The following is a 56619-nucleotide window of genomic DNA, read 5'->3' as shown; positions in this document are numbered from 1 at the left end:
CGGAGTCGTTCGACACCGAGAGCGGCCTCGGGCAGATCGAGGGCGTCCGCCACCAGCCCCCGGCGGAGGTGCCCGACGAGGAGTACCCGCTGATCCTCACCACCGCCCGTCTCGAGGAGCACTACAACACGGGGACGATGAGCCGGCGGTCGCCGACGCTCTCGCGCCAGCACCCCGAGAACTTCGTCGACGTGCACCCGAACGACGCCGAAAGGTACGGCATCGAGGACGGAGACATGGTGACGCTCCGGTCCCGACGCGGCGAGATCGAGGTGAAAGCGCAGGTGACGGAGGACATCAAGGAGGGCGTGGTCTGGACGACCCCGCACTTCGCGGCCGCCTCCGCGAACCGCCTCACGAACGACGTGCTCGACGACCGGGCGAAGATACCCGAGTACAAAGCGGCCGCGGCGGACATCGCCGTCACCGTCACCGACGGCGGAGAGAGCGCGGCCGACGGTGCCGGGTCCGAGACGGAGTCGGGCGACGCGGAGCCGGCCGACGACTGACCGCTCGCCGACCCGACGCGGCCTTTTTTATCGCCCGAGAACGCCTGCAACACTGATTACGCTGCCGAGGAAAGGCTCCGATATGGTGCACGCAGACCCGGCGGTCGACGCGAGTGGGGTACCGGAGTCCGACCTCGCCGTCGCGCGCGCCGCGACGCCCCGCCCTATCGAGGCGGTCGCGGCCGACCTCGGGCTGACCACCGACGAGATCGAACCCCGCGGCGACGGGGTCGCGAAGCTCACCCAGTCCGCGGTTCGCTCCGCGACCGCGAGCGAGGCCGACGGGACGACGGTGCTCGTCACGGGGATGACCCCGACGCCGAAGGGCGAGGGGAAGACCGTGACCTCGGTGGGGCTCGGGCAGGCGCTCGCCGGGCTGGGGGAGTCAGCGGCGGTCGCGGTCCGAGAGCCCTCGCTCGGTCCCGTGTTCGGGATCAAGGGCGGGGCCGCGGGCGGCGGGTACTCGCAGGTGCTCCCGATGGAGGCGATCAACCTCCACTTCACCGGCGACATCCACGCGCTCACATCGGCGCACAACCTGATAGCCGCGGCGCTCGACAACCACCTCCATCACGGGAACGAGGAGGGGGTCGACGTGCGGCGCGTCGACTGGCCGCGCGCGCTCGACGTCAACGACCGCGCGCTCCGCGAGGCCGTCGTGGGGCTCGGCGGGCCCGCGCGCGGCGTGCCGCGCGAAGACGAGTTCGTCATCACCGCCGCCTCGGAGCTGATGGCCGTCCTCGGGCTCGCCGAGGACCTCGCGGACCTCAAAGCGCGGATCGGGCGGATCGCGCTGGCCGAGGACGCGAACGGCGACCCGGTCACGCCAGCCGACCTCGGCGTCACGGGGGCCGTCGCGGCGCTCCTCCGCGACGCGTTCCGCCCGAACCTCGTGCAGACCGTCGAGGGCGTCCCGGCCCTGGTCCACGGCGGCCCCTTCGCGAACATCGCCCACGGGACCAACACGCTCGTGGCCGACCGCGTCGGCGCCTCCCTCGCCGACTTCCTCGTCACCGAGGCCGGCTTCGGCGCGGACCTCGGCGCCGAGAAGTTCGCGCACATCGTCGCCCGCCAGGGGATCGTCCCCGACGTGGCGGTCGTCGTCGCGACGGTCCGCGGCGCGAAACGGCACGGCCTGGAGATGTGGCCGGCCGACTTCGACGCGCTGGCGGAGACGGACCCGGATGCGGTCCGGGCCGGCGTCGACAACGTGCGGCGCCACGTCGAGGTCGTGGAGTCGTTCGGGATCCCGGCGGTCGTCGGGATAAACGTCTTCCCGGACGACGCGGAGTCCGAGCTCGCCGCCCTCAAGTCGACGCTTTCCGACGCGGGGGTTCCGGTCGCGCGCTCGACCGCCTATCGAGACGGCGGCGAGGGGGCGACCGCCCTCGCCGACCTGGTCCGCGAGCGGGCCGGCACCGGCGAGTTCGCGCCGCTGTACGACCTCGACGCCCCGCTCCGCGAGAAGATCGAGACCGTCGCTCGCGAGGTGTACGGCGCCGACGGCGTCGAGTACGTCGACGGCGCCGCGGACGACATCGAGCGCGCGGAGGCGTGGGGGTACGGCGACCTCCCGGTCTGCGTCTCGAAGACGCCGTACTCCTTCGCCGACGACCCCTCGCTGACGGGCGTGCCGGAGGGGTGGACGCTCACCGTCCGCGCGGTGTCGGCGTCGGCGGGCGCCGGCTTCGTCGTCGCCAAGACCGCGGACGTGATGACGATGCCGGGGCTCCCCGCCGAGCCGGCCGCCGAGGACATCGACGTCGACGCCGACGGCGACGTGAGCGGGCTGTTCTGAGGCCCGACGGGCGGTCCGGCTACTCGCCGAGCGTCCGCTTCTCCTTCTTTACGACCTCGACCCCGCCGATCCCGGTGTCAGGGTACTGACCGTCGCCGTCCTTCTCCGCGGCCTTCACCATGTCCCAGACCACGTTGAGCCCGGTCGTCACGCCCTCTAACGCCTCCATCTCGCAGCCGGTCTTCCCGGTCGTCTCCACGGCGACCGTCAGCTCGATCCGGTCGTCGCCGACCGCGAACTCGGTGTCGACGTTCGTGATCGGGATCTGGTGGCACATCGGGATCGTCTCCCACGTGTGTTTGACGGCCTGCACCGCGCCCACGCGGGCGGTCGCCAGCACGTCGCCTTTCCCGACCTCGTCGGCCTCGACGGCCGCGATCGTCGAGGGCGTCAGCCGGATCTCACCGCGCGCGACCGCGCGGCGGCTCGTGTCGGGCTTGTCGCCCACGTCGACCATCCTGACCTCGCCGGACGCGTCGGTGTGGGTCAGTTCGTCGGTGGAGCCGTCTTCGGAGTCCTCACTCATCACGCGTCGCCTCGGGAAGCCGGTCGATTAAGTCCGTCGCCACGAGGCCGTTCCCCAGCTCCGCGGCCGCCGCGTCGCCGGCCAGCCCGTTGACGTACGCCCCGGCCGCGGCCGCGTGAAACGCGTCGGTCACGGCCGCGAGCGCGCCCACCGCGCCGGCGAGCACGTCCCCGGTCCCGCCGACGGTCATCCCCGGGTTCCCCGTGCGGTTCAGCCTGACCGCGTCGCCGTCGCTGACGGCGTCGACCGCGCCCTTCACGAGCAGCGTGTGACCGACCTCGTCGGCGAACGACCGAACGAGCGCCGCGCGCTCCTCGGGGTCGTCGGCGGTCTCGCCGCCCATCCCCACCAGCTCCCCCTGATGCGGCGTGCAGATCAGCTCGGCGTCGGTGTCGACCTCGGGGACGACCCGCAGCGCGTCCGCGTCGACGACCGCGCGCCCTGCGTACCGCGACAGGAACTCGCGCGCGAACTCGGTCGCCCCGTCGCCGTCGCCGAGCCCCGGACCGAGCACGACCACGTCGTTGCCGGCGGCGAGCTCGAGCGCGCGGTCGACGTGTTCCGGGCCGATCCGGTCGCCCGAGAGCCCGCGGACGATCAGGTCGGCGGAGTACCCCTGCACCGTCTCCGCCACCGCCTCCGGGCAGGCGACGCGCACGAGGTCGGCGCCGGCCCGGAGGGCCGACCGGGCCGAGAGCGCGGGCGCGCCGGTGTACGGGCCGCCCCCGATCACGAGCACCTCGCCGTTCTCGCCCTTGTGCGAGTCCGGGTCGCGCCCGAGCCCCAGCAGGTCGCCGGGACCGGTGAACCGCTCCGCGGCCGCCGGGATCCCGATGTCCGCGACGGTCACGTCCGCGTCGAGCGCCGCCAGGCCCGGCTTCTCGTCGTGGAAGGTGACGACGCGGTCGGCCTCGACGCGGACCGCCGAGCCGCCGCTCCCGGTCGGCTCCCCCGAACCGGCGCTGCTCCCGGTCGGACCGCCGGTGTCGGCGTCGATACCGGAGGGCACGTCGACGGCGACGACCGCGGCGTCGCTCTCGTTCGCCAGTCGCGCCGCGGTCCGTTCCGGCTCCCGGAGCGCGCCCGCGACCCCGGTTCCGAGCATCGCGTCGACGATCACGTCCGGGTCGTCGAGGGCGAGATCGGCCGCGTCGGTGACGCTCTCGGTCGGGATCTCGGCGGCGCCGAGGGCCGCCCAGTTCTCCCGAGCGATCTCCGTCCGGATCGACTCGGGGCGCCCGAGCAGGCGGACGGTTACGTCGTACCCCGAGAGGAAGCGTGCCGCGACGAACGCGTCTCCACCGTTGTTCCCGCGCCCGCAGAGCAGTTCGACGCTCGCGCCGGGGTCCGCCAGCGCCCGGACTTCGCGGGCGACGGCGTTGCCGGACGACTCCATCAGCTGCTTCCGCGGGACGCCGAGGGCGGCGGCGTTGGCGTCGACGGCCGCCATCCGTTCGCTCGTGATCATGGGCGGCCGTTCGGGCGCCGGGAGATTAACCCTGGGGCCGCAGGGCGCTGCGGCGGTATCGCTCCCGGAACCGGGCGGTCGTGAAATGAAAATGTTGATGCACGTCCGAGGGAAATCCGCGACGTAACAACCGTGGCACAGCCTGGACACGACGACGGCGCTGCGGACCGGTCCGAGCGCGGCGGCGCGGCGGGAGTCGAGGCGACGGCCCCAAACGCGTCTCTCGCCGGATCGGCGCAGTCGACCGACCCCGGTGAGTGCTCCGACGGCGGCGCGCGACAGACGACGCCCCGACTGCGACCCCTCGCATGAACATCGGATTCTTCACCGACAGCTACTTTCCCGGCGTCGACGGGGTGACGTACACGATCCGCGCGTGGCGGAACCGGCTCGAAGACCGCGGTCACGACGTGTACGTCGTCTACCCGGCGAGCAGCTACGAGCCCGACGACCGCGAGCTCCCCGTGCCGTCGCTGCCGAACCCCTTCTACGGCCAGTACCGCGTGCCGACCTACCGGCGGCTCTCGACGCTTCCCGACCTCGACGTGGTCCACTGCCACGGGCCGGCGTCGACCGGGCTCATGGGGCGCCGATACGCTAAGAAGCGCGGCGTGAAGTCCGTGTACACGCACCACACGCCCGTGGAGGACTACTTCGTACAGGGGCTGAAACTGGAGTCGTTGGCCGGGATCGCCGGCCGGGCGTACGTGGCCTACGAGAACCGGTTCCTCCAGTCGTTCGACTGCGTCACCGCCTCGACCTCGCGGATCCGGCGGGACGTGTCCCCCCGGCAGCTCCCCGTCGGCATCGAGACGGACACGTTCCGCCCGGTGGCTGACTCGAAGTTCGCGAGCGACGAGCCGACCGTGGGGTACAGCGGTCGGATGACCCGCAACAAGAACGTCGACGAGATCCTCCGGCTCGCCGAGCGGCTCCCCGACGTGCGGTTCGAGCTGGTGGGCGACGGGCCGGTCCGCGAGGAGCTCGAACGCGGCGCCCCGGAGAACGCGCGCTTCCGGGACTTCCTCCCGCGCGAGGACCTCCCGGCGTTCTACTCCGCGCTCGACGTCTTCGTCACCGCGTCGACCTGCGACACGCTCGGGCTGTCGACACTGGAGGCGAACGCGTGCGGGACGCCGGTCGCCGCGGCCGACGTGCCCCCCTTCGACCGCACCATCGGCGACGACAACGGCGCCCGGTTCGAGCACGGCGACCTCGACAACATGGCGCGGGCCGTCGACGACTGCCTCGAGGGCGACAGGCCGACCCGAGCGGCGGTCGAGGCGTTCTCGGTCGACCGGACGATAGACGAGCTGGAGGAGATATACGGGGTGTCGTAGATGGGCGCCGACAACGTCGACGTGTTCCAGCGGCTGGTGTTCAGCGTCCCGCCGCTCTCGCGCCAGCTCCCCGCGATGGCGGTCCTCGGAGTCGTTTACAGCGTCGTCGCCTTCGCGGCCTTTCGGGCGTTCACGCCGCTTTCGCCGGAGCCGTCGACGCTCCTCCCGATCGCGGGACTCCTCTTCATCCTCCCCTTCCTGTTCGCCGGGGAGCTGTTCCACCGGGTCCTCCCGCGGTATCCGCGGACCTGGAGCTACTTTCTCGCCCTGATCAACCAGTTCGTCACGTTCGTCTACGCCCTGATCCTCTCCGGGGCCAACGACGTGGGGAACGCGTGGAGCATCGTCTGGCTCCTCTTCATCACGGTCTACCTGATCAACATCCTCGTGCTCGTCGTCTCGGTTGGGATCGACCGGTACAAGCGGATCCTCATCGTCGGGCTCGCCGAGCCGGCGGCGCTCATCGCCGCCTTCTACGCGTTCGCCGGCGGCGACCTCGGCTTCACGACGTACCGCCACGTGTTCGCGTTCGCTTCGCTGCTCATCGCGGCGGCGTTCCTCGTGTTGGTGCTCGGGATCGTCGACTACCTCATCAGGAGCAACACGGACGTCTCCGCGTTCGAGCTCACCTCGGGCATCCTGCGGAACGACCGCGCCTCGCTCGATCTGGGGGTCGAGGCCGAGCCCGCCGTCGAGACGCTCGCGATCGACAACGGCGACCGGCTGACGCTCGCCGCGCCGTGGGTCCACCCCGGCCCGCTCGGGGGGTTCGGGGGCGGCCAGCTGAGCGGGAACGTCATCGACGCCCTGAACGACGGGGACGACGGCGAGAGCGGCTTCTTCCTGCACGTCCCCTGCACGCACAAGGAGGACCTCTCGAACCCGAGCGACGCGGAGACGATCCTCGACGCCGTCGCCGACCCCGAGCGCGTCGGTCGCGCGTCGCGGCTGGTACACGGCGACTACGGCGAGATCGAGTTCTACGGGCGCCGAGTCGGCGACAAGCAGGTCATCTTCCTCCACGGCGAGGGGATCGACGACTACGACACGGGCGTGTTCATGGGCGACGTCGACGAGTCCGCGGTGCTGCTCGTGGACCTCCACAAACACGACCTCCAGAACGGCCCGGAGAAGGAGGTGCTGTACGGCTCCTCCGAGGCGGATCGACTGAAGCGCCACTTCGACGACTTCCGCGACCGGCTCGCCGACGAGCCCCTGCGCGACTACGCGGCGGGCTTCGCGGTCCGCCGCGCGGACCAGGACGTGGCGGCCCTCGTCGAGTCGGTCGACGGCCAGCAGATCCTGCTGATGGGGATCGACACCAACGGGATCACGCCGGACGTGCGCGAGCTGGCGGCCGACTACCGCGAGGAGTTCGACGAGGCGCTCGTCTTCTCCACTGACACCCACGCCTCCATCCACGAGCTCGCGAACACGAGGCGGTCGGACACCGCCGCCCTGACCGCGGCCGTCGAGCGCGCGACCGACGAGGTGGCCCCCGCGACGGTCGGGCTGACCAGCCGAACGACCCGCCCGCTCAAGCTCTTAAAAAACGACTACAACGGACTCGTGTTCAGCGTCAACATCCTGATCCGGCTGACAATCATCTCGCTCGCGGTGTTGTACGCGCTCCTCGTCCTCTGGCTGTTCTTCTGACGGCGGGCTCGTTTCGCGGGCGACGCGGGGGGTCACGCGAAGAGACTTCTGTTCACGGACCGTGGGTGTCGGTATGTCTGAACGGAACGTCCTCGGCGAGGAGCTCGCCACCTGTAGCGGCGATCCGACGACCGGGTTCGAGCGCGACGGCTGCTGCGGAACGCACCCGGACGATCGGGGTCGACACGAGCTGTGCGCGGTGATGACCGACGAGTTTCTGACGTTCAGCGCGGAGCGGGGGAACGACCTCGTGACGCCGCGTCCGGAGTTCGACTTCCCCGGGCTCGAGCCCGGCGATCGCTGGTGTCTCTGTCTGGGACGGTGGCTCGAGGCGCTCGACGCGACGCGCGCACAGCAGCTGCCGGAGACCACCGTCCCGCCCGTCGTGCTCGACGCGACCAACGAGGCGGTGTTGGACTCCGTGGAGATCGAGACGCTCGAGAACCACGCGTACGACGCGTGAGGCGACAGCGGCGGCCGTCCGCTACCGGACCGTCCGGACGCCGAGCACCGAGGCCGACGCGCCGCCGATCGCCACCGGCATCCAGTAGACACCGCCCCGGAACACGAGCACAGCGGCAGTGACCGCGGACGCCGGGACCCCGGTCGTCGGGACGAGCAGCGCGACGAACGCCGCCTCGATCCCCCCGAGCCCGCCGGGGAGCGGCGTCGCGCCCGCGACGTACGCCAGCGGGACGGCGAACAGCGGAATCACCGGGGACACCTCGTGGCCGACCGCGGCGAACGCGGCCGTGAGCGCGGCGGCCTGAAACAACCAGCCGGAGAGCGAGAGGCCGACCGCGGCGGCCAACCGCCCGGGGCTCGTCGCGACGCGCTCGATGTCCTCGAAGAAGTTGCGAAGCCTGTCGGCGATCCCGGCCTCGACGGTGTCGGCGTCGAACCGGTCCAACCGCCCGGCCAGCCCGCCGACCGCGCTCGGGAGCCGGTCGATGACGGCCCGCCGGTACCGCCAGCCGAGGCCGATCCCCGCGACGATGGCCGTGATCAGCGCGACGGCGACGCCGACGGCGACCTCGAGGCGTTCGCCGACCGCGGCGGTCGTCGCGTAGTAGCCGACGCCGAGGAACACGAGCGAGATCGAGGGGACGACGTTGAGCACGTCGACGCTGGCGATCCCGACGAGGCCCGTCTCGTAGCGCGAGCCGGAGACCCGGGAGATGAGGGCCGCCGCGACCGGTTCGCCGCCGGCCTGCCCGAACGGCGTGACGTTGTTGGCGAAGACGGCCCCGGCGTACACGAGGAAGGACGTGGCGACCGAGAGGGAGACGTCGAGCGAACCGAGCACGGTCCGGAGCATGAGGCTCCACGCGATCAGCCAGCAGAGCGCGAACCCGAACGTCGCCGCGACCAGCGCCGGGTCCGCCGTCAGCAGCGTTTCGACCATCCGGTCCGCCCCGACGACGGCGAAGAGCACGGCGAGGATCGCGACCGCCGCGACCCCGCCGATGACCAGTCCCCGTCGCTGGCTCCCGTCCATAGGGGGGATGACGCCGTGGCTGACTTTAAATGTCTGATCGGTTCTCACCGGCGGTGGCCCCCCGACGACGACCGATCGTGCGAGTGACAAAACCCGATTATCTGCCGGGAAAGGGGTTCTAGAGCGGAGTCAGCGTCGTGAGCCGCCACCAACAAGAATACAACCGTCGGGGGGGTACGGTCGCGTACGTATGGACGATCAGCGGTTCCTCGAATCGGAGTGGGACTACTGTCTGGTGTTGGACGCGTGCCGCTACGACGTGTTCGAGGACGTGTACGACGAGTACCTCGACGGCGACTTAGAGAAGCGTCGGACCATCGGGTCGTCGACGCCCGAGTGGGCCTACCGGACGTTCACCGGCGACCACGACATCGCCTACTTCTCCGGTAATCCCTTCATCAACGACCTCGGGATCCCGCTGAACGAGCTGAAGTGGGGCGCGAGCTGCGACTACGAGTGGACCGCCTCCGACCACATCAGCGACATCCACGACGTCTGGAAGACCGGCTGGGACGACGACCTGGGCACGGTTCCGCCCGAGGGGCTCGCCGAGGCGTACCGCGACAACCTCGACGCCGTCGAGCGCGCCGACCGGACCGTGCTCCACTACATGCAGCCGCACGCGCCGTACCTCTCGCGCGGGAAGGGCCAGAAGCTCAAGCAGATCCAGAAGGGGATCAAACGGCAGGAGGAGGAGGCGGAAGCCGGCGACGCGGACGACGACGGCGGCCTCCTCTCGTCGCTCAGCGACTCGGTCCGGCCGAAGATCGAGAGCCGGCTCGACGACAGCGAGTTCGCCCAGAAGGCGGGGCTGTGGCTGGAGCTCGACCCCACGGACCTCGTGAGAGACGGCACCCGCGTGACCGCGCTCAAGCTCTACGAGGAGAACCTCCGGATCGCCCTGGAGTCCGTCGCCGACCTCGTCGAGGAGCTCGACGGGACCGTCGTCGTCACCGCCGACCACGGCGAGGCGTTCGGCGAGGAGGGCGTGTGGGAACACCACATCGAGACGTACATCCCGCCGCTGATGGAGGTCCCGTGGCTGGAAGTGGAGTGACCGAGACGAGAGCGATCACCCCCGCGACCCCCCGATGAAGGTCAGCCACTACTTCGAGTTCGAGGACCGCGTCACGGGCGGCATCCGAGAGTCGGTCGTCCACCAGCGGAAGATGCTCGACCGCGAGGGGATCGCCTACACCACCGAGCCGACGCTCGACGCCGACGTGTTCCACTGCAACCTGATGGGGCCGCGGTCGGTGTGGTACGCGAAGCGCGCCGGCGACCGGGGGGTTCCGGTGGTCGCGCACACCCACGTCACGGCCGAGGACTTCGGCGACAGCTTCCGGTTCACCAACGCGCTCGCGAAGCCGCTCAAGCCCTACCTCAGCCGCGCGTACGGCCTCGCCGACGCGCTGGTCTGCCCCTCCGAGTACAACCGCGGCGTGATCGAGGGGTACGCCGACGCGCCGACGACCGTCATCTCGAACGGCGTCGACCGCGAGAAGCTCGCCGGCTTCGAGTCGCTGGAGGCGGAGTACCGCGAGCGCTACGAGCTCGACCCGCCGACCGTCTTCCTCGTCGGCCACGTGATCAAGCGGAAGGGGCTGGCGACGTTCGTCGACCTGGCCCGCCGGCTGCCCGACGTCGACTTCGCGTGGTTCGGGCCGCTCGACCTCTCGTTAAAGGGTCGGGAGACGACCCGGCTCATCGAGGAGTCGCCGGACAACTGCACGTTCACCGGGTTCGTCGACGACGTCCGAGGCGCGTTCGCCGCCGGCGACGTGTTCCTCTTCCCGACTCACGAGGAGAACGAGGGGATCGCCCTGTTGGAGGCGATGACCGCCGGCAAGGCGGTCGTCGTCCGCGACATCGAGACCTTCTCGTGGCTCGACGACGGCGAGGAATGTTTAAAAGTCGATCCGACCGACGCCGACGACGAGACCGCGGCGTTCGCCGACGCGATCCGCCGACTCTCCGATCCCGCGCTCCGCGAGCGGCTCGGGTCGAACGCGGCGACGCGCAGCGAGTCGTTCTCGCTCGACGCGATCGCCGAGCGGTACCGGTCGCTGTACGAGTCGCTCTGACCGGCCGCCGACTCACGCCGGATCGGGAAACGCCGTGAGGTCGCTCGCCGCGGCGGTGAGGGTCACGCGGTCGCCCTCGCTGAGCCCGTCGCGGTGCCGCTCGACGGTCACCGCCTCCCCGGAGTCGACCTCCACGCGCACGTCGTAGCGGCGTCCCACGTCACGCACGCCCGTCACCGTCCCCGACAGCTCGATCGGGCGTTGGTCCGCCTCGCTCGGTCCGTCGCTCCTCTCGCTCGGTCCCGACCAGCCGTCGGAGCGCGCACCGGGGGTCAGAGTCAGGTCGTCCGGACGGACGTGAACGGCCGCGCGCTCCGCGCCGGCGAGTCCGTCGGGCACGGCGGCGGCCGCGAGTTCGGTCCCGCCGATCCGCACCGTCCGCGACCCGTTGCCGTCGTCGACCGTCGCCGAGAGCTCGTTCGAACGCCCGAGGAACGACGCGACGAAGCGGGTCGGCGGCGACTCGTAGAGCCGCCGGGGAGCGCCGGCCGCGACGACCGCTCCGTCGCGAAGGACGACGAGCCGGTCCGCGACCGACATGGCGTCCTCCTGATCGTGCGTGACGAACAACGTCGTCACCCCGGTCTGCTTTTGAATGCGAACGATCTCGTCGCGGAGCCGCGCCCGAAGCCCCCTGTCGAGCGCCGACAGCGGCTCGTCGAGGAGGAGCACGTCCGGCTCGGGAGCGAGCGCCCGAGCGAGTTCGACCCGCCGGGTCTCGCCCCCGCTCAGCGACCCCGGAGAGGCGTCGCGCCGGTCGGCGAGCTCGACCAGCTCGAGGTACCGGTCGACGCGCTCGCTCACCCGATCGGCCGCGAGATCGCCGCTTTCCAGCCCGTACCCGACGTTCTCTCCGACGGTCATGTGGGGGTACAGCGTCGGACGCTGGAAGACGACCCCGACGTTCCGGTCCTCCGGCGGGACGTCGGTGACGTCGGCTCCGCGGAGCAGCACCCTGCCGGCCGTCGGATCGAGATGCCCGGCGATCGCCTGGACCGCCGTCGTCTTCCCGCAGCCGCTCGGGCCGAGCAGCGCGACGAGCTCCCCGTCGTCGAGGGAGAGCGACACGTCGTCGAGCGCGCGTTCGGCCCCGTACCGGTGGGTCACCCCGCGGAGTTCGAGGGTCATCGCTCCACCACGGTCGGGACCCCGGCGAACCGCTGTACCGTCGCGACCACGACGAGCGTGACCGCCAGCAGCGCGAGCGCGAGCGGGACGACGGCGTCGATGCCGCCGGCGATGAAGTCGACCCAGATGCGCGTCGGCATCGTCCGGGGGTTGTACGCGACCATCATCGTGGCGCCGAACTCGCCGATGGCCCGCGCGAACGTGAGCACGACGCCGGCGACGATCGCGCGGCTTGCGAGGGGGAGCGACACGCGCCTGAACGTCGCGAGCGGCCCGTATCCGAGCGACCGGGACGCCTGTTCGAGGCGCTCGTCGACGGCGCCGAACCCGGCGCGAGCGGTGATCACCATGAACGGGGCCGCGACGAACGTCTGCGCGAGCACGACGCCGACGAGGCTGTCCGTCAGCGGCACCCCGACGCGCGCCGCGGCGGCGCCGATCGGCGTGAACTGACCCACCACGCTGAGCAGCATCGCCCCGCCGACGACCGGCGGGACGACGAGCGGGAGCACGACCAGCGCCTCGATGAGCCGCTTCCCCGGGAACGTCTCGCGCGCGAGGACGTACGCGAGCGGGACGCCGAGCGCGGTCGCGATCGCGGTGGCGACCGGGGCGGTGAGCAGCGAGTTCCGGACCGCCGTCCGACTCGCCGTCCCCAGCAGGGTCTCGACGACCGGAACCGATCCGGTCCGGCCCAGGAATACCGCGAAGGGGAGCGCGAAGGAGGCGAGCAGGATCCCCCCGAGAACGCCGAAGACCAACAGCGGCGGCAGCCGTCGGGAGTTCGTGGCCGAACGAGTCGCGTCGACGAGGCTCATCCGCCTCTCACCTCGGCGGGAACGGCGCCGTGCGCTCTCGGGAACCCCTCGGTCTCGAACCCGTTCTCGCGAAGGGTCTCATCGGCATTCGCGAGGAACCGGACGAACTCGCGGCCGGCGTCCGGCGCGGCCGCGCTCTCGAGCACCGTCGCGTTGTACGTGATGGGCGCGCCGGTCGCCGTGTACCCCTCGTCTGTCGTGTAGGATACCTCGGCGTACCGGTCGGCGTACTCCGGGTTCGAGAAGTCGTACGCTTCCGGGAACGGGTGGAACTGGAGCCCGTGGTCCGCGGCCATGTTCCGGTAGGCGACCGCGGCGGCGCGGTTCCCCGTCTCGACGCCGGCGAGGAGCTGTGGCTCCTCGGGCTCCCGATAGGCGGCGTCGGCGACGGCCTCGGCGAAGCCGTCGAGCCCGTGTTCCCGCTCTGCCAGCCGGAACGCGTGGATGGCGCGGTACCCGAGGGGATCGAGGTCGGGATCGCTTATCGCGAGCGCGCCGGGCTCGGCGTCGCGCGCGACCTCGTACCACGGGTCGCCAGCCTCCAGGCGTTCCCCGAACCGCGTGTCGGGTGCGTACGCGATACCGACGGCGTTGGACGCGAACGAGACGTCCCACGCGGCGTGCGCGTCGTACAGCCGGTCGCGCAGGAGCCCGGCGTCCGCGCTCACGACGACGTCCGGGTGCTTCCGGTCGTCGGTCACCATCCGCATCACCGCGTTCGTGCCGTAGTACTCTCCGTGACAGGCGATCCCCGTCTCGGCCTCGAACCGCCGTCCGACGTGTTCGTCGAGGACGACCGCCAGGCTCCCGGCAGCGAGGACCGAGACGGCGTCCCCGTCACCGAGACAGCCGGCGACCCCGAGCCCGCTCCCGGCGGAGAGCGCTGCGAGGACCGACCGTCGGGAAGCCGATTGCATGCAGAACGCTTCAGCTACCAGCGGGATATAAACTACTCTCGTTACTATCTTGTAAGAAGTAATGGTCTGAAGTTACGTTATCGGCGTGAGTCGCGCTGTTTGCGATCGAGTGTTCTTACGATGCCGATTCGGGAGGGAATTCTCCGGCGCTTTCGGTCTCGGGCGTGCCCCCGTAGACTACGGGGTCAGATCGATGTCCGCGGCGCCGTCGGCGTGCGAGCGCCGCCGCTCTCGGCCGACCTGGTCCATCGTCCGTTCGGCGAGCTTTCGGAACGCTCGTGCCGGCTCCGAGACGCCGTCGGAGACGGTGGGCTCCCCGACCTCGCAGCTCTGTTGAATCGCAGGATCGAGCGGGACCTCGGCGAGGAGCGGGAGCTCGAACTCGTCGGCGAGCCGCTGGCCCCCGCCGGTCGCAAACACGTCGTGTCGAGTCCCGCACTCGTCGCAGACGAACCCGCTCATGTTCTCGACGACGCCGAGCATCGACGTGTCGTGTTTCTCGAACATCCGGACGCCCTTCCGGGCGTTGTCCAGCGAGATGTCCTGCGGCGTCGTCACGGCGAGCGCGCCCAACACTCCCATCTGCTGGAGCAAGGTCAGCTGTACGTCGCCCGTTCCCGGGGGCAAGTCGACGACGAAGTAGTCGAGATCACCCCACTCGGTGTCGTGCAACAGCTCTGTGAGCACCTTGTTGACCATGGCGCCCCGCCAGATGACCGGGTCGTCCTCGCCGACGAGGAAGCCGATGCTCATCAGTTTGAGCCCGTGGCTTTCGATCGGAATGATCGTCTCGTCGTCCTCCGCCCTCCCGGGCTTGTCCTGAACGCCGAGCATCCGCGGGATGTTGGGCCCGTACACGTCGGCGTCGAACAGTCCCACGTTGGCCCCCCGCTCGGCCATCGCCGTCGCGAGGTTCACCGCGACGGTGCTCTTCCCGACGCCGCCCTTGCCGGAGGAGACGGCGATCACGTTCGGCGCGCCGTCCATCTGGCCGGCAGGCGTGGTATCGTCTATCTCGACCGACAGCGACGGCTCGTATCCCGCTTCCCGAACGACGGCCCGAACGTCCTCGGTGATCCGGGTCTCACTCGGCGAGTGCGGGGCACCGAGCGCGAGCGGGACGTGGGCGGTGTCTCCGTCTATTTCGATGTCGCCGACGAGACCGAGCGAGACGATGTCGTCGCCGATGACCGGGTCCTCGACTCGAGCGAGCGCGTTGTGAAGGGTAGCCATTAGTAGATCAGTGGGTTACGCTGAGCGACCGACAGTGCTCGTTCGCGACAGTCGACTGGTCTCGTGGGCGTCGATTTCTACGAGCGCCGCCCAGCCGCGGAGCGTCTCGAACTCGAAGCCGAACTTCGAGTCTGTCGACGCCGCGTAGCCGCCATGGTGTCGATGCATATCTACCGATTATAACTCGACGGCCCAAGACGTGCTCCTGTATATTACAGGTATTTAAACCCTATTGGCAAATTCCGACGGTACACAGCCGCACCGACCGGAGTGAAGGAGTGAGCCCTTCGAGGAGGCGCGGCGCGAGCGTCAGGTTCGGGAAAGCGATGATCCGCACGATCCGAGAGGTATATTTAAATACCAACATAGTTCACCGGATCTAGTTTGTTCGATTCAGTACATTTTGTTCGCAGGGATCTACCGATGGTCACGAACGACGCGGGCGACGACGGACACACGGTCGTGATAGAGATCGATCCGGGTGTCGACGTCGCGGCCGTGTTAGGTACCATTGCGGATCTCGGCGTCGACGGGGTAGGGGTCCGTGACGTCCGTGACGAGGGCCAGTCGACGGTCTCGATCGACCCCGAGGAGCTGACCGCGGTACAGCGTCGGACGTTGCTTCGGGCGGTGGAAGCCGGGTACTACGCAGAACCGCGGGAGGCGACGCTCACGGACCTCGCGACCAAGTTCGACGTGTCCAAATCCGCGGTTTCACAGCGCCTTCACGGCGCCGAGGCGACAATCGTTCGGCGGGTGGTAGAGGAGATGGCTCGCGAAGAGACGCTGGATTCGACGATCGCGTGTGGCCGGAGGGGGTGATCGGTCGAACCGGGCGAACCGGCCGAACCGATCGGTGCGGTATCGTCACCTCGTGGAAACGCTCGGTTCGGTTTTTACCTCCCCTCTCCGAAAATCTGTGTATGTCTGATGCTGTCGAAGACACCGACGAACTCCCGTCGACGGCGGGCGATCTCGCGGCTGAATTCCCCGAGGTGTGGGACGAGTACGCCGCTTTGGGCAAAGCCTGTTCGGAAGCCGGCCCGATCGAGGGCGAAGAGAAACGTCTCGTCAAACTGGCGCTGGCGGCCGGCTCCGGGTCGGAGGGAGCTGTCCACTCGCACGTCCGGCGAGCGCTCGAGGATGGCGTCGACCCCGAGGCGCTGCGGCACGTCGCCCTGCTTGCCGTCCCGACGATCGGGTTTCCGAAAGCGGTGGCAGTGCTGACGTGGATCGACGACATCGCCGACGGAGAGTGAGCGACGAGTTGACCCGTTCCGTCATCTCGGCCGTTCTAAAGGCCGATCACCCGAGACAACGTTCTGTGTCCGTCCGTCGAACGCGCCGACTGTGGGAATGACGGAGCAATCGTCGAACGGAGAGAGTGACGGCACCGAAGAGACCCGTCGGCTCTACGTCGAGTTCGAACTGTCCGCGTCCGGTGCGGTCGCCTGTCCCGTCGAGGTGTACGGCCGAGACGCCGACCGGATCGATCGACAGTCTTCTGGCGGAGAGTGTCACACGGAAACGGCGCGGGATCACGACGCCGGGACGGGGCCGGGTTCGACCGACACCGAGATCCGCCACTCGAAAACCGAGATCACCTCTGAGTGTTTCTGCCCGATTTTCTTCGACTACGACTGCATTCCGAAGATCACGGAGGTCACCGACGAGACCGTCGTCATTCGGGCGTTCTTCCCGGACCGCGACCGCCTCTCCGCGCTGATAGACGATCTCAGAGAGGCGACGGACGACCTCTCGTTGCGCCGTCTCACGCGGGTCGACTCCGTCGACGGCGATCGGTCGAACCGCGTCACCCTCGACCTCTCCACGCTGACCGAGACCGAACGGGAGACGGCCGCGATGGCGGTCTCGTCGGGCTACTACGAGACGCCGAGGGAGACGAGCGTCGGTGAACTCGCTGCGGACCTAGACATCACGAAGTCGGCGATGTCGCAGCGGCTGAGCTCGGTGGAGTCGAAACTTGCGCTCGCCGCCTTCAGGTAAGCCGTCCGGCTCGGGACGGTCATCGATGTGAGGAAATAAGAGGTGTAGAATGCCAAAGATGTGATCTATAATTCCAAAAACATAACGATTGTTTTAGCACTAACCGCTGGAGTATATAAGATGCTGTAGTATAAAGCGCGAGTTGCATCGTGGTCTGAGTGCGTTGTACAAATAGAGCCATGAGTGACCCACAGCAGCCGAGACTGACGCCGATCGATGAGTGGGAAGACGAAGCTGAAGCGATGTTAGACGACGTCGAATACGACACCGATCTCGGTGTGCAGATGGCTCGCGACGCGATACGGGTCTCAAATGGAGAGATGACTGACGCCGAGTTCCACGAACGATACCACGAAGCGGTACTGGACGAGTTCGGCGAGGACGAACGCCCGACGAAGCCGGAGGGGTTCGAAGATGACTGACGGAAAGGCGTACAGACGGGACGTGCTGAAGGCCGGTGGAGCCGCTGCCGCCCTCGGAGTCGGGGGGAGCGGATTTCTTCAGACGCTGGTCGAGAGCGAAGGCGATCAGCCGTCGGCCTCCGGGATCGAGAGCTTTGTCGGTCAAAACGACGTCGTCCAGACCGTCTGTTCGCCCAACTGTCGGGGGAAGTGTCCGATCGACGTTCACGTTCGCGACGGTCAGGTGAAGAAGATCGAACCCCATCCACCGGAAGACGAACAGTACAAGCGGGCCTGCGTGCTCGGGCTGTCGCACACGCAGCGCGTGTACGACCCGACGCGACTGAAGTACCCGATGAAGCGGGCGGACTGGTCGCCCGACGAGCCCAATCCCCAGGGGCGCGGTCCGGACGCGGAGTTCGAGCGCGTCTCGTGGGACGAGGCGCTCGACCTCGTCGCCGACAAGATGCAGTCGTTGAAAGCCGACCACGGCGCCGAGAGCGTCCTCTTCCACGAGGGGTCGGGGAACTACGGGCAGACGGGCAAATCGTTCAAGCGACTCGCGTCGCTGTTTGGCGCGACCCAATCCGCCTGGGGTATCGACACCAACGTCGGTCGCGGCTTTAACCGCGTCACTGGTGTCGGTGCCTTCCTCCCGCCGACGAACGAAGCCGAAGACTGGGAGAACGCGAACACGATCATCGTCTGGGGGTCGGACATCTTCTCCAGTCAGTTCCAGATGGACGCCTCGAAGGTCCTCGACGCGGTCGAGAACGGGGCGAAACTCGTCGTGGTCGACCCGGTGTACACGACGACGGCGTCGAAGGCGGACCTGTGGCTCCCCGTCGAGCCCGGCAAAGACGTGCACCTCGCGCTCGCGATGATGCACACCGTCTTCCAGGACGAGACGTACGACGAGGAGTTCCTCCGGAAACGGACGACTGCACCGGCGCTGATCCGCAAGGACACCGGGGAGTTGCTCGAAGCGAGCGACGTCTTCGAAGACGCCGGCGAGAACCAGGTCGTCGCCGTCGAACGCGGGAGCGGCAGCCCGGTCGCACTGGAACCCGAAACCGGCGGCCCGTACGCGCTCTTCGGCGAGTTCACCGTCGACGGCGTCGCGTGCGAGACGGCGCTCACGCGGCTTCGAGACCACGTGGCGGACTACGCCCCCGAGGATGTCGCAGAGACGACCGGTGTCGACGCCGAGAACATCCGGACTGCGATCCGGTGGCTGGCGACCCGCGGTCCCGGCGGGATCGCCCCGAGTTACGCGATCGGCCGGTACAAACACGGGCACGTCTTCGGGCAGGCGTACGCCATGTTGATGGGGCTGACCGGCGACTACGGTCGTCACGGGAACATCCACGCCCACCACTCGGGCGGTGCGACGCTCGCCGCCGGCGACTGGGCCAGCCCGAGCGACGCCGACCCCGGGCCGTCGCTGACCTTCCCCGAGTACCCCGACGCGATGATCGACGGCGACCCGCACAAAATCAGGGCCGTCTACTCCATCGAGTCGAACATGATGGGGAACCAGTTCCCGGACCGACAGCGGTTCAGAGAGGCCATCAGAAGCCTCGAGATGTACGTGGTCGCGGACATGCACCACACGGATACGGTCCAGCACGCCGACATCATCTTCCCGGTCCCCCACTGGTTCGAGCAGGAAGACATCAGCTCCGGCTGGGGGTCCCACCCGCATCTCGGCTACCGTCACAAGGTGCAGGAACCGCTGTGGGAGACCAAGGACGACTACTTCGCCATCCGCGGACTCGCGGAGCGATTCGGGTACGGCGACCGATTCCCGGAGACGAAACGCGACATGCTCCGGAAACTCGCTGGGCGAGACGACGACATCGACTTCTACACGCTGTTCGAACAGGGGACGCAGAAGAAAGAGAGCGTCCCGATCGTCAAGTACACCGACGAGTTCCCCACCGAGACGGGACGCATCAAGATGTACGACGACGAGGCCCCGAGCGAAGAGGGCGTCACGTTCGACGTGCCGCGACCCCTCGAAGATCGGACCGCCGACGACTACGAAAAGGCCGACGAGTACCCGCTGATGTTCATGCAGAAGCACAGTCGCTTCCGCATCCACTCGCAGTACGAGATGCTGAACTGGGTTCGCGAGATCAATCCCGAACCGCAGCTTGACATCCACCCGAAGGACGCGAAGGCACGGGGGATCGACGACGGCGAGTACGTCCGGGTGTACAACGACCGGGGCGAGATGGTCGTGAAGGCGAAGTACAACGACGCGTTCCAGCCCGGCCTGGTCAACACCGATCAGGGGTGGTGGAGCCGCGACTTCGTCAAGGGACACCTCCAGGACCTCACGCACAACGAGGTCAGCGAGGTCGGCCAGACGATGGCGTTCTACGACGTGCGGGTGGCGGTCGAATCCGCACCTGACGATGTAGACACGGACAAATACGGATCTGACAACCCGCGCGGGAGCAGTGCCAGAGCGACTCCCACAGGAGGTGACTGACGATGACAAAACACGGGCTCGTAATCGACCAGGAGCGGTGTATCGGGTGTCAAGCGTGCGCAGTGTCGTGTAAACAGGAGAACAACGTCCCGATGGGACAGTTCTGGAACCGCGTTCTCACCGAGGGCGGTGAGAAGATGGACACCCCGTCGGGCGGCTACCCCGAAGACGGCGGGAGCGGGTCGCTGGACATGCAGTACCAGCCGACGGCGTGTCAACACTGCGAGAACGCGCCGTGCGTGAAGGTCTGCCCGGTCAACGCGACGTACACCCGCGACGACGGCATCGTCGAGATCGACTACGACAAGTGTATCGGCTGTCGCTACTGCATGGCGGCGTGTCCGTACAACGCTCGAGTGTTCAACTGGGACGAGCCCGAACACATGCCGGAAGGGGGAACCGGCGACGTGGAGGCGCGGCCGCAGGGCGTCGTCGAGAAGTGTACGTTCTGTAGTCACCGCGTCGACGAGGGCCTCGATCCGGCCTGTGTCGTCAACTGCCCCGCCGACGCCCGTATCTTCGGTGACCTCGACGACGAGAGCAGCACCGTCTCGAAGTACATCGACACGTACGAGACGGACCAGCTGCTCGAAGACCGCGGGACGGACCCGAACACGTACTACATCAGCGGTGAGATGAGTCCCGGACGTCCACAGACGTCGGACAAGATGGAGAGCGAACTCGAGGACGTCTCGCCGTGGTCTGACGGCGACGACGTGCCGTCTGAGGAAGCCGACAGTACGGGTGCTGAGTCGAGTGGTGGCAGCCATTCGCTCAGCGGTGGCGAGATTCCATACGCGACCTCCGCGAAGTCAGGAGGTGACGACTGATGACGGAGCAGACCGGGTCGTCGCGGGTCGCGATCCCCTCGTTCGGCGGAAAAGGCAAGCTCTGGATCGGCCTGCTCGTCGCGCTCATGGCCGCTGGGATCGCTGCGTGGGGGTATCAGCTCACGACAGGGCTGATAGCCACGGGAATGCGCAACGTCTTCTCGTGGGGGCTGTACATCATGATGTTCGTCCTGTTCGTGGGGCTGTCTGCAGGCGGACTCATCATCAGTAGTGCGCCGAAGTTCTTCCATTCGCACCGCTACGAGGGGTTCGCGCGACTCGGGGTGCTTGTCAGTCTCGCGTGTATCATCGTCGCGGGACTGCTCATCTTGCCGGACATCGGTCGTCCGGGGCGGATATACCAGTTTTTCACCTCTCCGGACTTCCGGTCGCCGATGGTGTGGGACTTCGGAATCGTCCTGCTGTACGGACTCTTAAACCTCTGGTACCTGTGGCTCTTGACCCGCCGTGACCTAGCCGCACGCGGGTCGTCCCTCGCCCTCGGCTTCGAAGACACCGAGGCGGGCCGTGAGCGCGATCGAACGCTCATGTTCTGGACGGCAGCAGTCGCGCTTCCGACCGCGGTCGCGCTCCTGTCTCTTATACACATCTCTNGCCTCCCTCGCGCCATCAGAGATGTGTATAAGAGACAGGCTGCTGGTCGTGTCGGTCCTCGCGGACCGGTACACGAACTTCGAGGTCGACCGAGAGGAGCTCACGAGTCTGGGCAAGATCCTCGGAATCTTCCTCGCGTTCCACGTGGTGTACCTCTTGGCGGCCGAGCGACTACCACACGCCTGGGCGGATCACTTCGAGTTCTGGGCCATCATGAGTAACTTCCTCATCGGGGACTCGGTGTACTTCTGGCTGTGGACCGTCGTCGGCGGCGCGGTTCCACTCGCTATGCTGGCGCTCCCGTCCCTCCGAAAGCGCGTGTCAGTCATCTTCACGGCGAGCGTCCTCGCAGTCGTCGGGACGATGTTCGAAGGGATCCGCCTCGTGTTCACGGGGTACGAGGTCGCCAACATCGACTCCGCGCCCGGTATCTCGCTCGGCGGCGAGTACACGGGCATTACGACCACTATCTGGGCGACTGCGGGGACGTACACCCCGACGATCGTCGAGATCGCCGTCACCCTCGGTATCATCGCCTTCGGGGCGCTTATCGTCACGCTCGGCCTGAAGTACGTGCCGATTCAGCGAGTCGACGCAGAGCCATCGTACGCGGCCGACGGCGGCACACGAGACCAATGACCAACCAAACGGACACGCCGATTGAACGCGAGCGCTCGCCCGAACGAACCGCCGAAAACGACGCGCCCCAGTCAGACGCAGCGGCGATGTACGCGGTCCTCGCCGAGTGTTGGCGGGAACCCAGCCACCGGCTCGTCGAGGCCGTCGAAGCCGGTGCGTTAGAACCGGTGTTCGGTGACCTCGGTCCGGTGGACCTCGGAGAGCTTCGAACCGAACACACAAGGCTGTTTATCGGCCCGGCAGGACCGCCATGTCCGCCATACGAGAGTGTCTACCGCGATCGCGACGACCCTGACGAACTCGGCCCGGTCAAGGGACCAGCCACGATGGCGGTCACGCGCTGGTATCGAGAGTTCGGCGTCCGGCCCGCGCAGGACCACTCGGACCTTCCAGACCATCTCGCGACGGAATTAGAGTTCGCCGCGTACCTGGCAGAAGAAGGGTTCGACGAGCGGCTCGAGCAGTTCCGTGAGGAACATCTCCGCGCTTGGACCGACGAGTTCACGCGACGCGTTGAGGACGAGACGTCTGAACAGTTGTATGCATCGCTGGCAGCGACGACCCGAGAGGTAGTCGGATAACGAAACGACTCGACTTGCGAAATTGACCGTGTCTCGGCGGGTGCACTCGATCGATTCGCTGCCCGCACGCGTCGCTTTTGCAGCGAGGGATCGTTCAGCGAGGGATCCGGCTCTTGAGAACGCCGCAAACAGAGGGGAGTCAGGCCGCCTCGACGAGGCGATCGAGCGCCCTCCCGATCGCCTCGTTCGCCCTCACTGAGTCGTCGGCCAGCACCACCAGATAGACGAGGTCGTCGTGGTCGTCGAAGAGCGACGGCTGGCGGTGGACGCGCGCCCCGCGGACGCCGCCTATCGAACGGAGGTGACGATCCGCCGCCTCCACCTGTGTCGCCACCTCGTCACTGGAAGCCACTTCTGCCTCCGGGACGGTGCTCGTCGCGACGCTTCCGGAAACGCCTGTCCTGACCGAGCCGCGGATCGCCGCCGCCAGGGACGCCGGAGTCTCGTAGGACGGGAGGTCCGTCACGGTTTCCGTCAGCTCGTCGAGGTCGATGCCGTCGGCGTCGGCCGCCGTGGCCACCATCGGGGCCGCGACCGGTCGGTCGCCGAGCGACACCTTCGGAAGACGGCCGTCGCTGAACCCCTCGACGAGGGCGTAGTCGCACTCGCCGGCGAAGCCGTCGAGCACGTCCCGGAGAGCCCACCCGTCGCCGGTGCCGAACCACCCGCCGTCGTCGGTGAGGCCGACGGTGCGCGCCGCTCCGGCCGCCCGATGCCTGGCCGTGTCCTTCCCTTCGGTGTCGATGTCGGGCTCGTGAGTGAGCCGCTTGACGGTTCCCACCGCCCCGCGATCGCTGAGTCGCCCCGCGAGCCTCGCGACGAGGGTCGTCTTCCCGGAGTCCGACGGGCCGGCGACGCCGAGTACCTTCATGGGCTCTCCTCGGGCAACCATTGATAAATAGCGGCCGGACCGGCCGCGACGCGGGCTCCCGACCGGTACCCACGCCGCGTTATTCGACGGCTCTCGGGTGTCGGATAACCGCCGTCGATATGTGCGGGGGGGTCGAAGACGTCGTATGGCGCCATCGCACGTCCTGGTTCCGCTCGACGGGTCGCCGCTGGCCGACGAGGCGCTCGCACAGGCGCTCGAACTGTTCGACTGTCGGGTGACGGTGCTGAACGTGGTGACGCCGATCGACGCCGGGATGAGCGAGGGCGGCGTTCTCGGCCCCGACGGCGATCGCCGTGCGAACGCGCGGGACCGGGCCGAGCGCGTCATCGAACGGGCGAGGAAGCGAACGGACGCGACCGGTCGGCACGTCGAAACCGCGGTAGAAACCGGCGACCCGGCCGAGACCATTCTCGAGTACGTCGCCGCCCACGACGTCGATCACGTGGTCATGGGCGGCCACGGGGGCGAGCGGGGGAGCCTCGCCCGCCGGCTGCTCGGAACGGTGGCGACGACCGTCGTCGGCGAGGCCTCCGTCACCGTGACCGTCGTTCGCTGATCCCGTCCGCCTCGCCGCGTCTCAGTTCACCCGCCGAGCACCGCCGCGAAGACCTTGTAGAGCCCGAAGCCGATCCCGATCGAGAACACGAGCGTGATGAGCCAGAACGCGAGGGTGACGCCGATCTTCCGACGAGACACGCCCGCGGAGCCGCCGGCGAGGCCGCCGCCGATGACGCCGGAGATGATGATGTTGTTGAACGAGATCGGGATCCCGAGGGCGATGGCCAGTTGCGCGATGATGAACCCGGGGACCAGCGCGGCGATGGAACGCCTGACTCCCAACTGCGCGTACTCGCGGGAGGTCGCCTGGAGCAGTTTCGGCGCCCCCATCCACGCGCCCGCGAGAATGCCCGTCGCGCCCAGCGTGAGGAGGACGATGCCCGGCAGCCCGAGTTCGACCCCGTAGAGGTTCTCGAGCGGACCGGTCGCCAGCCCGACCTGGCTGCCGCCGCTGGAGAAGGCGACGACGCTCCCGAGGACGATCAGGAACGTCCGGATGCCGCCCTCGACCGACGCCTGCGTCCGCCGGCGAATGACGAGGAACCACGCCGCGGCGGCGACTAGGGTCACGAGCGCCACCACGGGATCGACGTCGGCGACCGTCGGCGTCTGGACCCGACGCGCGATGAACCCCGCGACGGAGCTCTGACTCGCGTCGGGCGGTGAGGGGATGACGCCCAGCTGGACGTTGGCGATGATGCCGCCGACGACCGCCGCGAGCAGGGGGACGCCGACCGTCTCCGGGATGTCGTCGCGTCGCAGGACGGTGGCGGTGAGGTACGCGAGTCCGCCCGAGACCGGGGGAACGAGCATCCAGAAGAGCACGATCCGGCGGTAGGTGTCGACGGCGGGGTCGCCGCCGAGCGAGAGCCCGACGCCGACCATCGCCCCCGTCGTCGCGAACGCCGCGGGCACCGGATAGCCGCTGTAGACGCCGAAGGCCATGAACCCGGTCGCGGTCAGCAGTCCGGCCGTCGCCGCCAGCGACGTTATCTGGACGCCGTCGATGAGTCCGGCTCCCACCGTCTCTGAGATCGCTCCGCCTTGCGTGAGCGCGCCGAGCGCGGCGAGGATGCCGATGAGGAACGCCGCCCGCATCGTCGAGATCGCGTTGGCTCCGATCGCCGGAGCGAATGGCGGCGAGTTGCTGTTCGCTCCGAGCGTCCACGCCGTGGCGAGGCTGGTGACCGTCGCCAGCACGACGAGCGCCCAGAAAACGACTCCCGCCACGCTCAACGGCCTCCACTGACGGGGGGTCGAACCATGTGAACCAGGTCGACGATGCCGGTGATTAAACATTTCCCCGGCGAGTCGTCAGCGACCGCTCGGACGAAATTCGATATAGCGACATACCATATACACGACTGATTCGCGACAGCATACTGTCGTCCTCAATAGGTCAGAACTTTGGGAGACTCCGGAACGGTTACCCCGCACGCACACGCACGGTCGGCCATGACCGATTCCGACTGGGGCGACTGGCTGCCGCGCGCGGTGGCGGACGCCGACCCCGACACGGTGGCGCTGTGGTACCTCGGCTGCAACGGCTTCGCGATCAAAGGAAGCGACGGGACGACGCTCTGGATCGACCCGTACGTCGGGACCGGCGACCCGCCGCGCACGGTCCGGATGGTCCCGGTGCCGTTCGACCCCGCGGATATCGAGGAGGCGGACGCCGTGCTGGCGACCCACGAGCACACCGACCACGTCCACGGCCCCTCGCAGGCGCCGATCCTCGCGAACACCGGCGCCGATCTCGTCGCGCCGGACGACTCCCTCGCGGTCGCCCGCGAGGAGGAGCGCTGGACCGAGGAGTGGGACGTCGACGAGGAGGCGTTCCTCGAAGTGACGGAGGGCGACGAGCTGCGGATCGGCGAGTTCACCGTGCACGTCGTCGAAACGCAGGACGCCGACGCGACGCACCCGGTCGGCTACGTGATCGAGCACGAGACGGGGACGCTGTTCCACGCCGGCGACAGCAAGCCCTCCGGGTCGTTCACGGGGCTCGCGGCGGAGTTCGACATCGACCTCGGAATCCTCGCGTTCGGCTCCGTCGGGAGAGTTCCGGACAAGGAGACGGGCGAACCGGTCGAGACCAAGTGGTACAGCGACGAGAACCAGATCGCCGCGGCCGCCGAGGACCTGGCGCTCGACCGACTCGTCCCGACCCACTGGGACATGTGGAAGGGGCTGACCGCCGACCCGACCGCGCTCCACGAACACGTCCGGAGCCGCTCGCACCCGAACCGGCTGGAGATCGTCGAGATTGGCGATCGGATCGATCTGTAGGCGTTCGGGCTCGACGAGGCCGATATCGCGTTTTTTCACCGCGGCGTGGTTATCAACGCCGAAACGCGGCCCGTGGAATTTAAGCCCCTGCTCCGGGAGGGTCTCCGTATGAGCGAACGGACGGCAGAAGCGACGACGACCGTCGACGAGGACGGTATCCGCGTCGAGAAGTCCTTCACGGACGACGCGTTCCCCGTGCCCGCGGTGATGTACGAGCTCTCCTCGACACGCGAGGACCCCGTGCGCGTGCGCATCGTCGACCGGATCCCCGAGTCGTTCCCGATGGACCGGATCGGGTTCCACCCGGAGTACGAGAGCGACAACTGGACCGCCTACAAGGACCACCGCGTCGAGTTCGAGCGCGTGGTCGAGCCCGACGAAGCGATCGAGACGGTGTTCGGCATCCGCGACGACGACCCCGACCTCGACGGCTTCCTCGGGACGCCCGTGATCGAGCACGTCCCGGTCGGCGAGGAGATCGAAGACGTCCTCGGAGCGGGCGACACCGACGCCGTCAGGGAAGTGCTCTCCGGCGACCGCGCGACGCTCCCGGGGATGGAGGAGCCGCACGAGGCGGAGGGCGAGGCATCGGATCCCCCGACTGACCCCCTGGCAGACCCGGACGAGGAGGCGCCAGCGGCCGCCGAGACCGACGACGCCCCCGACGAGATGGAGGCCCCCGAACCGCGGGACGTCGACGCGGGAACCGCCGCGGTCACCTCTCACACCGGAGAGCCGGACGCGGACGAGCCGGACGCGGACGAGCCGGACGCGGACGAACCGCTGACAGACGACGCGGACGAGGAAACGGTAGAGGTGACGGCCGAAGGGGTTGACGACGCCGCGGCGGCGGAGTCCGCTCCGGTCGACGCCGAAGAGCCGGAACCCGAGGCCGCCGACGTCGAACCGGAAGTGACCGACGCCGCCGACGCCGGGGACTCCGGAGAGACGGGAGAGCCGCCAGCCGCGGCTCCGGACGACGGCCTCGCCGCGGCGCTCGCCTCGGAGATACGCGCCGGCGACGTGGACGACGACGACCTCGAAACCCTCCGGTCCGAGCTGGACGTGGGCGTTCCCCGCAGCGTCGACGTGCGGATCGCCCGTCTGCAGTCGAGCGTCGCCGACATCGAGGCGTACGCGGACGCACTCGCGGAGTTCATCGACGGCGAGGGGACCGCCCGCGAGATCCTCGACGACCTCGACGAGAAGGTCGACGCCGTCGAGTCCGAGATGGCCGCGATCGACGACCGGCTCGCGTCGGCGGACGCGGACCGGAACGACCTCCGCGAGGACCTCTCGCGGGTCGACGACTCCGTCTCGGCCGCGACCGCCGAGATCGACGACGTCACCGAGCGGGTCGACGGCGTCGACGACCGGGTCGCGGACGTTGAATCTGAGGTGTCCGGCGTGGAGGAGTCGGTCACGGCGGTCGAGGGAACCGTCGCGGACCTCGGCGACACGGTCGCGGGCGTCGAGGAGACCGTCGACGGCGTCACAGACGACGTGTCGCGGCTCGACGACGAGACGACCGGCCTCGACGAGGCGGTCGACGACCTCAACGACGACGTCGAAACGCTGTACGAGGAGGTCGACGACGCCGCCGCGGGGCTGGAGGCGACCGAGGACCGGGTGGACGACGTGGAGGCCCGGATGGGGCGGTTCGACGAGGAGTTCGACGACCTCTGGGACGACCTGGCGGAGGTCGACACGCGCCTGACCGACATCGAGGAGCGGCTCGGCGAGGACCTCGACGACGTGGAGGCGGAACTAGACGCGATCAACGACCACCTCGAAGAGCTCGAAGCGTTCAGGAAGCGGCTCAACGAGGCGTTCGGTCCGTAATCGCGGAGCCGATGGCGGTACCGAGCGGAAAGCGCAACCCGTTTTACCCGCGGCGGCGCACGTCCGGTAATGAGCGAACCGGTACCGGTCGCCGTGCCGCGGAAAGGCCGGCCCCTCGAAGCGGTCCTCGAACGGATCGCGGCCGTCGGCCCGGAGGACCGGCTCGACGGCCTCGCGGACCGCGTGAGCAACACCCTCCGGTACGAGAAGGCCGTCACGAAGGGGCGCGTCGACGCCGAGGACGGCCCGTACGATCGACTGGCTGAGTACTCGGACCCCAACGACCCGCGCAACCCTGAGTTCACGCTGCTTCGTGACGACCGCGACGGCAAGCCCCGGCGGATCGTCTTCGACGCGGCCACCGTCGACCTCGGTGAGGTAACGCTGAAGCTCGTCGGCCGCGAGGAGCCGTTTCGAGCGCTTCGGACCCACGAGTTCGCGCTCGGGTTCGACTCCGCCGACCTCGTCTTAGAGGAGGTCGTCGGCATCCGACCGGGCGGTCTGGGCCAGATCGCCGACATCAACGAGCGGATCGACCCCGTCGACACCGACGTGCGCGTGGTCAACGGCCTCGGCGACACCGTCTATCACACGCTGATGGGCCGGCCCGAAGGGTTCGAGCCGGGGACCGACCTCGATCGGGGGTTCGTCACCGGGTACGAGGGGCCGCTTTGCATCTCGCCCCGCTACGAGCGGCTCGTCACCGCCGTGTTGGGGACGGACGCGCTCGAGGGCGTCGAGTTCGTCTATCCGAACGCGGACGAGGAGGAGGAGGCCGCTATCGCCAGAACCGGACTCGGCGTCTACCTCACGGTCACCGGGTCGACGGCGCGCGAACACGAGCTCGCGGTGGGCGAGCACCTCTTCCCCAGCGAGACCGTGCTGATGCGCAACGCGGCCGAACGCGACCCGCGCGTCGAACGCGCCCTCGACGCGATCGCGGTCGAATCGCCGTCCTCCGAGATCCGCGTCTGACACCCGCACTTTTTATAGCGATATACAGTGTACGTGTTGGCGGCTGATCGGTCAACACGGGTCTCTTTGGATCGCGATCGGCCGCGATCGACCGCGCTCCAGGGCGCCGTCGCTCCCGCGGTCTGCCGAGACGTCCTGTCCTTGCTCCCAGTCCAATCCAACTCCCGAGAAAGGCTCCGTCAGCGACCGCTGAGCGCCTTTCAGCGCCCGACGGACCCACGGCGAGCCAGCCCCGGCAGCTACGTCGAACGGGCGCCGAGCGCGACCGCCGGCCTTCGGCTCGCGTACCGATGACATTCCCCGGATACCGAAGAGGCCGCATCACCGATCAGCCGCTGGACAGACGAAACGGGCCGGACCGACCGTCAAATATATATCCAGTTTTCTAGGGCCACAGACGTATTTTGTAGTCCCAGAAAGACAGATATACAGTCTCGACCCGCGGCTTGATGGTCCTTCTCTACTGTATAAGGTCACTTATCCCGAATTGTGGGATAGATTGAAGACGGCGGCCGGAGAAGCCTCGGACGAGAGATGAGCGACGACCGCCGCTCCGTGAAGACGTACGTTCCCGACGAGCAGAAGGCGATCTGGCAGGAGCACGCCGACGAGTTGGGGATGTCGCAAAGCGAGTTCGTCAGAACGATGGTACAGGCCGGGAGACGCGGGTTTTCGATCGACGGCGCCGAGAACCCCGTCGAACCCGATCCGTCGGGGTCTGACCCCAGGGGTGACGACCTCGAAAGGCGGGTCGAAGCGGCGCTCGCCGACGGGGTGCTCTCGTGGGAGGAGCTGGTCGACGCGGTGTTCGACGACTTCGAGGGGCGCCTGGAGGACGCGCTCGATTCGCTCCAGGATCGGAACCGCGTTCGCTACAACGGGCGGGAAGGCGGGTACACGCTGATCAATGAGTAGCACGCGAGCGCCAGCCGAGGTCGACGATCCGGTCGCGTACTTCATCGAGGACCTCACTTATCACGGGAAGACTGAGCGGACGCGCGACGCCTACGAACGCGTCCTGCGTCGGTTCGAGTCGTTTCTCGACGGCGAAACGACGCCCGGATCGGCCACCCACCGCGACTGCATGGCGTTCGTCCACTCGCTGCGCGGCGACGTCGCCGACAGCACGGTGGCGACGTACGCCGCCTACCTCCACCGGTTCTACGGGTACATGACGGAGGTCGGCGTCTTCGAGGGGAACCCGATGACGCTCGTGATGGAGGAGATGGACGAGACGGTCGACAAGGACCCGGCGCGGCGGGACGTGTCAATCCCGGCTATGCGCGAGTTCGTCGCCGGCGTCCGCCATCCGCTCCACCGCGCGCTCGTCGTCACGCTGTTGAAGACCGGGATGCGGGTGGGAGAGCTGTGCAACCTCGACCTCCGCGACCTCGCGATCGACGACGAGGAGGTCAGCACGGCCTTCACGCTGGGGACGCGGCCGGCCCTCGCCGACCGGCCGAACTCGCTGTACGTCACCCCGGACGCGACGGTGGGCGAGGAGCTGAACGGCGAGGTGCGCACGGCGTCGAACAAGCGGAAGCGCGCCACCGTGATCCCGGTCGACGACGAGCTGGCGCGGACGCTGAAACGGTGGCTCGCCCTGCGGCCGGACGGCGCGTCCGCCGCGGAACCCCTGTTCGTCGGCACCGCGGAGGGGTGGGGCGAGCGGCTCGACCCGCAGGCGGTCAGGCACGTCGTCGAGCGCCACGCCCGCGACGCGGGGTGGTACCGCACCGGCGGGGGCGCCGCCGAGAACGTCACGCCGCACTACTTCCGGCACTTCTTCACGACGCATCTTCGGGACCGGACCGGCGACCGTGGCGTCGTCAAGTATCTCCGCGGGGACGTCGCCGACGACGTGATCGACACGTACACCCACAACTGGGGCGACCAGGTTCGCGAGACGTACGAATCGAACGTGTACCGGTTGTTGCGATAGCGACCCGGGTCGCGAACCGACCTCCAGCGAAATTTGTCGAGATACATAGGACGGAATGGCTGTCCGATAGCGGCCATATAAATCACATACCGCTATATCTAATTCTTGGAATGGAGCGGTCACACATCGAGACGGCGTTGCCGGCCAGCCGGACGGTCGCCCACTGGTAGGCGTCCTCGCCGGTTCCCCTTCGTCCCGGCGGCCTCGCCGGAAGGACTCCGCTGTCTCTGCGACCGGGTCGGTGAGTTTCCGGATCGCCCGCCGATACATTCGGGAAACCGCTCGACAAATAGGTTGATATTATTATTCTCGCATCCGTGATCGTTGTAGTGACGATGTCGATCGAGTGTTCGAGGTATCTGGTGCGTTCGGTGCGTGAGACCTGCCGCAGACGGCCGACCGCTCGTACGCACCACGCTGCGCGCGAGAGGGATGACACCTGAGGAAACGCCGCTCCACGTCGGCGAGCCCGTCGACGCCGCGTGGGGTACTCTCCCCGACGGGACGCGGACGACCCGAGAGTTGACCGAGCGGGGAGTCGACGGCGGGTCGGAGCCGAGCGTGGTCGTCGTTCGGCTGAGGGGAGAGGCCGAATCGAACGGAAGAACCGAACCCATTCGCAGCGACGGCGACGAACGGGACTCCGACCGAGCGACCGCGCCCGTCAGGGTTGAGACGATTCGAGGGCGCTACCCGGACGTGCGGATCATCGCGTACTCCGTTTGCGACGACCCCGACGCCGCAATCGACGCGAGCCGACTGGGCATCGAGTACGTCTCCGGCCGGCGGCTCGCCGCCGACGGCGAGACCCTCGCTGATCGAATCGAGGCGGCGGGACGAAGCGCGCGTTCCCGGGGCGCCGGCCACGACGGAGGGTTCCTCGAGCCGTTCGTCCGGATCGTCTCGGACGGGGCTACCGACCTCGAAGAGAAGGTCGACGCGCTGCTCGACCTGGGCCGCGACCACCTCGGGCTGTCGATGGGCTACTCGTCTCGGGTCGATTCGGACCGACTCCGCGTCCGGCAGTACCGAGATGATACCGGAATCCTGGATTCGCTCGCGTCGGCCGGCCTCGACGGCGACGGGTCGGTCCCGCTGGAGATGACGTACTGCAGACGGACGGTACGGGGGAACCGCAAGGACGGGGGCGATGAGCGCGGGGACAGCGACGTCGACAACGGCACCGCCGACGCCGGCGGTGGCGACCGGGGCGACGACGTGTTCGCGTTCACCGATCCCGAAGCGGCGGGGCTGGACGGTGATCCGGCCTACGAGCAGTTCGGGTTCGGGAGCTACGTCGGCGGCCGCGTCGTCGTCAACGGCGAGCTGTTCGGAACGCTGTGCTTCCTCGACCCGGACCGCCGCGCTCGGCCGTTCGACGAGTCCGAGCAGACGTTTGTCGAGCTGCTCGCCGCGTGGCTCGGCCGCGCGATCGAACGGGAGATCGCTCGTGAAGAACGGGAGGCCGCAGTCAAGCGATTCGAGGACACCTTAGAGCGGATCGACGACGCGTTCTTCGCCCTCGATTCCGACTGGCGGTTCACGTACGTCAACGAGAAGGCCGCCGCGCTGCTCGGTCGGGATCCCGACGCGCTGCTCGGCGAGACCGTTTGGGAGGAGTTCCCGGCGGCGCTCGGACAGGAGTACGAGGAGAGCTACCGGCGGGCGATGGAGACTCAAGAGTCGGTCTCCTTCGAGGCGCACTACGAGCCCTTGGACCTCTGGACAGAGGTGGCCGCGTACCCGTCGCCGGACGGGTTGTCGGTGTTCTTCGCCGACGCCTCGGAGCGGAAGCGCCGCGAGCGAACGCTCGAACACCTGCTGATGATCGTCGAGCGCGTCCAGCGCGAAGGCGACGCCGAAGGGGTCACAGAGCGGCTGATCGAGGCCGCCGCCGAGGTCCTCGGCCATCAGATCAGCGGCGTTCGCCTGTTCGACCGGGACGCCGGTCTGCTCCGGCTCGCCGGCACGAGCGAGGGTCTTGGCGATCGATTCGCGGCCAGTCGACGGCCGCGACCGCCCGGTGAGGGGATCACCGGGCGGGTGTTCGAGCAGGGAGAGACGCGTGTATACAGCGACCTCGCGGTGGGAGACGAACTGGCGCCGGGAGACGAGAACCGCGAGTACCACGGGATGCGATCGCTGGTCGCGGTCCCGCTCGGAACTCACGGCGTGTTCATCGTCGGGTCCGTCGAGCCGAACGCCTTCGACGAGAGCGACGTCACCGTCCTCGAGCTGTTGGCGACGAACGCGGTCGCCACGATGGACGCCAACGAGCGCCGCCGCCGGCTTCACACGTACGAGGACGCGCTGAAGAACGTCGACGACATGGTGTGCGTCCTCGACGACGACGGTGTCGTCACGTACGCGACGACGTCGTTCGCGGCGTGGTTCGGCGCCGGAGGCCCGGCGATCGACGACCGGAGCGGTGGTCTGGGTGACAGGTCCGAAACGAGCGCCGAGGACGGCATCGCGGGACGCCGTCTCGACGCGCTCGTCTCCGAGAGCGACGGCAAGGAAATCGCCGACGCGATCGCCTCCCTGTCGGGTGCGGAGGTCGACAGCGGCCGGGGCGACGCGACGCGAACGGTCGATCTGACGGTCCGAGGCGAGGGGGATACCCGGGCACGACACGGCGAGTTGCGGCTGTTGGCGCTGTCGAGGCACACCGACGGAGTCGTCGCGTCGCTGTCGGATGTCACCGATCTTCACCGGACTCGGACCGAACTGTCGACGGAGCGCGACCGCTTCCAGCGCCTGTTCGACCGGATTCCGGATCCGGTGATAGACGTCGTCCTCAGTGACGACGAGACGGTTATCGACGGGCTCAACCCGGCGTTCGAGGAGCGGTTCGGCGCCGACGCGACCGCGCTCCGGGGACAGACGATCGGCGCCCTCGGGATCCACGAGGAGCGGCTGGAAGCCGACGAGAGTCGCAGCGACCCCGGCGAGGACTCACTCGATACGCTGGTCCGCGAACGGGGGTTCGTCACCCGAGAAGTGCGGCGGCGAACCGTCGACGGACCGCGCGACTTTCTCTTCCGGGGGTTCAGCTACGAAGCGGGCGGGACGCGACGCGCGTTCGGCATCTACACTGACATCACCGAGCGGAAGCGCCGCGAGCAGTACGTCCAGATCGTCAACCGGATCCTCCGGCACAACCTCCGGAACGAGCTGAACGTCGTGTTCGGCTTCGCTGGCGAGATCGCCGCACTGACGGACGAGGAGACGGTCCGCGATCACGCCCGGCGGATCGAGGCGACCGGGAAGCGGCTGGTCGACGTGGCCGAGGGCGCTGCGACGATCCGACGCGTGGTCGAGGAGGGGTACGTGACCGAGCCGGCGCCGATCGGTGTCCGCGCTGTGGTCGAGGAGGTCGTCGAGCGGCACGTGGCGCGGGCCCCGGGCGCCGAGATCCGGACCCGTGTCCCCGACGGGGTCGTCGTCCGCGGCGACGACCGCCTCGAGACAGCGCTCGATCACCTCGTAGAGAACGCCGTCGACTACGGCGGCGACGCCCCGCGGGTCGAGGTGACCGCCGATCACGACTCGGACGCCGGAGTCGTGCGAGTGACGGTCGCAGACGACGGGCCGGGAATCCCCGTCTCGGTTCGCGAGGTGATCACCGGAGAGCGAGAGGTGACGCAGCTTCGCCACAACACCGGTGTCGGGCTGTGGATCGTCGCGTGGGTCGTAGCAGCGTACGGCGGAGAGATCCGCTTCGGTCCCGGTCTCGACGGCGACGGGACGGCGGTGACGCTCGCGCTTCCGTCTGCGGAATGAGTAATTCGACACCCGTGACTTGAGGACGAGATCGAACGGGAGCTCGACAGATCAACGCTCCGTCACCTGTTGATCATTCCCCACGCGTTCTCTCCGTCGACATTGCCTCTCGGCCGTTCGAGTTGAACTTCGAGTCCGCCGTCGTCGTCAACCGAGACCGAGATGCGTTCGACGTTCCGTTCGTACAGGCTACACCGTCCGCCCTTGGAGTCGACCACGAGGTGTTCTTTCACCAGTCCGATCCTGTTGAGCATGTTTAGCTTCCGGTACACCGTCGAAGTCGACACATCGCATGTCGTCACTAATTCGGCGGCCGTCATCGGCTCATCGAGTGCCGACAGGATGTCCCGGTTCGCTTCAACGCCGAGCGCGTTGAGAAGCGGCTCCGCAGGCGGCGAGTTCTCAGACTCAGCGTTGAGGCTACTCATTACGGACGGACAGCACACGTGTGCGATTCTTCGGCCCAACTCTCGGTTCTCCGCCTGTCTTGTGATTGGCTCGGCACAGGGAACCCCTCATCGACGTATGTTCCGAATCTGAACGCTAGTGTGTCCGGTTGTCGTAGGACAACAGACGCAACCTGGATCGGTCACGGACGGGAACCACGGAAGCCAACGACGTCAGCCGTGGGGCACCGGCTGGAGACTACTCGTCGATTTCGATCGGGACGCCGATCATATTCCCCCACTCGGTCCACGAGCCGTCGTAGTTCCGCACGCGTTCGTACCCGAGTAGCTCTTGCAGGACGAACCACGTGACCGACGAGCGCTCGCCGATCCGACAGTAGACGATCACGTCGTCATCGGGAGTGATCCCGTGCGACTCGTAGACGTCTCTGAGCTCGTCGACCGACTTGAACCGGCCGTCGGGGCGGACGTTCTCGGCCCAGAAGACGTTTCTTGCCCCGGGGAGATGGCCGCCACGCATCGCCCCCTCGTTACTTCCGGGCGGTTTCGTGATATCGCCGCGGAACTCCTCGGGCAGGCGCACGTCGATGAACACCGTCTCGGTGTCGAGGGCGTCTCGCACGTCTTCGCGATGGGCTCGAACCTCCGGCTTGGCCGGCGGACCGAACGTGCCCTCGTACTCTACGGTGGGTGGATCGACCGGCTCTGTCGTGGTCGGATAGTCGTAGTCCATCCAGTACTCGCGACCGCCGTCCATAATACGGACGTCGGGGTGGCCGTAGTAGGTGAGCTGCCAGTACAGATGTGTTGCGAACCAGTTCGAGTTGTCACCGTAGACGACGACGGTCGTCTCCTCGGTGATTCCACGCGCTCCGAGGAACGACGCCATCTCGTCGGCACCGAGGATGTCATGTGAATCCGCCGATCGGAGGTCGGTCTGCCAGTCGACGCCGGCGGCACCCGGCACGTGACCCGTGTCGTAGAACGCGGTGTTGACGTCGACTTCGAGCAGCCGGAGGTCCGGCTCGGCGGTGGCAAACCGATCGAGCCGCGCGTCGACCCAGTTGGGGCTGACGAGCACGTCTGTTGGGTACTCCGTTTCTGCCGATGCGTCGGGGTCTGTCCGCGTGCCGTTCTCTGGTGGGTTCTCGCCGGTCATAGTTGCTGCTCTGCGAATCGTGTAGCCAGTTCTGCGGTCGCTCGTCGGAGTCGATACGACACGGTCGACCGCGGTAACTCGAGTTCGTCAGCGAGTTCGTCGAGCGTCACTTCTCGCGGCGTCTCGAAGTAACCGCGCTCGACTGCCACGTTCAACGTCTCACGCTGTTCCGCGCGGATGTCTGCTCGCGAGAGGAGCCCGCTTTCCCAGTGGTCCACCTCCGTCAGGTGCTTGAAAGAGAACGAGAGCCCCTCGCCGAGCTTTGCAGACAGCGTGTCATACAGGTGCCCGATCTTCGAATCGTCCTGCACCAACACGCGCCATCGAACCCTGTCATCGGTCCGAGTCTGCTCCAGAAGCATCCCACCGTCGACGTACTTCGCCGCGATGAGCGGGACGGACTCACAGAAGTCTACGTCGGAGATGTACGTGTACGCGACTCTCCGTCGCTGCTCCTCGGTCAGCAGACTCGCCGTTCGGGTCGAGTTACACGCTCGGGCGCTGATCGACTCCCGGTCGACGGCCTCGTCCAAGAGCAGCTCGTCGACGGCCGCGAGGTCCGTCGGATCGCCTGTCACCGACTCGAGCGCCCACAGCTCCGTCGGGTCGAAACACGAGAAGAGTGCCTCCGATCGGAGGGACTCGCGATCGATGAACAGGTCGACGTACTCGTCGGCGCCGGCGTCGTACGTTATCTCAAAGGTGAAGTCGTACATCTGGCGGTGAACTCGGTTGGTGAGAGCGGCCTGGGTTCCGGGCGGCTGGAATATCGATGGCGGAGCGGATGTGCATCGTCGTGTGTCGGTGTCCGATTCGGGCGGCTCTGGGCGACATGTGCGGTACGGGTTCGACGTATTTACATCGTCCCGTGTGAGGCTCTCCCATTCGCCCCGCAAGATACCGGGTGCGCTCCGACGCCCTTGCTGATCTCGACGGTCGTCGCACTCCTCGCCGGGGGTGGCGGAATCGCCTCCCCGATGCGGACTCAGAAGTTGTCGTGCGACAACTGAATGTAGATGTGCATCATTCATGACGATCTGTTGTGGGGTGACACAGAATGAGCGACACACAACTCGAGGCTGACGTGACGGTGAACGCGGTCGGATCGTCGTGTCCCGGTCCGATGATGGATCTGATCGGGAAAGCGAAAGACGTCGATCCGGGAACCGTGATCCGACTGCAGAGTTCCAACGAGGGCACAGAACCGGACGTCGCGGAGTGGGCCGAGGAGTCGGGAAACGAGCTGCTGGAGGTGCTCGATCGCGGCGACCACTGGGAATTGTACGTCCAGATCAATGACTGAACGGGTCGTCATCGTCGGCGGTGGGACGGCCGGATCCGTCTTGGCGAACAGCCTCGCAGATGAGGTCGCCGCGGAGATCGACGCGGGCGATGTCGAGGTCGTCCTCATCAACGACAGCGAGGAACACGTCTACAAGCCGACGTGGCTGTACGTCCCCTTCGGCGAGAAGACGCCCGAAGACGCGAAGCGACCGCTCAACGACCTGATCGACGGACGCGTAGAGTTGATGATCGATCGGGTCAGCGCCGTCGACACCGACGCCGAGACGGTCTCGTTCGACGGGGGCCGGGACGACCTCGCGTACGACCACCTCGTGCTCGCGATGGGCGCACAGGTGACCCCGGAGAAGACGCCGGGACTGGTCGAGGGCGGTCACCACTTCTACGGGCCCGAGGCGACGGCGGCGCTCCGCGAGGCGCTCGCGGAGTTCACCGAGGGCCACCTCGTGATGTCGGTCATCGGCGTGCCACACATGTGTCCGGTCGCACCGCTGGAGTTCCCGCTCATGGCCGATACGTGGCTGCGCGAGCGGGGGCTGCGCGAGGACGTCGAGATCACGTACACCTACCCGATCAACCGCGCTCACGGGATCGAGTCCGTGGCCGAGTGGGTCGGGCCGCTGATGGAAGCGCGGGACATCACCGTGGAGACGTTCTTCAACCCCGAGCGGGTCGATCCGGACGATACGGTCGTCCACACGGTCGAAGGGCGGGAGCTGTCGTACGATCTGCTGGTGTCTATCCCGCCGCACGACGGGAGCGACGTCGTCCGGGACGCCGGACTCGGCGACGACGGCTGGGTCGATGTCGACCCGGCGACGCTCGAGGCGACCGCCGCCGAGAACGTGTACGCCCTCGGTGACATCGCAGACCTCCCGACGAGCAAGGCCGGGAGTGCGGCCCACTACGCGGCCACGTCCCTGGCCGACCGGTTATCGAGCGTCGTCCGAGGGGAGCGTCCCACCGCCGAGTACGACGGTAAGACAGTCTGCTTCATCGAGAGCGGCGAGGACGAGGCGACGTACATCGCCTTCGACTACGAGGAGGAGCCGACGCCGAAGCCGCCCTCCACGCTCATCCACTGGTCGAAGCTCGGGTACAACCAGTCGTACTGGTTGACCGCCCGCGGGGTGTTGTGATGGGCGCGACTGACGACGGATCGGTCGACACTGCTAGTGCCGACGCGGAGTCGCTCCCGCCGGAGGTCCGCGAGGCGATCGCGGACAATCCCGAGACCGTGGCCGCACTGCTGGAACAGTCGGGGCAGCTGTCGGCGACGCTCGACGCGCTCGCGCTCGTCGAGGACGGCCTCGACGACGAGATGGTCGAGTCGCTCGCGAGCGACGCGACGACGCTCGGTCTGGCCGCGACGGAGCTCGCCGACCGGGAGACGGTCGAACTCGGTGCGGCCGTCGGGGAGAGCGGTGAGGAGCTCGCCGCGGCCGTCCGGCAGATCGCTGTGCTCCAGCGGACCGGTACCCTCGACCGCCTCACGGAGCTCGCCGACGCGGTCGCACTCCTGACCGACGCGATGGACGACGAGATGGTGGAAACCGTCGCTGCGACCGGCACCGCTCTGGGCGAGCTCGCCGACACGGCCACCGAAGAGGAGGTGAGCCACGGGCTCGTTCGCATGTTGGACGGCGTCGGCGAAGCCGGTTCCGGCGAAGCCGAGCCGGTCGGACCAATTGGCCTGCTCAGTGCCCTGCGCGACCCCGAGGTCAAAGCGGGGATGGGATATCTCGTCGCCGTGGCCCGCGGAATCGGCGCTACGGGGCCGGACCTGAGCGAACTGAACGACTCATGACGATCAAATTACACTCACGATGACTGCAACACGACCAACCGTCCTCATTCTCGGCGGCGGTGCCGCGGGGACGATGACGGCAAACGCGCTCCGTCGTCGCATCGACGCCGACGTGACCGTGATCGACAAGCGCCGGACGCACAGCTACCAGCCGGCCTACTACCTGATCCCGTTCGGGTACATGGACCTCGACGAGCAGCAGCGAGACACGCGGGAGTTGCTCCACGACGACATCGGGTTCGTTCAAGACGAAATTGTCGGGGTCGACCCGGACGAACGGACCGTCTCCGGCGAGGATGGCACCTACGAGTACGACATCCTCATCTCCGCGGTCGGGAACGACCTCCGTCCGGATGCGGTCCCGGGGATGATCGAGGGCTGGAACCAGACGGATTCGGTGTATCCGTTCTATCACGCCTCCGCGGCGCGAGCGCTGGGCGACGCGGTCGACGAGTTCGACGGGGGGCGCTTCCTCGTGACGGTCCCGGACACGCCGATCAAGTGCGGCGGCGCACCGCTGAAGCTCACGATGCTGATGGAGGAGTACCTCCGTAAACGCGGTGTTCGCGAGGACGCCGAGATCGTGATGACGAAGCCCGGGTCGGAGGTGTTCGGTACGGGGCCGAAGGCGCCGTATCAAGAGCGGATCGAGGAGATCTGGGACGACCGCGACATCACGTTCGTGCCGGAGTTCACCGTCTCCGAGGTCGACTACGAACACCAGACGGTCCGCTCGGCGGAGGGCGACGCCTTGGAGTACGACCTGTACGCGCCCGTTCCGCCGCAGTACGGACACGAGTTCGTCGTCGAGAATTCTCCGTTGACCGACGGTGGCGAGTACGTCTCGGTCGACGACAACACGCTCCAACACGAGGCGTATCCGACCGTGTTCGCGCTCGGCGACAACGCCGACGTACCGACCTCGCGGACCGCCTCGGCCGCGCGCAAACAGTCGCATGTCGTCGTGGACAACGTCGAGCGGTACCTCGACGATCGGTCGCTCGCCTCCGACTACGACGGGTACACCGCCTGTCCGATTCTCGTCGAGAAGGGGAAGGCGATGATCGCGGAGTTCGACTACGAGAGTCCCATCTCCGCACCGGTTGTGAGCCGACTCAACTGGATCCTCGACATCAACGTGATCCCGTCGCTGTACTGGAACGTCTGGATGCGTGGCTACGACCCGGTCCCATAACCCCATGAGTGAGACATCAGCAGACGTGGACGCGTTCGCGACCGGCGACGGCGCCGACGTGGACGAACTGGTCGCGCGCGTAAACGCGCAGGCCGACGACCTGATCGCGCTGTTGGACTTGCTCGCCGTCGTGCGCGGCCTGAGCGAGGACCTCGTCCCGGAGCTGCGGACGGCCGCGGCGGAGAACCGCGAGCCGTTGGCCGACCTGCGGTCGTCCCTCGAGAACGAGGAGACGAGGCGGCTGATCGAGCAAGTGGGCGACAACGCCGATTCGCTGGCCGATCTCCTCGATCTGGTGGTCGTCGCACAGGACCTCTCGGCGGAGCTCGTCCCCGAACTGCGTACCGTGGCCGCCGAGAACCGCGGGGAGATCGCGCAGCTCCGCGTGGCGTTCGAACGCGAGGAGACGCTGGTCCTGTTGCGCCGGATCGGCCACAACACCGACACGTTCCTCGACCTGCTGTCGACGCTCGAAGTCGCGAGCGACGCGCTGGCGGACGTTGCCCCCGAGGACGAGGCGGCCGCCGCGGCTGCGCGAGAAGACGTCCGCCGACTCGCGACGGCATTCGACCGTGCGGAGTCCGTCGACGCACTCGTCGCGCTCGGCGAGAACATGGAGACCGTCCGCGGGCTCCTCGCGCTCGTGGAGGGGTTCGGCGATGCCGCCGACCGCAGCACCGAGGAGTACTACCGGCTCGGCACGCAGCTGGGACAGGCCACCGACCTGGCCGAGCGGGCGAGCGACCCGCAGATCGTCGAGACGCTCGACGCCGGTGCGAGCGCGTTTACCGACGAGACGGCCGACCGACGGGTCGGCGTGTTGGGACTCGTGTCGGCGCTGCGCAACGACGACGTCCAACGGACGCTCGGCACGCTCATCGAAGCGGCCGAGCGCGTGGGTCAAACACGGGACACCGGTCGGTCACGGTGACAGCCGTCGGTCCCTCTCTCGGCGGTGACGTCACTTTACGAGCGTCGTCGGCACCGTGGTCTCTCGGAGGACGGCCTCGGCGACGCTCCCGATCAGGACCCGCGAGATCCCCGAGCGACCGTGCGTGCCGAGGACGACGTGGCCGAACCCGCCGTCGTCGGCGTACTCGACGATGCGGCGGTCCGTCTCTCCGGTGAGGAAGGTGACGGCCACGTCGCGGTCGCCGGCGACCTCGCGGACGGTCTCGAACACCGACGCGGCGGTCTCGTCGCCCACGCCGTCGAGTTCGTCGACCGAGGCGCCGTAGACCTCTTCGGTGTCCTCGGGGAGCATATCGAGTTCGGGATACGCCACGTGGACGACGGTGACCGCCGCGTCCGGGAACGTGTCGAGGGCGAACGCGAGCGCCTCGCGGCTCAGGGGCGAGTCGTCCATCGCGACGAGCACGGAATCGGTCATACGTCGCCTTCGACGGGTGACAGTATCAAACCGGTGGATCGGTCGAACGGGCGCTCGACCGCGCGTGAACACGTTCGGGAGAGGACCCAAGCGGATGGGACGACAACACTCGGGAAGCCGATGTTCGACGACCTCGACACCGACCGGCGGCCGCTGGTTCTCATCTGGGAGGTGACGCAGGCGTGCGGGCTCGCCTGCCGGCACTGCCGCGCCGACGCGAAGCCGGCTCGGCACCCCGACGAGCTGACGACCGCGGAGGGGAAGCGGCTCCTCGACGACGCGGCGGCGTTCGGGGACGGCCAGCTCGTCGTGCTCTCCGGCGGCGACCCCCTCGCCAGGGACGACCTGTTGGAGCTGGTCTCGCACGGCGACGACCGGGGCCTCCGCATGACGATCACGCCGAGCGGGACGGGGTCGCTGACGCCCGGCCGGGTCGAGGCCCTCGCCGACGCCGGGATCCGGCGGATGGCGCTCAGCCTCGACGGCGCGACGCGCGCGAGCCACGACCGGTTCCGCGGCGAGGAGAGCTTCGAGAGCACGCTTGCGGCGGCGGAGGCGGCGGCCGACGCGGGGCTGCCGCTGCAGGTCAACACGACCGTCTGCGCGGAGACGGCCGACGAGCTGCCCGCGATCCGCGACCGCGTCCGGGACCTCGGCGCCGTCCTCTGGAGCGTGTTCTTCCTCGTCCCGATCGGTCGAGGGCGGATCCTCGATCCGATTCCGCCCGAGCGCGCGGAGGGCGTGATGGAGTGGCTCCACGGCGTCGCCGAGTCGGAGCCGTTCGGCGTCAAGACGACCGAGGCGCCCTTCTACCGTCGGGTCGGGCTCCAGTCCGACGGCGACGAGGGGGCGGCCCGGCGGCGGGGCGGGATCACCGCCGGACGCGGGTTCGCGTTCGTGAGCCACACGGGCGAGGCGTATCCGTCGGGGTTCCTCCCGGAGTCCGCCGGCAACGTCCGGGACCGGTCGATCGTCGACATCTACCGGGACGCGGACCTTTTCGAGTCGCTCCGCGAGCCGGACCGCCTGAAGGGGAAGTGCGGCGCCTGCGAGTTCCGACGGGTCTGCGGCGGGAGCCGGTCGCGAGCGTACGCGACGACGGGAGACCCGCTGGAGAGCGACCCCCTGTGTCCGTACGTGCCGGACGGGTACGACGGGGCGTTGCCGCCGACGCTCGGCGGCGGGACGGGGAGAGCCGACGGCGCGCCGGACGCGGCGGACTGACGCGCGGAGGCGGTCGTCGCCCTTGGCCGCGTCGAGCCCCGGGAGCGAGGCCCAGCGTCCGACCGCGCTCACCGACCGCCGGTCGTCCGTTCGGGGGGAGAGCCGGCGTTCGAATCCCCGAACGACTCGTCGAACGTCGTCTGTCGATCGCTGGGGCCCGGGCGTCGCCGAGCGCGGAACGAGTCCCGGAGCTCCGACGCGAGCGCTCCCAGTCCCAGCAGGAGCGCACCGAATACGAAGAGCCCGCCGACGATCGGGACCAGCCCCAGAATTGCGAATCCGAGGAGGCCCGCCACGAGCGACAACCACCGGTCGTCTCGTTCGGCCCGCCGGAGGACCCACGCACCGACGGCGTACTGCCCGTAGACGGCTCCGACCCAGACCGCGAGGCCGAACGTGACCGCGCCGAGGACCGCAAGTGGAATGCCGATGACCGTGATCGCGACCAGCGTCAAGAGGATCGGTCCGCCGACGAGCGTCAGCAGTCCGGCCCCGCCGTTTTTCGCCGGCTCGTCGGACACGCGCCCCGCGATCCTCGCCGAGAAGGCCGGAAAGACGGCGAGCAGGAGCGCCCCGAGGAGCAGGTTCGCGAGGAGGCCGTACCCGGTCGCCACCCAGTCGGGGACGGTAAAGCTCCCGACCTCGCCCCGGAGGCTCGAATCCTCGACGACGCCGCCTGCGACCGTCGCCGCGGGGTCTTGCGTGAACCTGACGGCGTCGTAGCGGAACTCGCCACCGATATCCGCGTTCGGTCCCAGGACGACCGTCTCGGCGCCGACGCGGACGTCGCCGTCGATCCGGCCGTCGATGCGGACGTATCCCGCGCCGACGCTGACGTCGCCGCCGATCGCGGCGGTCTCGGCCACCCGGACGTTTCCGCTGCCGGCGCTGACGTCGCCGCCGACGTCGCCGTCGATGCGGACGTCACCGGCCGCGCCGGAGATCGATCCCTCGACCCGCCCGTCCTCGACGACGTGAATCGTCCCGGCGACCCCGGAGACGTCACCCGTGACGGTCCCCCGGACCACGATGCTCCCGGCGAGTGCGTCGACGCTGGAGACCGTCTCGCCCTCCTCGACGACAACCGTTCCCGAGGCTCCCCGAACTGACTGCGCCGCCGCGACGCCCGTCACCGTCGAGAGGAGGAGCAGCGCGACGAGAGCGACCGCGACGCCCCGACGCTCGGCCGTCCCGAAGGATATGTTCATGCGGTTCGTATCAACTCTATTGCTTAAAAATATGATGCGATTTACCTGGGGGGACGAGACGACGGAGGCGAGTCCGAACCCGCGAGTACCCCCGCGTACTGGAACGGCGTGCGGTCAGGCGAACGGCGTGCGGTCAGGCGAACGGCGTGCGCGAGACGTGCGCGCGGTCACTCGGTCGCGATCTCGAAGCGGGCGCCGCCGTCTGGGCCGTTCGTCGCCGTGATCGCCCAGCCGTGTCGGTCGACGATCTCGCTGACGATCCCCAGTCCGAACCCGGTGCCGTCCGGGGCGGTCGTGAAGCCCGCCTCGAACACGTCCGCGCGGTTCGACTCGGGGAGTCCGGCCCCGTCGTCGGCGACGTAAAAGCCGCCGTCGGTGTCGCCGACCGTCACCGTCACGTCCGGCCCGCCGTGGGCGACGGCGTTCTGGAGCAGGTTCGAGACGAGCTGTCGGAGCTGGTCGCGGTCGGCCTCGACGGTGCGCCCCGTCTCGACGGCGAGCGTCGCGTTCTCCGTCGGCAGCGACTCCCAGCTCGACCGGGCGAGGTCCGGCACCGAGACCGCTTCGAGGTCCATCGCCGCCTCGCCGGCCTGCGCGAACGCCAGCAGGTCCTCGATCAGGGCGTCCATGCGCGCCAACGCGTCGCCGATCACGTCGACGCGGTCGCTCTCGCACTCCTCGCTCAGCAGTTCGAGGTTCCCTTCGGCGACCCGCAACGGGCTCCGCAGGTCGTGGCTCACGACGCTCGTGAACCGGTCCAACCGCTCGTTCTGCTGGACGAGCGCGCGCTCGCGCCGCTTCTGGTCGCTCACGTCTCGGTCCATCGCCACGAACCGGTCCTCGCCGTCGAGGTCCAGCCGGATGAGGTGGACCTCAATGGGGAACGCGGAGCCGTCCTTCCGCTCGAATTCGGTCTCGAAGCGGTAGGGGGTGTTCGGGGGGAGCGTCTCCCAGAACGACGACGCGCGGTCCGGGTCGGCCGTCGGGTCGATCTCCCAGACCTTTCGGCCGAGGAGCTCCGACTCCGCGTACCCCAGTTCCTCGCACAGCCGCCGGTTGACGTCCCGGATCGTGCCGTCGATGTCGTGGACAGCGAACATGTCCGGCGAGTGTTCGAAGAGCGCTTCGAGGCGCGCGGAGCTCGACTCCAACCGCTGCTCGTACCGCTTGCGCTCCGTGACGTCGTCCTGGAACCCGACGAACAGATCGAGGTCGCCGTCGGCGTCGAACATCGGGGCGACGCGGACGCGGTTCCAGAACTCCGTGCCGTCCTTCCGGTAGTTCCGCAGTTCGACCGCCACCGGCTCCCGGTCGTCGATGGCCTCCCGGAGGGCCGCGACCTGCTCGTCGTCGGTCCCCTCGCCTTGGAGGAACCGGCAGTTCCGCCCGAGGACCTCGGGTCGCTCGTAGCCGGTGAGCGCGGTGAACTCGTCGTTCGCGTAGACGATCGGGTTATCCTCCTGCTCCGGGTCCGCGAGCGTGATCCCGATCGGCGCCTCGTCCATCGCCCGCAGCTTCGCCGCGGCGGTCGAGCCCGACGGGGCGGTCGCGCCGGAGGCGGTGAGCGTGCAGATCAAAGAGTCGTCGTCGGTGTACGACAGCGCGTGCTCGACCTCGACCGTCTCGCCGTCCGCGCGGACGAACGACGTGGTGCCGCGCCACCCCCCACCGCGCGCCTCCGGGAGGACGACGTCGTAGACGTGTTCGACGTCCTCGTCCTCGTAGAGCATCTCCCAGTGGCGGCCGACGAGCGCGTCGCGGTCGTAGCCAAGGATCTCCGCGTAGGCGGTGTTCGCGTACTCGATGCGCCCGTCGTCGCCGAGGATGCTGATCCCGTCTCGCGCGGTCTCGATCGCTTCGAGCCCGCGGTTCATGTACCGCTCGGCCCAGTACCCCTCGACGGCGTTCTGGACGCGGTTGGCGAGGACGCCGTACTGCTCGGTGCCGCCCGCCTTCTGGAGGTAGTCCGTGACGCCCGCCGTGATGGCCTCGCTTGCGATCTCCTCGCTCCCCTTCCCGGTGAAGAGGATGAACGGGAGGTCCGGGCGGGCGTCGCGCACCCGCGCCAACAGCTCTAGACCGTCGAGCCCCGGCATGTCGTAGTCGCTGACGACGCAGTCGATCGTCGATCCCTCCTCGTCGAGCGCGTCGAGCACGTCGCGGGGGTCCGTCTCGGTGCGGACGCGGAAGGCGTCGCGTTCGCGTTCCAAGAAGGTGGAGACGAGGTCGGCGAACCCGAGGTCGTCGTCGACGTGGAGGATCTCGGTGGACTTCGACTTCGGGAGCACCGTCGAGCCCGACCGGACGTTACCGTCGTCGTCGCCGTGCATACCCGCCACTTGTGGGCGCGCGTTAACTGTCTTGTTGGTACGCCGGACACGTTCTTATCGGTGCGCCGGACACGTCCCCGCCGGACCACGAGCGCTGGACGAGCACCGACGACAGCGGATTCCGACGGCACCCCGGACTGTAACTGTCTCGAGAACGTAGACACCGGAACATGAGCCAAGCGGAACAGCTCCAGGACCTCCTCGAAGAGGGCAGCGAGCTCAACATCGTCTGTCACAACAACCCCGACCCGGACTGTCTCGCGAGCGCGCTCGCACTGGGTCGTATCGCGGCCGCGGTCGGTATCGACGAGCGGCAGATCCTCTACAGCGGCGACATCTCCCACCAGCAGAACCGGGCGTTCGTGAACCTGCTCGACATCGACCTCAAGCCGTTCGAACCCGGGTCCGTCCAGGACCGACAGCCGGACTCGCTGCTCGCGTTCGTCGACCACTCCGTTCCGAGCGAGAACAACACGGTCCCTCCGGACACGGCCGTCGACATCGTGATCGACCATCACCCCGCCGAGGGCATCGACGCCCGCTTCGTCGACCACCGCGAGGAGCTGGGCGCGGCGGCGACGATCCTCACGGAGTACGTGCGCGCGCTCGATGTCGAGTTGGACACCGACCTCGCGACGGCGCTCCTGTTCGCCATCCGGTCGGACACGCTCGACTTCCTCCGGGGAGCGACTCACGGGGAGTACGAGGCCGCGGGGCACCTCCACGAGTACGCGGATCAGGAGATGCTCCGGCAGCTCTCGACGCCGTCCGTCTCCGGGGGGACCCTCGACGCGATCTCGACCGCGATCGACAACCGAAAGGTAACCCAAGCGGTCCTCATCTCCCACGTCGGCCGGACGGGCGAGCGGGACGCGCTCCCCCAGGCGGTCGATTACCTCGTCCGACTGGAGGGGGTTCAAACCGCGATCGTGTTCGGCCTCGTCGACGACGCGATCCACGTCAGCGCCCGGTCTCCGGACGCGCGCGTCAACGTCGGGACGGTACTGCACGAGGCGTTCGACGACGTCGGAAGCGGCGGCGGGCACCACGACGTCGCGGGCGGTGAGATCCCCCTCGGTATCTTCGCGGACTACACGTCTGACGACGTCCAGTTGCTCGACATCGTCGAAGAGACCATCACCGCGCGCCTCGTGTCTGAACTCAACCTCTCCGACGAGAAAGAGAAGTGACGGAACGGCGAGGGGCCCGCGAGCGCGTCACCCGATCTGTCGGACCCGCGACCTCCCTCCAATGACAAACGCACTGCAAGCCGCGTTCCTCGTCTTCTTCGCCGGGACCTTCGGAACGCTCGTTATCGGCGTGCTGTCCCGGAACCTCCAAGCGGTCGTGAACGCGGTCGCGTCCCTCGCGGTGGCCGCCGTGCCGACGCTCACCGAATTCGCGATCGCCGTCAGAAGCGGGGCCGACGTCGCGTTCGACCCCGCACTCTCAGCGTGGATCGCCGCCGCGGGATTCCTGCACATGCTGGGGATGCTGGGGTGGTACGACACCGTTTCGTGGTGGGACCACGTCACGCACACCGTCTCCGCGGCCCTCCTCGCGGCGCTCGTCTACGCGAGCGTCCTGTCCCCCGCTGCACTCGGTTCGCAGGTCACGGACGCCTACGCGGCGCTGTTCACCGTCCTGTTCACGCTCGGCGCCGGCGTCTTCTGGGAGTTCGTGGAGCTGGCCGCCCGCGAGCTCAGCGAGTACATCGACAGACCGCCGGTGTTGGAGTACTACGGGCTCCGCGACACGGTCCTGGACATGGTGTTCAACGGGATCGGCGCCGTCGTCGTCGTCGCGCTCGACGTGCGCGTCTTCGTCTCGGTCACCGAGCAGGTTCCGCGGAGTAGCGGGGCGGCCGTGGTCGCGAGTACCGTCCTGCTGTTCGTCGGCGCACTCGCCCTCGGCGTCGCGCTCGAACTGGCTCGAACCGCCGCGGCGGACGCCGAGTGACCCCTCCGCAATTCGTCCGGCCGATCGGCGGCGGCTCGACGCCCTCGGGGATCTCCGTCGGCGTGTAGCGGCCCGTCCGAAGGTGCCTGTCCACGGCAACCACACTTGCGTCGGGGGACGTGGGTCGCCGGCGAGCGACTGCTGTCGGCGCGGCCCAGACGGCGGACTCGAACTGATCGACATCGCCGACCGCAGGCGCCCGCCTCGCCCCGCGGGTCGTGAAGGGTCTCACCGCGTCGGGTTGTCCTCGAGGAACCGCGCCGGGACGACCCACTGACGGACCCGCGACGGGTCCACCGAGAGCCCGCTCGCGAGCACGAAGCCGACGACGATGACGCCGAAACCGCCCACGGACAGCATCGAGAGGGTCTCGCCGAGGAGCGCCCACCCGCCGACGGCGGAGACGATCGGCACGAAGTAGAACAGCAGGTTCGCCCGCGTCGCGTCGGTCTCGTCGATCAACGCGAAGTAGGCGAGGTACGCGACCGCGCCCGAGAAGACGCCCACGTACAGCAACGCGCCGAGAGCGACGGGCGGCACCGACAGCGAGGCGACGGACTCGCCGGCGCCGACGCTCAGGGCGTGCGAGAGGACCGCGGCTAGCGGAACGCCCCAGACGGTACGGGCCGTGCTCGACAGCGTGGCGTCGGCGCGACGAATCGCCACCGCACCGAACGCGCTCGTCACGGCGGCCGCGAACAGCAGCGGAACCCCGAGCCCACCGCCGAGAAGCGCCGACGGCGACGGGTCGGCCACCAGGACGACGCCCAGGAGCCCGAGCCCCATCCCGACGACGGCGCGGCCGGAGAGGCGGCTGTCCGCGAGCAGGAGCCCGGCGAACACCGGTGTCAGTATCGGGTTCAGACTGAAGATGACGGCCGCGACCCCGCTCGTCACGTACTGCTGGCCGACGAACAGCAGCGCGTTCGTCAGTCCGATCACCAACACGCCGGTCGCGAGGATCCCGGCGACGTCGCCCATCGTCCGCGGGCGGAGCTCCGCGCGAGAGAGGTGTGTCACCGCGAACGCCGCGAGAACGACCGCACCGATATCGAAGCGGACGGCCACGAAGAACAACGGGGGAATGTGCGCGAGGCCCGTCTTCGCCGCGACGAATGTCCCGCCGAAGAGCAAGGCCGAAACGGAAAACAGGACGGCAGTCCGTCGGGCGAACACGCTATCGGAACACCCCGGTACCGATATCACGCGAACAGTCAGTCGAACGGCACGAATCAATCACATTACGATAGAAGAGTCGGAGCTATATAACGAAATTCAGAAAATATTCGACGTCGAGAAACATTCGACCAGTACGATACGATTTCACCCCGTGAAACGCACGCAGGGAGCGAAGCCGGTTTATCTCAGTGGGTTCAGAACCACGTATGGAGGCGCCGCTCGAAGAGATCGAGTTTCTCGCGCGCTCGACGAACCGCGTCGAGATACTGCAGCTGTTGGCGACGCGACCGCACACCCGGGGTGAACTCGCGGCGGCCACCGGGGCGTCGCAGGCGACGCTCGGACGGATCCTCGAGGACTTCGCCGAGCGGTCGTGGGTCAGGCGTGAGGGCGGCAAACACGTCGCGACCGCGACCGGGGCGTTGGTAGCGGACGGTATCGATGACCTCGTCGCCGTGTTGGAAACGGAGGCGAAGCTTCGCGACGTGGTCGCGTACCTCCCGACGGCGGAGCTCGGCTTCGACCTCCGTCGGCTCGCCGACGCGACGGTGACCGTTCCGAGCCGGCCCCGCCCGAGTGCCCCGCTTCAACGCGTCCTCGACGGCATGGAGCGCGCGACGACGCTGCGCGCGTTCTCGCATACGCTCAACGAGCAGAGCCTCGCGACGGCCCGCGAGCGCGTCACCGCGGGCAAGCAAACGTTCGAAGCGGTGCTCTCGACGAGCGCTATCGAGGCCCTGACGACGGACGGCCAGCTCTGGACGCAGCTGCGAGCGCTCGCCGACCACGACGACGCGGCGATCAGGGTCTCCCGCGAGGAGGTCCCGCTGTCGGTCACCGTCGCCGACGGGACCGTGTACCTACTGGTCCGGGACGAGGGCGGGATCCTCCGCGCGTCGATCGACACTGACGACCCGGTCGTTCACGAGTGGGCCACGGAGCGGTTCTCGGACTGTTGGGAGCGAGCGACGCCGTTCGATCCGACAGCGTTCGACCGGTGAGAACCCAGGAGCGGACCGCTTCGACCGGGTGGAACGCCCGTCGCCGCGCGGCCGTCCGGCCGCGGTCAGGCGACGCTCCGCTCCGAAAGCGTTTCGCCGCGCTCGAACCGGTCGCCCGTAAGCGGTGAGACGTCGAGGAGCCCCGTGTCCCCGTCGAGGACGAGGTCGGCGGCGATCCGTCCGGAGGCGGGCGCGTGCTGGAACCCGTGCCCGGAGAACCCGGCGACGGTGGCGAGGCCGGGGACCGTCTCCTCGACGATCGGGTGTCGGTCGGGCGTGACCGCGTACAGGCCGGCCCAGCCGCGTTTGATCCGGGTGTCGGGCCCGAAGTACTCGGCGTAGTCCGCGGCGTTCTCGACCGCGCGCGCCGCCCACTCGAGGTCCATCCCCTCGTCGTAGGCGTCGGGGTCCCGGTCGGGGTCCCCGTCCTCGCCGAAGTGACCGCCGATGAGCGCAGCCCCGTCTCGCTCGGGCCGGAAGTACGACCCCGTCTCGAGGTCGATCGTCAGTGGGACCGACTCGGGGACCGGCGGCGTCGGGTCGACCACGGCGATCTGGCGGCGGCGGGGCGCGATCGGGAGGTCGACGCCCGCCATCGCGCCGATCGCGGCAGCCCACGCGCCCGCCGCGTTGACGACGCAGTCGACCTCGTAACGCTCGGTGCGTCCCGTGTCGCCCCCTCGGAGGTCCGCGCCGACGACGCGATCCCCCTCCCGGTGGAGGTCTGTGACGGCCGTCTTCGCTCGGACGTCGACGCCCAGATCGCGGGCGCCCGCGGCGTACCCCTGGACGGCGAGGTTCGGGTCGGCGATCCCGTCGTCGGGGTTGTACGTCGCCGCGACGAACGGCTCCGGGTCGAGTCCCGGACAGCGCTCGGCCGCCTCGGCGGGCGCGAGCAGTTCGCTTTGCGCGCCCAGCCCGCGTTGCATCTCGACCTCCTCGCGGAACCGCTCGGCGGTCTCGTCGGTCCGCGCGAGGAACAGGTAGCCGGTCTTTCGTAGCCCGATGTCCACGCCGAACCGGTCTTCGAAGGTGTCCCACACCTCCTTGCTGGCGAGCGAGAGCTCGACGTTCACGCGCGAGGAGAACTGCGCCCGGATTCCGCCGGCCGACCGAGCGGTACTGCCGTTCCCGAGCGAACCCTTCTCAGCGAGGGTCACGTTCGCCCCCCGGTCGGCCAACGAGTACGCGGTTGACAGCCCGACCGCTCCCCCACCGACCACGAGTACGTCCATGCCCCTCGATCGCTCCGCAGCACATAAACGTGCGATGCCGATCTGCCGGCTCGGCGCGTCCCGCTCACCCGCTCGATCGCGCTTCTCCCGACAGCGACTCCGATGTGAGGATCAGACACCGTTCGACGGGGTTTTACGTCGGTGCCGACGCCGACACACGTGGATCCTGACACCGTCCGAAACACGTGGACAGACCGGGCGGGGGAATACTCACCGGCGTACTACGCGCATCACGGCCCCAATGACACGAGTGCGGTTATTCGCGATATCCTCAGCGGACACCTCCCTCGCGACGCGACCGTTCTCGAGCTCGGGTGTGGGTCCGGCCGTCACCTCGAACATCTCGCCGACCACGGCTTCGAGAACCTCTCGGGCGTCGACATCAACGCCGAGGCGTTCGACACGATGCGCGAGACGTATCCCGCGCTCGCCGCCGCCGGAACGTTTCACTGCGGCGCGATAGAGGAGCTCATCGAGGGGTTCGACGACGGCCAGTTCGACGCGGTGTATTCGGTCGAAACGCTCCAGCACCTCCATCCAGACGTCGAGTGGGTCTTCGAGGAGGTGGCTCGAATCACCGGCGAGATCCTCGTCACGGCGGAGATCGAGGAACCGGCCCACGAGTCGCCGTCGTCCGACCCCGACGTGAACTACGTCGATAACGACACGCCGCTGTACTACCGAGACTGGAGCCGAATTTTCACCTCGCTGGGTCTCGTCGAGGTCGACGTCGTCCACGGCGACAGGGACACCACGCGGACGTTTCGCGCGATCGACTAACTGCCGCTCGCAGTAGGCCGGAGCGCTGTGCCGCGATGGGGGTACTCGATCGAGGCGCGTTGACCGTCCTGCTGTGCGGAGCGTCGATCACCGAAGCCGCCGTTACGGCCGCTGGAGGAACCCGACAGAGCGAGGCTGCACGGACCGAACCGGTATCGCGGCCGCGTTCGGCGGGCCGGTCGCGCGCCCGACCGACGCGCACCCGCCCAGTGGTGGGGCGCGCGGCGGCGTAATCGAGCGCCCGCCGGTGATCGAGGACCTTCTCCTCGAGTCCGGATACCTGCGATCGCTGTAGGTCCGAGAGCGGGCCCGCGCCGCGGAGTACATAAGCCGACGGTACACGTCATCGGATACGACTCAGCTCGCGCAAATTTCATCGCTGATATTTATGCCAATAAGTACATATACGACCGTTCCTTCGCGGCACCCAGCCAGCAACCGATCGGAACGGAGTACCCGTTCCTCGGTGAACCGCTGGGTTCCAACTATGAAACCAGGCAACCAGTCCAACGCGGACGAACGGGCAGTGAGTCCCGTCATCGGCGTCATCCTCATGGTCGCGATCACTGTCATCCTCGCGGCCGTGATCGGGACGTTCGTCCTCGGACTCGGCGATCAACTCGGGGATACCGCGCCGCAAGCATCGTTTACAATTGACGGCAACAACACGACGGATATCAATGTTACAAAAACGGGCGGGCAATCGATAGAGGGGTCCGATCTCACGGTTTCAGTCGACGGTGAGAGGGGCGGGGAATTCGGGACCGGTCCCTGGGAGAGCGGTGAACAGAGGAGCGCAAACGTGACCACGATGCCCTCCGGAGAGGCCGTAGTCCGGATAATTCACAACCCGAGCGGAAACGCGATCTACGAGGAGACGTACGACTTCAGCTAAACGATACCCTCACTAATACGGGACGCATACAGTAGTTGTCTAGTAGACAAGCGTGATCTCGTGAAATCAGGACTCAAGCGTGACTTAGGGTTGCTCCCGACGATGGCGATTGCCATCGGGGCGATGGTCGGAGCGGGTATATTCATTTTACCGGGCGTAGCGTACATGGCCGTCAACGGGCCGGCGGTCGTTTTGGCCTTCCTGCTGGCCGGCATACTGATCCTCCCTGCCGCGTTCAGCGCCTCCGAAATGGCGACGGCAATGCCGGAGGACGGTGGCTCGTACGTGTTCGTCGAGCGGGGAATGGGCCCGCTTCTGGGCACTATCGCCGGCGTTGGCAATTGGTTCATGCTCTCGTTTAAGGGCGCGCTGGCACTCGTCGGTGGCGTTCCGTATCTCGTATTCATTGCACCGGGGATCGCCGAGTATATCATTCCGCTCGCGGTGGCGCTGGCGATTTTCTTTACCGTTATAAATATCGTGAGTGCTAAAAGCGCCGGCAGCCTCCAGTTCGCAATTGTCGGCGTGATGATCGTCGCGCTCGGTTACTTCATCGTGGGCGGTGTTCCCAGTATCGTTCCAGAACAGACTGCGGGAGCGTGGAACTTCGGGAGCGGCGGCCTGCTCGCGGCAACCGCGCTCGTGTTCATCTCGTATGCTGGAGTCATCAAGATATCCGCCGTCGCCGAGGAGGTGAAAGACCCCGGCAAGACGATTCCCCGAGCGATGATTGGGTCGCTCGTGCTCACCACCGCTCTGTACGTCGCGGTTGTTTACGTCGCGGTCGGTGTCATCGATATCCCGGCCGCAATCGAAGCGGGTGACCTCCAGTCGGACGGCGAGGGTCCGATTATGGCGCTTGCCGCAGAACAGGTGCTCGGTCCAATCGGGACTGCCGTGATCGTCGCCGCGGCACTGTTGGCGCTCGCATCGACCGCGAACGCAGGCCTGTTGTCCGCCTCGCGGTTCCCGTTCGCAATGGCGCGTGACGGACTCGCGCCCCCCTCATTCGAACGGGTCAGCGACCGGTTCAGTACGCCCGTGCTCTCTGTCGCAGTGTCGGGCGGAGTTGTCGCACTGATGATTATCTTCCTCCCGATCGACCAGGTGGCGAAGTTCGGAAGCGCGTTCCAGATCATCGTCTTCATCCTGGTGAACCTCGCACTCATCGGGTTCCGCGAGGGCGCGATCGACGAGTACGACCCCGTGTTCACTTCGCCGCTGTACCCGTGGATGCAAACATTCGGGATAGTGAGTGGGCTCCTCGTCCTCACGCAGGTTGGATTGGTCCCATTCGCGGGTGCGGCGTTTATTACCGCAGTGTCGATCGCGTACTTCTACCTCTACGTCCGGCCGCGCACCGACCGCGAGGGCGCGGCCCGAACCGGCGTCCGCAAGAACGTTGGCGAAACCGCACTCAAGCGAACGACGGACCTGTTCGACGAACGACGGCGGTACGACACGCTGGTTGCGGTGACCGACGACACCCCACCGGAGACGAGCGCACAGATGCTCCGTCTCGCAGTCGAGATTTCCGATTCCCGTGGGGGTGACATAACCGTCGGGACATTCAAACGAGTCCCGCCCCGGACCTTCACCGCAGGCGACACCACATCACCACGCATCGACCCTCCCGAGTGGGCGGTGAACGCGACGACCAGCCCCGTCGGCATAGACGACGACAGCCGTTCTGACGGTGGCGTTCAGGAGGGCGCCGGGGCGCTGTCGAACGTCACTTTCCGTGAGACCGAAACCGAGGATCCTGGTCGCGCGGTCGTAGAGTACGCCTCCTTCCATGAGGAGGACTTCATCATGCTCGAACGGCGGGTCGAAGAGCTCTACGAACCGTACCGCAGGGGACTCAACAAATACGTGCTGAAGAACGCGCCGTGTGCCGTGTTGCTCGTCGAGGACCGCGGCTTCGACGGAGCGGACGAGATCGCAGTGGCGACAAATAGCGGGACGTACGATCCGGTGAAGCTGCTTGTCGCCAACGAGATCGCCGAGGGAACCGGTGCGACGCTGACCTTACTGCAGACCGTCCCGGCAGACGCCTCGGACGAGCGTCGCGCCGTCGTGCAGGAGTATCACGATAACCTTCGCCGGATACTCACTGTGGATGCGGACTCGCGGGTCCTAGAGACCGACGACCGGGTCGAGGGTCTCTCGCGGTTCGCGGAGTCGGCTGACCTCCTCGTCACGACGACTCAGCGGCGCGGGCTACAGGGTGCAGTGTTCGGCCGTCCCGGGGATCGACTCGTCGATAGTGTCGACTGCAGTGCCGTGATGGTGCAGCCGCCTGACAAGCGGCAGTCCGGCCTCATCCAGCGAGCCATCATCGACCGGATGTTCAACAGATAAGTGGAACCCCGACGTCTCCGCTTGGGTGTGCCGTCCGGATGTCCCGTGTCTCGATCGCAAACGGGCACGTCACAGTCGTCGGTATCATGTGTCGTTCACCCATCGGAGAAGTGTCCGACCTGTCTCACTGCCCGCGACTTGACAGCAGGGTATGCAGCATACGAACGCGAACTTGACGAACGGAACCTCATCGACTCCGACGGGCTCGTCGTCGAGACCGCTGCGCTGATGGACTCGCCAGTCGGTGAGGAAATAGCCGAGCGGTGGGAGTACGGTCGCGTTAAGTTAGAGGATGAGGCGGACGAGTTCTGAGTGTCTATGGCAGAATTCGACCGCCTCAACGATGGTATCGCGTGGATTG

Annotated in this window: 53 protein-coding genes and 2 pseudogenes (1 of these 55 only partly in view); 37 read left to right on the top strand and 18 right to left on the bottom strand. The window is 67.8% G+C overall.

The features are described from left to right. A protein-coding gene (fdhF, locus tag C468_RS14210) for a formate dehydrogenase subunit alpha (RefSeq protein WP_008849595.1) crosses the window boundary here: on the top strand, positions 1 to 509 show its end. It extends 1669 nt beyond the left edge of the window; only the last 509 of its 2178 coding nucleotides appear in the window; its start codon lies beyond the left edge, outside the window; its stop codon occupies positions 507 to 509. Between the two features lie 82 nt (positions 510 to 591). Further along, positions 592 to 2307: a formate--tetrahydrofolate ligase gene (locus C468_RS14205; RefSeq protein WP_008849594.1), complete on the top strand. Its 1716-nt coding sequence runs from the start codon at positions 592 to 594 to the stop codon at positions 2305 to 2307. Between the two features lie 19 nt (positions 2308 to 2326). Here C468_RS14205 and moaC read toward each other — a convergent pair whose 3' ends face one another. Together moaC and C468_RS14195 are read right to left on the bottom strand one after the other, a co-directional pair. Next, positions 2327 to 2833, bottom strand: a complete 507-nt coding sequence (moaC, locus tag C468_RS14200) for a cyclic pyranopterin monophosphate synthase MoaC (RefSeq protein ID WP_049912250.1) — start codon at positions 2831 to 2833, stop codon at positions 2327 to 2329. Further along, a complete protein-coding gene (locus tag C468_RS14195; RefSeq protein ID WP_008849592.1) occupies positions 2826 to 4301 on the bottom strand; it encodes a bifunctional ADP-dependent NAD(P)H-hydrate dehydratase/NAD(P)H-hydrate epimerase in 1476 nt (491 codons plus the stop codon). Before C468_RS14195 ends, moaC begins: the two co-directional genes overlap by 8 nt. A 132-nt stretch (positions 4302 to 4433) precedes the next feature. Here C468_RS14195 and C468_RS18175 point away from each other — a divergent pair, with 132 nt between their 5' ends. From C468_RS18175 to C468_RS14180, 4 genes are all read left to right on the top strand, one after another. Then, positions 4434 to 4613 (top strand): hypothetical protein, encoded by a 180-nt coding sequence (locus C468_RS18175; RefSeq protein WP_152422934.1) that lies wholly within the window; start codon positions 4434 to 4436, stop codon positions 4611 to 4613. After that, entirely contained in the window at positions 4610 to 5641 is a 1032-nt protein-coding gene (locus C468_RS14190) for a glycosyltransferase (RefSeq protein ID WP_008849591.1), read from the top strand. The genes C468_RS18175 and C468_RS14190 overlap by 4 nt, the downstream gene beginning before the upstream one ends. Further along, positions 5642 to 7297, top strand: coding sequence for a DUF2070 family protein (locus C468_RS14185; protein WP_008849590.1), 1656 nt, complete (start codon positions 5642 to 5644; stop codon positions 7295 to 7297). A 73-nt stretch (positions 7298 to 7370) separates the two neighbouring features. Beyond that, positions 7371 to 7760 (top strand): DUF2237 family protein, encoded by a 390-nt coding sequence (locus C468_RS14180; RefSeq protein WP_008849589.1) that lies wholly within the window; start codon positions 7371 to 7373, stop codon positions 7758 to 7760. Between the two features lie 21 nt (positions 7761 to 7781). Here C468_RS14180 and C468_RS14175 read toward each other — a convergent pair whose 3' ends face one another. Continuing rightward, positions 7782 to 8795, bottom strand: coding sequence for a lysylphosphatidylglycerol synthase transmembrane domain-containing protein (locus tag C468_RS14175; RefSeq protein ID WP_008849588.1), 1014 nt, complete (start codon positions 8793 to 8795; stop codon positions 7782 to 7784). A 190-nt stretch (positions 8796 to 8985) separates the two neighbouring features. Between C468_RS14175 and C468_RS14170 the strand changes: the two genes are divergently transcribed. After that, complete coding sequence (locus tag C468_RS14170) at positions 8986 to 9852, top strand: hypothetical protein (RefSeq protein WP_008849587.1); 867 nt, start codon at positions 8986 to 8988, stop codon at positions 9850 to 9852. A gap of 34 nt (positions 9853 to 9886) precedes the next feature. Beyond that, entirely contained in the window at positions 9887 to 10879 is a 993-nt protein-coding gene (locus C468_RS14165; protein ID WP_008849586.1) for a glycosyltransferase family 4 protein, read from the top strand. Positions 10880 to 10891: 12 nt separating this feature from the next. Here C468_RS14165 and C468_RS14160 read toward each other — a convergent pair whose 3' ends face one another. The 5 genes from C468_RS14160 to C468_RS18725 form a co-directional block, all read right to left on the bottom strand. Next, a complete protein-coding gene (locus C468_RS14160; RefSeq protein ID WP_008849585.1) occupies positions 10892 to 12007 on the bottom strand; it encodes an ABC transporter ATP-binding protein in 1116 nt (371 codons plus the stop codon). Beyond that, the gene (locus tag C468_RS14155; protein WP_008849584.1) at positions 12004 to 12825 is read right to left on the bottom strand and encodes an ABC transporter permease; all 822 of its coding nucleotides are present in this window, start codon (positions 12823 to 12825) and stop codon (positions 12004 to 12006) included. The genes C468_RS14160 and C468_RS14155 overlap by 4 nt, the downstream gene beginning before the upstream one ends. Next, a complete protein-coding gene (locus C468_RS14150) occupies positions 12822 to 13742 on the bottom strand; it encodes an extracellular solute-binding protein (protein ID WP_008849583.1) in 921 nt (306 codons plus the stop codon). Before C468_RS14150 ends, C468_RS14155 begins: the two co-directional genes overlap by 4 nt. A gap of 177 nt (positions 13743 to 13919) precedes the next feature. Next, the gene (locus tag C468_RS14145; RefSeq protein WP_008849582.1) at positions 13920 to 14975 is read right to left on the bottom strand and encodes an Mrp/NBP35 family ATP-binding protein; all 1056 of its coding nucleotides are present in this window, start codon (positions 14973 to 14975) and stop codon (positions 13920 to 13922) included. 15 nt (positions 14976 to 14990) lie between these two features. After that, positions 14991 to 15143: a hypothetical protein gene (locus tag C468_RS18725; protein WP_169330914.1), complete on the bottom strand. Its 153-nt coding sequence runs from the start codon at positions 15141 to 15143 to the stop codon at positions 14991 to 14993. A 255-nt stretch (positions 15144 to 15398) separates the two neighbouring features. Here C468_RS18725 and C468_RS14140 point away from each other — a divergent pair, with 255 nt between their 5' ends. The 9 genes and pseudogenes from C468_RS14140 (at position 15399) to C468_RS14105 (ending at position 22545) form a co-directional block, all read left to right on the top strand. Beyond that, positions 15399 to 15797, top strand: coding sequence for a helix-turn-helix domain-containing protein (locus tag C468_RS14140; protein WP_008849581.1), 399 nt, complete (start codon positions 15399 to 15401; stop codon positions 15795 to 15797). Between the two features lie 101 nt (positions 15798 to 15898). Next, positions 15899 to 16234: a carboxymuconolactone decarboxylase family protein gene (locus C468_RS14135; protein ID WP_008849580.1), complete on the top strand. Its 336-nt coding sequence runs from the start codon at positions 15899 to 15901 to the stop codon at positions 16232 to 16234. A gap of 97 nt (positions 16235 to 16331) precedes the next feature. Then, entirely contained in the window at positions 16332 to 16982 is a 651-nt protein-coding gene (locus tag C468_RS14130) for a helix-turn-helix domain-containing protein (RefSeq protein ID WP_008849579.1), read from the top strand. Between the two features lie 179 nt (positions 16983 to 17161). Further along, complete coding sequence (locus C468_RS14125; protein WP_008849578.1) at positions 17162 to 17404, top strand: 4Fe-4S ferredoxin N-terminal domain-containing protein; 243 nt, start codon at positions 17162 to 17164, stop codon at positions 17402 to 17404. Beyond that, positions 17397 to 19880: a molybdopterin-dependent oxidoreductase gene (locus C468_RS14120; RefSeq protein ID WP_008849577.1), complete on the top strand. Its 2484-nt coding sequence runs from the start codon at positions 17397 to 17399 to the stop codon at positions 19878 to 19880. Before C468_RS14125 ends, C468_RS14120 begins: the two co-directional genes overlap by 8 nt. A 2-nt stretch (positions 19881 to 19882) precedes the next feature. Continuing rightward, the gene (gene dsrO, locus C468_RS14115) at positions 19883 to 20710 is read left to right on the top strand and encodes a sulfate reduction electron transfer complex DsrMKJOP subunit DsrO (protein WP_049912248.1); all 828 of its coding nucleotides are present in this window, start codon (positions 19883 to 19885) and stop codon (positions 20708 to 20710) included. Beyond that, positions 20710 to 21303: pseudogene (nrfD, locus tag C468_RS19350) on the top strand (NrfD/PsrC family molybdoenzyme membrane anchor subunit); the annotation flags it as partial. The gene dsrO and the pseudogene nrfD (C468_RS19350), both read left to right, overlap by 1 nt. Positions 21304 to 21361: 58 nt before the next feature. Continuing rightward, positions 21362 to 21964, top strand: a pseudogene (gene nrfD, locus C468_RS19345) (NrfD/PsrC family molybdoenzyme membrane anchor subunit); the annotation flags it as partial. Further along, complete coding sequence (locus tag C468_RS14105) at positions 21961 to 22545, top strand: TorD/DmsD family molecular chaperone (RefSeq protein ID WP_008849574.1); 585 nt, start codon at positions 21961 to 21963, stop codon at positions 22543 to 22545. The pseudogene nrfD (C468_RS19345) and the gene C468_RS14105, both read left to right, overlap by 4 nt. Positions 22546 to 22684: 139 nt before the next feature. On the opposite strand, the gene mobB is transcribed toward C468_RS14105, so the two are convergent. Then, on the bottom strand, positions 22685 to 23416 hold the full coding sequence (gene mobB, locus C468_RS14100; RefSeq protein WP_008849573.1) for a molybdopterin-guanine dinucleotide biosynthesis protein B: 732 nt from the start codon (positions 23414 to 23416) through the stop codon (positions 22685 to 22687). Positions 23417 to 23561: 145 nt separating this feature from the next. Here mobB and C468_RS14095 point away from each other — a divergent pair, with 145 nt between their 5' ends. After that, positions 23562 to 23993: a universal stress protein gene (locus C468_RS14095; RefSeq protein ID WP_008849572.1), complete on the top strand. Its 432-nt coding sequence runs from the start codon at positions 23562 to 23564 to the stop codon at positions 23991 to 23993. A gap of 26 nt (positions 23994 to 24019) precedes the next feature. Here the strand turns inward: C468_RS14095 and C468_RS14090 are convergent, their stop codons facing one another. Then, positions 24020 to 25225, bottom strand: a complete 1206-nt coding sequence (locus tag C468_RS14090; protein ID WP_008849571.1) for an inorganic phosphate transporter — start codon at positions 25223 to 25225, stop codon at positions 24020 to 24022. Between the two features lie 225 nt (positions 25226 to 25450). On the opposite strand from C468_RS14090, the gene C468_RS14085 reads away from it, so the two are divergent. The 6 genes from C468_RS14085 (at position 25451) to C468_RS14060 (ending at position 34826) form a co-directional block, all read left to right on the top strand. Beyond that, positions 25451 to 26284 (top strand): MBL fold metallo-hydrolase, encoded by an 834-nt coding sequence (locus tag C468_RS14085; protein WP_008849570.1) that lies wholly within the window; start codon positions 25451 to 25453, stop codon positions 26282 to 26284. Between the two features lie 108 nt (positions 26285 to 26392). Next, entirely contained in the window at positions 26393 to 28126 is a 1734-nt protein-coding gene (locus C468_RS14080) for a hypothetical protein (protein WP_008849569.1), read from the top strand. Between the two features lie 69 nt (positions 28127 to 28195). Then, positions 28196 to 29101, top strand: coding sequence for a hypothetical protein (locus C468_RS14075; protein ID WP_008849568.1), 906 nt, complete (start codon positions 28196 to 28198; stop codon positions 29099 to 29101). Between the two features lie 534 nt (positions 29102 to 29635). After that, complete coding sequence (locus C468_RS14070) at positions 29636 to 30016, top strand: DUF5805 domain-containing protein (protein ID WP_008849567.1); 381 nt, start codon at positions 29636 to 29638, stop codon at positions 30014 to 30016. Beyond that, the gene (locus C468_RS14065) at positions 30009 to 31043 is read left to right on the top strand and encodes a tyrosine-type recombinase/integrase (protein ID WP_008849566.1); all 1035 of its coding nucleotides are present in this window, start codon (positions 30009 to 30011) and stop codon (positions 31041 to 31043) included. The genes C468_RS14070 and C468_RS14065 overlap by 8 nt, the downstream gene beginning before the upstream one ends. A gap of 432 nt (positions 31044 to 31475) precedes the next feature. Continuing rightward, complete coding sequence (locus C468_RS14060; protein WP_008849565.1) at positions 31476 to 34826, top strand: PAS domain-containing protein; 3351 nt, start codon at positions 31476 to 31478, stop codon at positions 34824 to 34826. A gap of 62 nt (positions 34827 to 34888) precedes the next feature. On the opposite strand, the gene C468_RS14055 is transcribed toward C468_RS14060, so the two are convergent. The 3 genes from C468_RS14055 to C468_RS14045 all read right to left on the bottom strand — a co-directional run bounded on the left by C468_RS14055 (position 34889) and on the right by C468_RS14045 (position 37108). Continuing rightward, positions 34889 to 35254 (bottom strand): ArsR/SmtB family transcription factor, encoded by a 366-nt coding sequence (locus C468_RS14055; protein WP_008849564.1) that lies wholly within the window; start codon positions 35252 to 35254, stop codon positions 34889 to 34891. A 217-nt stretch (positions 35255 to 35471) separates the two neighbouring features. Continuing rightward, positions 35472 to 36392 (bottom strand): sulfurtransferase, encoded by a 921-nt coding sequence (locus C468_RS14050; RefSeq protein ID WP_008849563.1) that lies wholly within the window; start codon positions 36390 to 36392, stop codon positions 35472 to 35474. Then, positions 36389 to 37108: a helix-turn-helix domain-containing protein gene (locus tag C468_RS14045; RefSeq protein WP_008849562.1), complete on the bottom strand. Its 720-nt coding sequence runs from the start codon at positions 37106 to 37108 to the stop codon at positions 36389 to 36391. The genes C468_RS14050 and C468_RS14045 overlap by 4 nt, the downstream gene beginning before the upstream one ends. A gap of 341 nt (positions 37109 to 37449) precedes the next feature. Here C468_RS14045 and C468_RS14040 point away from each other — a divergent pair, with 341 nt between their 5' ends. Genes C468_RS14040 through C468_RS14020 form a run of 5 tightly spaced genes read left to right on the top strand, consistent with a single transcriptional unit; the run spans position 37450 to position 41627 of the window. After that, entirely contained in the window at positions 37450 to 37695 is a 246-nt protein-coding gene (locus C468_RS14040) for a sulfurtransferase TusA family protein (RefSeq protein ID WP_008849561.1), read from the top strand. Then, positions 37688 to 38833 carry an NAD(P)/FAD-dependent oxidoreductase gene (locus C468_RS14035; protein WP_008849560.1) on the top strand — a complete coding sequence of 382 codons (1146 nt, stop codon included), beginning with the start codon at positions 37688 to 37690 and terminating at the stop codon, positions 38831 to 38833. Before C468_RS14040 ends, C468_RS14035 begins: the two co-directional genes overlap by 8 nt. Continuing rightward, positions 38833 to 39501, top strand: a complete 669-nt coding sequence (locus C468_RS14030; protein WP_008849559.1) for a DUF1641 domain-containing protein — start codon at positions 38833 to 38835, stop codon at positions 39499 to 39501. The genes C468_RS14035 and C468_RS14030 overlap by 1 nt, the downstream gene beginning before the upstream one ends. A gap of 19 nt (positions 39502 to 39520) precedes the next feature. After that, on the top strand, positions 39521 to 40696 hold the full coding sequence (locus tag C468_RS14025) for an NAD(P)/FAD-dependent oxidoreductase (protein WP_080510654.1): 1176 nt from the start codon (positions 39521 to 39523) through the stop codon (positions 40694 to 40696). Positions 40697 to 40700: 4 nt separating this feature from the next. Further along, entirely contained in the window at positions 40701 to 41627 is a 927-nt protein-coding gene (locus tag C468_RS14020) for a DUF1641 domain-containing protein (protein ID WP_152422933.1), read from the top strand. Positions 41628 to 41657: 30 nt separating this feature from the next. Here C468_RS14020 and C468_RS14015 read toward each other — a convergent pair whose 3' ends face one another. Beyond that, positions 41658 to 42086, bottom strand: coding sequence for a universal stress protein (locus C468_RS14015; RefSeq protein WP_008849556.1), 429 nt, complete (start codon positions 42084 to 42086; stop codon positions 41658 to 41660). Positions 42087 to 42206: 120 nt separating this feature from the next. On the opposite strand from C468_RS14015, the gene C468_RS14010 reads away from it, so the two are divergent. After that, a complete protein-coding gene (locus C468_RS14010; RefSeq protein WP_008849555.1) occupies positions 42207 to 43310 on the top strand; it encodes a radical SAM protein in 1104 nt (367 codons plus the stop codon). Between the two features lie 68 nt (positions 43311 to 43378). On the opposite strand, the gene C468_RS14005 is transcribed toward C468_RS14010, so the two are convergent. Together C468_RS14005 and C468_RS14000 are read right to left on the bottom strand one after the other, a co-directional pair. Beyond that, entirely contained in the window at positions 43379 to 44518 is a 1140-nt protein-coding gene (locus C468_RS14005; protein ID WP_008849554.1) for a bactofilin family protein, read from the bottom strand. Between the two features lie 167 nt (positions 44519 to 44685). Beyond that, a complete protein-coding gene (locus C468_RS14000) occupies positions 44686 to 46848 on the bottom strand; it encodes a PAS domain S-box protein (protein WP_008849553.1) in 2163 nt (720 codons plus the stop codon). A 170-nt stretch (positions 46849 to 47018) separates the two neighbouring features. On the opposite strand from C468_RS14000, the gene C468_RS13995 reads away from it, so the two are divergent. Both C468_RS13995 and C468_RS13990 read left to right on the top strand, forming a co-directional pair. After that, entirely contained in the window at positions 47019 to 48038 is a 1020-nt protein-coding gene (locus tag C468_RS13995; protein WP_008849552.1) for a DHH family phosphoesterase, read from the top strand. 61 nt (positions 48039 to 48099) lie between these two features. Then, entirely contained in the window at positions 48100 to 48807 is a 708-nt protein-coding gene (locus tag C468_RS13990) for a hypothetical protein (protein WP_008849551.1), read from the top strand. Positions 48808 to 49035: 228 nt separating this feature from the next. Here the strand turns inward: C468_RS13990 and C468_RS13985 are convergent, their stop codons facing one another. Then, entirely contained in the window at positions 49036 to 49983 is a 948-nt protein-coding gene (locus tag C468_RS13985; protein WP_049912247.1) for a DMT family transporter, read from the bottom strand. A gap of 209 nt (positions 49984 to 50192) precedes the next feature. On the opposite strand from C468_RS13985, the gene C468_RS13980 reads away from it, so the two are divergent. Then, the gene (locus tag C468_RS13980) at positions 50193 to 50987 is read left to right on the top strand and encodes a helix-turn-helix transcriptional regulator (protein WP_008849549.1); all 795 of its coding nucleotides are present in this window, start codon (positions 50193 to 50195) and stop codon (positions 50985 to 50987) included. Between the two features lie 65 nt (positions 50988 to 51052). Here the strand turns inward: C468_RS13980 and C468_RS13975 are convergent, their stop codons facing one another. Beyond that, positions 51053 to 52222 carry an NAD(P)/FAD-dependent oxidoreductase gene (locus C468_RS13975; RefSeq protein WP_008849548.1) on the bottom strand — a complete coding sequence of 390 codons (1170 nt, stop codon included), beginning with the start codon at positions 52220 to 52222 and terminating at the stop codon, positions 51053 to 51055. A gap of 159 nt (positions 52223 to 52381) precedes the next feature. Here C468_RS13975 and C468_RS13970 point away from each other — a divergent pair, with 159 nt between their 5' ends. The 4 genes from C468_RS13970 to C468_RS18720 all read left to right on the top strand — a co-directional run bounded on the left by C468_RS13970 (position 52382) and on the right by C468_RS18720 (position 56570). Further along, positions 52382 to 53002, top strand: coding sequence for a class I SAM-dependent methyltransferase (locus tag C468_RS13970; RefSeq protein ID WP_008849547.1), 621 nt, complete (start codon positions 52382 to 52384; stop codon positions 53000 to 53002). 487 nt (positions 53003 to 53489) lie between these two features. After that, the gene (locus C468_RS13960; protein WP_049912246.1) at positions 53490 to 53897 is read left to right on the top strand and encodes a type IV pilin; all 408 of its coding nucleotides are present in this window, start codon (positions 53490 to 53492) and stop codon (positions 53895 to 53897) included. A 60-nt stretch (positions 53898 to 53957) separates the two neighbouring features. After that, on the top strand, positions 53958 to 56258 hold the full coding sequence (locus C468_RS13955; protein ID WP_049912245.1) for an APC family permease: 2301 nt from the start codon (positions 53958 to 53960) through the stop codon (positions 56256 to 56258). A 138-nt stretch (positions 56259 to 56396) separates the two neighbouring features. Next, the gene (locus C468_RS18720) at positions 56397 to 56570 is read left to right on the top strand and encodes a hypothetical protein (protein WP_008849543.1); all 174 of its coding nucleotides are present in this window, start codon (positions 56397 to 56399) and stop codon (positions 56568 to 56570) included. The last annotated feature ends 49 nt before the right edge of the window (positions 56571 to 56619 follow it).

The sequence above is a fragment of the Halorubrum kocurii JCM 14978 genome, from assembly GCF_000337355.1.
GTDB lineage: Archaea > Halobacteriota > Halobacteria > Halobacteriales > Haloferacaceae > Halorubrum > Halorubrum kocurii.
Note: the sequence above shows the minus strand (reverse complement) of the source record. Positions and strands in the feature narration are given on the sequence as shown.

Excerpts from the sequence above, each read along its gene's own strand:
- C468_RS14080 (WP_008849569.1), top strand. The coding sequence starts at position 26,393 with ATGAGCGAACGGACGGCAGAAGCGACGACGACCGTCGACGAGGACGGT.
- C468_RS14085 (WP_008849570.1), top strand. The coding sequence starts at position 25,451 with ATGACCGATTCCGACTGGGGCGACTGGCTGCCGCGCGCGGTGGCGGAC.
- C468_RS14030 (WP_008849559.1), top strand. The coding sequence starts at position 38,833 with ATGGGCGCGACTGACGACGGATCGGTCGACACTGCTAGTGCCGACGCG.
- C468_RS14020 (WP_152422933.1), top strand. The coding sequence starts at position 40,701 with ATGAGTGAGACATCAGCAGACGTGGACGCGTTCGCGACCGGCGACGGC.
- C468_RS13975 (WP_008849548.1), bottom strand. The coding sequence starts at position 52,222 with ATGGACGTACTCGTGGTCGGTGGGGGAGCGGTCGGGCTGTCAACCGCG.
- dsrO (WP_049912248.1), top strand. The coding sequence starts at position 19,883 with ATGACAAAACACGGGCTCGTAATCGACCAGGAGCGGTGTATCGGGTGT.
- C468_RS13990 (WP_008849551.1), top strand. The coding sequence starts at position 48,100 with ATGACAAACGCACTGCAAGCCGCGTTCCTCGTCTTCTTCGCCGGGACC.
- C468_RS14205 (WP_008849594.1), top strand. The coding sequence starts at position 592 with ATGGTGCACGCAGACCCGGCGGTCGACGCGAGTGGGGTACCGGAGTCC.
- C468_RS14170 (WP_008849587.1), top strand. The coding sequence starts at position 8,986 with ATGGACGATCAGCGGTTCCTCGAATCGGAGTGGGACTACTGTCTGGTG.
- C468_RS14180 (WP_008849589.1), top strand. The coding sequence starts at position 7,371 with ATGTCTGAACGGAACGTCCTCGGCGAGGAGCTCGCCACCTGTAGCGGC.
- C468_RS14120 (WP_008849577.1), top strand. The coding sequence starts at position 17,397 with ATGACTGACGGAAAGGCGTACAGACGGGACGTGCTGAAGGCCGGTGGA.
- C468_RS14065 (WP_008849566.1), top strand. The coding sequence starts at position 30,009 with ATGAGTAGCACGCGAGCGCCAGCCGAGGTCGACGATCCGGTCGCGTAC.
- C468_RS18725 (WP_169330914.1), bottom strand. The coding sequence starts at position 15,143 with ATGCATCGACACCATGGCGGCTACGCGGCGTCGACAGACTCGAAGTTC.
- C468_RS14175 (WP_008849588.1), bottom strand. The coding sequence starts at position 8,795 with ATGGACGGGAGCCAGCGACGGGGACTGGTCATCGGCGGGGTCGCGGCG.
- C468_RS14185 (WP_008849590.1), top strand. The coding sequence starts at position 5,642 with ATGGGCGCCGACAACGTCGACGTGTTCCAGCGGCTGGTGTTCAGCGTC.
- C468_RS14125 (WP_008849578.1), top strand. The coding sequence starts at position 17,162 with ATGAGTGACCCACAGCAGCCGAGACTGACGCCGATCGATGAGTGGGAA.
- C468_RS14015 (WP_008849556.1), bottom strand. The coding sequence starts at position 42,086 with ATGACCGATTCCGTGCTCGTCGCGATGGACGACTCGCCCCTGAGCCGC.
- C468_RS14140 (WP_008849581.1), top strand. The coding sequence starts at position 15,399 with ATGGTCACGAACGACGCGGGCGACGACGGACACACGGTCGTGATAGAG.
- C468_RS14035 (WP_008849560.1), top strand. The coding sequence starts at position 37,688 with ATGACTGAACGGGTCGTCATCGTCGGCGGTGGGACGGCCGGATCCGTC.
- C468_RS14055 (WP_008849564.1), bottom strand. The coding sequence starts at position 35,254 with ATGAGTAGCCTCAACGCTGAGTCTGAGAACTCGCCGCCTGCGGAGCCG.
- C468_RS14165 (WP_008849586.1), top strand. The coding sequence starts at position 9,887 with ATGAAGGTCAGCCACTACTTCGAGTTCGAGGACCGCGTCACGGGCGGC.
- C468_RS14150 (WP_008849583.1), bottom strand. The coding sequence starts at position 13,742 with ATGCAATCGGCTTCCCGACGGTCGGTCCTCGCAGCGCTCTCCGCCGGG.
- C468_RS14160 (WP_008849585.1), bottom strand. The coding sequence starts at position 12,007 with ATGACCCTCGAACTCCGCGGGGTGACCCACCGGTACGGGGCCGAACGC.
- C468_RS14105 (WP_008849574.1), top strand. The coding sequence starts at position 21,961 with ATGACCAACCAAACGGACACGCCGATTGAACGCGAGCGCTCGCCCGAA.
- C468_RS14195 (WP_008849592.1), bottom strand. The coding sequence starts at position 4,301 with ATGATCACGAGCGAACGGATGGCGGCCGTCGACGCCAACGCCGCCGCC.
- mobB (WP_008849573.1), bottom strand. The coding sequence starts at position 23,416 with ATGAAGGTACTCGGCGTCGCCGGCCCGTCGGACTCCGGGAAGACGACC.
- C468_RS14045 (WP_008849562.1), bottom strand. The coding sequence starts at position 37,108 with ATGTACGACTTCACCTTTGAGATAACGTACGACGCCGGCGCCGACGAG.
- C468_RS14050 (WP_008849563.1), bottom strand. The coding sequence starts at position 36,392 with ATGACCGGCGAGAACCCACCAGAGAACGGCACGCGGACAGACCCCGAC.
- C468_RS14040 (WP_008849561.1), top strand. The coding sequence starts at position 37,450 with ATGAGCGACACACAACTCGAGGCTGACGTGACGGTGAACGCGGTCGGA.
- C468_RS14130 (WP_008849579.1), top strand. The coding sequence starts at position 16,332 with ATGACGGAGCAATCGTCGAACGGAGAGAGTGACGGCACCGAAGAGACC.
- C468_RS14095 (WP_008849572.1), top strand. The coding sequence starts at position 23,562 with ATGGCGCCATCGCACGTCCTGGTTCCGCTCGACGGGTCGCCGCTGGCC.
- C468_RS14190 (WP_008849591.1), top strand. The coding sequence starts at position 4,610 with ATGAACATCGGATTCTTCACCGACAGCTACTTTCCCGGCGTCGACGGG.
- C468_RS14135 (WP_008849580.1), top strand. The coding sequence starts at position 15,899 with ATGTCTGATGCTGTCGAAGACACCGACGAACTCCCGTCGACGGCGGGC.
- C468_RS14060 (WP_008849565.1), top strand. The coding sequence starts at position 31,476 with ATGACACCTGAGGAAACGCCGCTCCACGTCGGCGAGCCCGTCGACGCC.
- C468_RS14155 (WP_008849584.1), bottom strand. The coding sequence starts at position 12,825 with ATGAGCCTCGTCGACGCGACTCGTTCGGCCACGAACTCCCGACGGCTG.
- C468_RS13980 (WP_008849549.1), top strand. The coding sequence starts at position 50,193 with ATGGAGGCGCCGCTCGAAGAGATCGAGTTTCTCGCGCGCTCGACGAAC.
- C468_RS14070 (WP_008849567.1), top strand. The coding sequence starts at position 29,636 with ATGAGCGACGACCGCCGCTCCGTGAAGACGTACGTTCCCGACGAGCAG.
- C468_RS13995 (WP_008849552.1), top strand. The coding sequence starts at position 47,019 with ATGAGCCAAGCGGAACAGCTCCAGGACCTCCTCGAAGAGGGCAGCGAG.
- C468_RS13960 (WP_049912246.1), top strand. The coding sequence starts at position 53,490 with ATGAAACCAGGCAACCAGTCCAACGCGGACGAACGGGCAGTGAGTCCC.
- C468_RS14025 (WP_080510654.1), top strand. The coding sequence starts at position 39,521 with ATGACTGCAACACGACCAACCGTCCTCATTCTCGGCGGCGGTGCCGCG.
- C468_RS14075 (WP_008849568.1), top strand. The coding sequence starts at position 28,196 with ATGAGCGAACCGGTACCGGTCGCCGTGCCGCGGAAAGGCCGGCCCCTC.
- C468_RS14000 (WP_008849553.1), bottom strand. The coding sequence starts at position 46,848 with ATGCACGGCGACGACGACGGTAACGTCCGGTCGGGCTCGACGGTGCTC.
- moaC (WP_049912250.1), bottom strand. The coding sequence starts at position 2,833 with ATGAGTGAGGACTCCGAAGACGGCTCCACCGACGAACTGACCCACACC.
- C468_RS14010 (WP_008849555.1), top strand. The coding sequence starts at position 42,207 with ATGTTCGACGACCTCGACACCGACCGGCGGCCGCTGGTTCTCATCTGG.
- C468_RS14145 (WP_008849582.1), bottom strand. The coding sequence starts at position 14,975 with ATGGCTACCCTTCACAACGCGCTCGCTCGAGTCGAGGACCCGGTCATC.
- C468_RS14005 (WP_008849554.1), bottom strand. The coding sequence starts at position 44,518 with ATGAACATATCCTTCGGGACGGCCGAGCGTCGGGGCGTCGCGGTCGCT.